Here is a 54971-nt window from a genome sequence, read left to right as displayed (position 1 = left end):
AGGAAGCTGCCAATACTGCAACTCGCTTTCGAGCATGCGCCGTAGCGGCGGGTAGGCATCCGCCACGCGGCCAATGCGGTTAGCTTCGTTTACGTCGCGCAGGCTGAACCATTGCCGGCCACCAAAGCCGCCGTCGAAGCGTTCACTGCCGTCGAGCGACGTAAAGGCGACATCGGGAAATGTCTCGCTCCAGCTATCGGCGAGCGGAAGGAGGTCTTGCGCGTTGCTGCCGACGCCATGCAGCAGAACCACCAGCGCGCGAGCCGGCGCATCAGCCGGCGGGACGGCAGGCGCGAGGCGCCAGCCATGTTCGAATTCTTCCCAGGCCATATCAGACTCCCTTTGCTTTCTGTCTTTTGCTTCGATGCACATCAACGAACGACCCGACGCCGTTTGCGCGACGCCGGGCAAATCACAGCCGCGAGCATACGCTTTCGTGATTTTTTTTGCCGCCTTTGGCGAGCCCTGGCCAGCATGCGCTGTGCACGTCGACAACCCTACTTGAGGAATGCAGGTATGCTTTTGACAGCCATTGGGCCAGCGGTGAGCCGCCTGCCGTCCAGCAAGCCGGCATCCCGCATCCCGCATCGCTTAAGACACCGCTCCGGAGAATCGATTGAGCCAGCCCGCACCTGCGCCCGCATCGGCCCCGCCGCCGCCTCCACCGCCGCTTAAAGGCGGCCAGCTCGTACTCGCGACAATCGCCGTTGCGCTCGCCACTTTCATGAACGTGCTCGACACGTCGATCGCGAACGTCGCCATTCCGACCATTTCAGGTAACCTGGGCGTCTCGGTGGACGAAGGCACCTGGGTCATTACTGTGTTCGCCGCCGCCAACGCGGTGTCGATTCCGCTGACCGGCTGGCTCACGCAGCGCATCGGCCAGGTCAAGCTGTTCGTCGGCGCAATTCTGATGTTCGTGCTGTCGTCGTGGCTGTGCGGCATCGCACCCACGTTGCCCATCCTGTTGCTCGCGCGGGTCTTGCAAGGCGCGGTGGCTGGTCCGCTGATTCCGCTGTCGCAGGCCATTCTGCTCGGCTCGTATCCGAAGGAGAAGTCGTCGACAGCGCTCGCCCTGTGGGCCATGACCGCGACGGTCGGCCCGATTGCCGGACCGGCGCTCGGCGGCTGGATCACGGATAGCTATAGCTGGTCGTGGATTTTCTACATCAATATCCCGGTGGGCATTTTCGCGGCCGGGGTCACGTGGATGATATACCGCACCCGCGAAACGCCCACCCGCAAACCGCCTATCGACGTGGTGGGGCTCGGCCTGCTGATCACCTGGGTCGCTTCGCTGCAGGTGATGCTCGACAAGGGCAAAGACCTCGACTGGTTCTCGTCGCCGGTGATCGTCATTCTCGGCATCACGGCGCTGATCAGCTTTGCGTTCTTCCTCGTGTGGGAGCTCACCGAAGAAAACCCGATCGTCGATCTGCGTCTGTTCACGCAGCGCAACTTCCTGGGCGGGACGATTGCGATCTCCGTGGCTTATGGCGTGTTCTTCGGCAACCTCGTGCTGCTGCCGCAATGGATGCAGGAGTATCTGAACTACCGGTCAGTGGACGCCGGTCTTGTGACCGCGCCGCTCGGCATATTCGCGGTGCTTCTCGCGCCGGTGATGGGCCGTGTGCTGCCGCGCTCGGACGCGCGCATTATCGCGACGCTCGCCTTTATCGGCTTTGCGATCGTGTTTTACATGCGCTCAAAATACGTGATTGAGATCGACACGTGGCATCTGGTGCTGCCGACGCTGCTGCAAGGCATTCCGATGGCATTGTTCTTCGTGCCGCTGACGGCAATCATTCTGTCCGGACAACCGCCTCAGAAGATTCCGGCGGCAGCGGGTCTGTCGAACTTTGCGCGGGTGTTTTGTGGCGCGGTGGGTACGTCGATCGCGGGCAATGAGTGGAATAATCGCACCGTGCTTCACCATGCCAGGTTGACGGAGCAGGCCACCATCGATAATCCGCTATTCAACCAGCAGATCAACTCGACCCAGTCGCTGCTGCATCTGAATACGCAATCGTCGAACGCCCTGTTCGATTTCACTGTGAATACGCAGGCGGCCATGATGGGGCTGAACGATATTTTCTTTATCTCCGCGATCATTTTTATTTTGATCATTCCGCTGATCTGGATTACCCGGCCTGCCAAGGGCGGCGGCGGTCCGGGTGCGGCTGGGGCACACTGAGCGCGGGCGCTGGGGTGTGTTGAGCGCGTTGAGCGCGTTGGGCGCGTTGGGCGCGTTGGGCGCGTTGGGCGCGTTGGGCATGGACAAGTAGTGGGCATGGCGGCCGATTTACCATTTGCAACGGCTTGCCAGTAAAATCCCGGCGTCCACGCTCGCCCTCGCTTATGAACTACCAAGGCATCCTCGAACAGATCCACCACGATCTGCAGCCCTACCTGGGTACCGGTCGCGTTGCCGACTATATTCCCGAGCTGGCCAGGGTTCCAGCCAACAGCTTCGGCATGGCCATTGTCACGAACGCCGGTGAGGTGTTCCGGACCGGCGAGGCCGACACCCGCTTTTCCATCCAGAGTATCTCCAAGCTATTCGCCTGCACGATGGCGTTTCGGCTGCTCGGCGATGCACTGTGGCAGCGCGTTGGGCGCGAGCCGTCAGGGACGCCGTTCAATTCGCTGGTGCAACTCGAAGCGGAGCAAGGCAAGCCGCGCAATCCGTTTATCAACGCTGGCGCGCTGGTGGTCACCGATGTGCTGTGCCGACGGTTCGTGCAGGCGGAAACCGCGCTGGTGGAGTTCATGCGGCGGCTGACCGGCGAAGTGACGATCGACTACGATTTGCGCGTCGCGCAATCGGAGCTGCAAAACGCCGATCGGAACCAGGCTATGGCGCATTTCATGGCCAGCTTTGGCAACATGGAAATGCCGGTCCACTCGGTGGTGGATGCATATTGCCGGCAATGCGCGATCTCGATGAGTTGCGTCGAGTTGGCGAAGGCGGCGCTGTTTCTAAGCAATGGCGGCGTTGTGCCGGCGACCGGGGAGCGGATTCTTGACAGCAGTTCGGCCAAACGATTGTCGGCGCTGATGTTGACCTGCGGTACCTATGATGCGGCGGGGGATTTTGTCTATCGCGTGGGACTGCCGGCCAAGAGCGGGGTTGGTGGAGGAATTGTCGCCGTGCTGCCGGGCGAAATGGCGGTTTGCGTCTGGTCGCCAGGGCTGGATAGCAATGGGAATTCGTTGGCGGGGGTGAAGTCACTGGAATGGCTAACCACACTTACCGGACAGTCGATCTTTTAATAGCGCCGGGGCAGGTAATTTTGGCGGCGTAAAAGAGCGCGACTCTGTCCGCAGCGGACAGAGTTGGCGCAACTATAATACGAAATCGCCCATTTTCTCCAGCTGGCTCAGGCGGCAAACAGGCATCTTTCCGACAGATGCTCCGATTCGCTCGAAAACCCGAAGCATCGAAAGTCACCGAACAAGGCATAAACGCTAGCAACTCGGGGACATCGCACAGGAGAAGAGTTATGCCCGATAATGCACTTCCCTCATCCAGCGGAAAACCCGGTGCGGAGTATGGAAAATCATACCGCGAATGGAAAAATTGGGAAGTCAGCAACTTTGGCAGATTGGGAAAATCAGAAAGCTGCTACTTCGATGCGGAAATAAAAAAAGCGAATATTAAAACCGACAGAAAGATACGCGCGCTGGAGATTGGCTTTGGTAACGGCAGCTTTCTCACCTACGCCAGAAAAAAGCAATGGGATATCGTCGGCACAGAAATCAACAAGGATCTGGTCGAAGCCGCAAGGCGCCTCAATTTTGATTGCATCTGCACAGCCGATCTGAGCGCATTTCCAGACAATACTTTCGATCTGGTAGTGGCTTTCGACGTTCTCGAACATGTTAGCCAGGAAAATCTTCTGACCTTTCTGAGAGAAGCAAAAAGAATACTGAAAGACGGTGGAACTTTCATCGCCCGGTTTCCAAATGGAGACTCACCATTTGGATTGTTCAATCAGAATAGTGACATGACTCATATAACAATAATTGGAAGCGGCAAGGTAAAATATCTTGCCAACGAATTGGATGTAGAACTCGTCTTTGTTGGCGGAGAGGCTCAGCCGCTAATTGCCGGCACTCTGCGACGAACGATACATGGACTATTTTCCATACCCATTAAAAAAATAATAAACCTGTTTGTCAGTCTTGTTTTTTTCCAGGGAGGCGCCATCGCCTTCTGCTCGTTGAATCTTGTCATGATCTTTCGCACCAGAAAATCCAGCTCCATCACAGCTTCCGGGGGCGATTGATCAATGTCACCATCACGTAACTCATGATGGTCAGCATGAACCATGAACCCAGTTTTCCCACGGACACCATCGCCCACCCATGCATCTGGCTTGGATACAACCAAGCGTGACTGAACGTGCCGATGTTTTCTGCCAGCCAGATGAACGTGGCGATAAGCACGAAACCGAGCAATAGCGGCATCCGGTGGTAGCTTCGACCAATCAGAAAGAACACGGTACAGCGGCGAAAGGCAATCGCGACGCATGCCATCAACAGGTATCGAACGTCCGGCAGATAGTGGTGGGCAAAGAAGTTGACATAGATCCCGACCGATAACGCGCCCGTCACCGCCAGCGAAGGATGATGGGAGAATCGCAGGTCGAATCCCCTGCATGCCCGGGCGATATAGCTCCCAACGGATGCATACATAAAGCCGGTGAACAACGGCACACCGCCAATCCTTAGGTACGCGAACTCGGGATATATCCACGATCCGACAGCCGTCTTGAACAGCTCCATACCTGTTCCGGCGATGTGGAAGAGCAGGATTACGACAACTTCGTCCCACTCTTCAAGGCGGAATGCGATAAGAAGCACCTGAATCAGAACGGCTGCAATTGTGAGCGCATCGTACCGAGGGAGCGCCGCATCCGCTGGATACCAGAAATGACTGCCGACCAACAGCGCGACCATAAGACCGCCAAAGAGGCAGACCCATGCCTGTTTGATTCCAAACGCGGCAAGGAGGCGGAACGCGGAGCCGATACGGCTTCGTTCATCGTTGCCAGAAAGAAGACCGCTTACAACCCGTTCGACCCACGCATTGGGACTCTCCGATGCCGCCTGTAATTGCATTTGCGATGTCGATGAAAGGATTGATGTGTAAGTTTGCCAATCGGCACTGTTGCTATCGCAAATGACCGGCGCACCAATTTCTGCGACAGGATTGTCGACGATAAAACCGAAGAAGTCGAATGTCGCGATCAAGGGCACCGTGCGATTTATCGTAGGTGGCCTTTGAGGAGGGAACACCTGCCGAGGTGAATTCAACAGGTCGAGGCTACGAGTTGTAAAATCGCTCGGAGCCCCGGGAGACCGCCAGTGGTCTATGCCAACGGGCGCGGCGTCCAGGTGACGTTCGGCCGGCTCACCGCAGAACCGCCCTGCCAGACCATCTGATCTACCAAATCCTCGCCATGCCCGCCGTCAAGACACACTTCCAGGATCTGCCCATCGTCCTGGATCCGGCCCAGCGACTCGAAATCGCGCACCAGCGTTTTGACGTTTGCGCGTTGCCCGTCCAGCAGCAGTTGCTGGCGTGGTGCGACCGTATGATTGGGGTGGTCAACCTCCTGACGACGCGCGACGAACGCAGGCAGCCGTTTCGCGGCTGGATCGACCGCTACGCCGTGGGCGAATTCCTGTTCGCCGACTGCCACACCGACCGCATCACGCAAGACCGGACGATCGCGCGCATCTCCCAGGACAACGCGCGCAGCATCGTCTTCCACGTGTTTTTCGACACTGCGCCCGGCAACGAGCTCATATACCCCGGCAAACGCACAGGCACGGCGCTCGAGGGCGGCATCTTCGCCGTCGATCTCAACCAGCCCGTGCAGTTCAAGCGCGCGCCCTGCCGGCACGTCACGATTTTTCTGCCGGGCACGCTGCTATGTAATGTGTTCCCAGACCCATCGGTCCTGCACGGACGCACACTCTCGCCACACGTGCCCGTGGTGCGTTATCTCGCGGGCCGCGTCCTGTCGTTTGCTGCTCACGTCCGCCACATGGCGCCTTGGGATGCTCACCGGATCCTGTGCGAGATCGTGCTGCTGATCGCGGATGCGTTCGGCGAGCAGGCGGGGCTGAAGGGCGGCAAGCCCGCGCTCGCCCGGGCAATGGCGTTCGACCAGGCACGCCGCTACGTGCATCGGAATCTGCACGACGGCGATCTTTCGCCCGATGGCGTCGTGGAGTCGCTCGGCCTCTCACGACGCGCGGTCTATCGCCTCTTTGAGCACGAAGGAGGGCTTGGCGCCTATATCCGGCATGTGCGCCTGCGCGCCGCCGCCGACGAGCTCGTCGCATGGCCGGGCGTCCCAGTGCAGGACATCGCCTATGCTCACGGCTTTCGGAGCGCGTCGGACTTCACCAGAGCGTTTCGGCGTGCTTACGGCCTCGCGCCACAGGACATCCGGCAGTACCGCGACGACATGGGCGCATCGCCGAAGCGGTCTTGACGCGGTTAGCCGGCCGCCTTGCGCGCAGCTGTGAATCGCGCCTTGATATGACGAGGCGTTTCAAGCTCGTCGACGACCGCCACGGCGAGATCGGCTACCGAAATACCGGCCGGTTTGTCGCCATCCATCAGCAGTTGCTCTTCGCCAAGACGGTAGGTACCGGTCCGCTCGCCCTCTTCGAGGAATGCTGGCGGGCTCACAAATGTCCAGTCCAGAGTCGTGTTGCTGCGCATCGAATTCAACGCGTCCCGAGCCGCCCTCGCGCCAGGTACGATGTTCGGCGGGACATGTGCGATGAAGGAATCGGTGTCGACAAGCTGGACGCCCGGTGCAACAAAAAGGCTACCCGCGCCACCGATGACCACAAGACGCCGCACGCCGCTGGCTTCTACTCCGCGAACAATCGCTTCGCTCCCACGGAGGAAGTTATCGAATAGTTCCGGGTCGTTCCAGCCCGGGTTGAAAGCCGACACGACGGCATCGTGATCGCGCACGGCGTTTGCGACCGACTCCGGCGAATAGGCGTCGCCGGTCACGACATTGAGGCCCGGTTGTGGCGCAACGCCCCCAGTCTTTCGAACCATCACCGTGACCTCATGCCCACGGTGAAGCAATTCCTTCTGCAGATGCTTGCCGACGAAGCCGGACGAGCCAATCAACGCAACTTTCATGATCCCTCCCACGATATAAGCATGAGGAGTTATGCTACCGGTCAATTTTCGACTTTAAAATACAGCGCAGACTACGATATCTTTTAAGCTGAGCTACAAAATGCAAGATCTACGTCAGTTGGTGGTCTTCGCGGAGACGGTCTCACGCGGCTCGATGAGTGCAGCGGCGAAGCGGCTGGGGATGACGCCTTCTGCGGTAAGCCAGACAATCAAGGCGCTGGAACGGCAGTCTGCGGTCACCTTGCTGCATCGTTCCACGCGCAAACTGACACTCACCGAAGACGGCAAACAGTGCTATTTCCATTGCCTGCAACTGATGGCGTCGTGGAAGGCCGCAACCGATTCATTAACGCAGGCTCGGGATGCGCCAACCGGAGAGTTACGTATTGCCGCGCCACTGGGCCTTGGACCTCGGATCGCACCAGCGCTGGCGTCGGTCCTTTCCACCTGGCCGCAACTACGCCTGCGCCTGCTGGTGAGCGACGAGATGGTCGATCTGATCGATGCGCGAGTCGATCTCGCCATCCGGATAGGCACCATGGCCGACTCCGGGTGGACCGCCCAGAAGCTATGCGACCTCGAAACCATCATGTGTGCCTCTCCGGCCTATCTGGCCCGCAACGGCACGCCTGACAGTCCACAGGACTTAAGCGACCATCAATGGATAGCCCTTGAGCGGCAGGTCGACGCCGCCCGGTCCGTCGACTCTTCGGATGGTGCAACGCCGGTCATACCGGTGACGCTCTTTGGCGAGAGGCGGATGAAACAGACGGTGCACGTTGGCGTGCGCGTCGTCAGTACGACGCAACCTGCGATTCAACAGATGTGTGAGGAGGGGCTCGGGATAGCGCGCCTTTCGTATATCGAGGTACTCAACTCGCTCAAGCACCACAGTCTGGTGCATGTTCTGCCGAAGTGGACGTTTCCGGCACTCCCTGTGACACTCGTGACACCGCGCAAGGACGGCCAGCCCGCCAAGGTACGGGCCGCTGTAGATGCGTTACGGTCGTACTTCCGCGACCTCCCTACCGTTCACTCATCCACGTCCACGGATTGATCTCACGTCAGAAAAGGCGCGATTCTACGTGTTGGCATCCCCTCGCCTAAAGCAGACCTTCAACTTCTCGTGAACGGGTGATTCGATCTGTGTGCGTGATCAGTGGTACGTCGTCGTCGAAGACTGCAGCTTCGTCAGCACTCCTTGCTTGAATCGAAACCAGCCTTGTGGGCCTTGCATCACGACTTCGTCGCCTTGCCAGAAAACGCGCTTAACCATCATGCGCATGGTCAGGCGCTCCACCAGTGGCGGATGGTGGCGAAAGTCGTACAGCACCGGCCCGGAATCGGTCTGCACAAGCATTCGCGCGACGGCGTCATTTGCGCCGCCGATGTCATCGAAATGCGTGAGCGTATTCGCGCCGAAGCGATCGAAAATGCCGTTGTCGACGGTTGCCACGAAACCGCGATCGACGCGCTCAAATTGCAGTTCGCCTGAGGGTGTAACAAGTGGGCCGGACGCGTTGCTTTGCGCATGAACACAAGTCGCGAAGGAGGCGGCTGCGAGCGCGGTGAGGAACAGTCGTTTCATGTTGCCTTTCAGATTCAGCGGCTTCTCCGACCAGGGAAAGGCGCGCGAAGAGACTCGTCGAAATCAATACACCTTGAAGCTTTCAGTGCGTGCCATCAATGCCAGTCCGATAACGGCAATGCCGGCGAAGAGCGCTGGCAGCAGGAAGACATTAGGAATACCCAGGAATGCCACTCCGAAACCGCCCGCGACGCCTCCTAACGCCGAGGCGAGAGCCGTCGAACTCATGAAGATTGCCGACGCCGTCGCTACCGCGCTGGGAAGCAGGCGTTGCGCGACGATGATGCCCAGAACCATAAATATGCCCCAGACACCGCCCATGAGGATCTGTCCGGCGAACATGCCCGCTGCAGACGGCCAGAGCGCAAAGCAAAAATTGGCAAGCACCGCCATGGCGGCCGCGATACACATCAGCCACACGTTGCCAAGCTTGCGGCCCAGGCCGATGCTGAAGGGCATGATCAGCAGTTCGATGAACGGCTGTATTCCGATGACCGCGCCCCGTACCGCCGGACTCAGCTTGAGGTGCTCTTCCATGTAAATCAGCAGGAATCCGTACTTCACTGGCTCCCCCGCGTAGACCAACACGAAGAGTCCTGTGAACGTCAGCAGTGGAAGCATGGCACGTAGGCTGGAGTGCCGCGCGGGCTCACTCGCCGGCTCCGGTTTGAGCTTGACGGGTGGATTCAGCGTTCCGAGAGGTACGATCTGTAACAGCGTACAGATGGCGGTCATCCAGAGCATGGGGCGCAGGCCGTAGGCAGCCGCCACCCACGATCCCAGGACAGGCCCGACGATCCATCCGCCGGTAAGCGCCATACGGACGACGGCAACGACACTCTCATTTTCGTCGCCGGGCTTATCAGTGAGTTCATCGTGAACGGCCGCAAAAATTTGCGAGGCGGTAGCACCGGAAACGGCCAGCAAAGCAATGGCGATGACGAAGGGCATCCAGACCGAAGTGGAGAGGGCTAACCCCGCCCAGCCCAGAAAGCCCGCCACAGCACACAGGCGAAAAAGACCGAGGCGATTCCCGGTTCGATCGGAATAACGGCCGACGAGATACCCCGTGACTGGCGCCGCAAGGCTGGTCATGTAATAAAGTCCCGCCAGCGGCAGCGAGGCGCCGAGTTCCTTCACCAGAAACAGAACGATCTGTGGTGCGGCCGCCGATGTGCCGAGCCCCGAGAGAAACATCGCAATCGTTGCGCCGAAGAGAAGCCTCGACACTGCAACTTGACGCAATGCAGATTGACTGCCGCTTTGGTCAGACATCGTGAGACGGCCGGGTTGCAGACGGTCCAAGGTGCTCCTGAATGATTTGCCACCCATCTCCGACACGTACGACGACCGTAGTGCCTCGGCCCGTTCCCGAGGCTGGCTGGCCCTCGATCAGTCCACTCCACTCGAAGCCATATGTGCAGGCAGCGCTGTCGTCGTGGACATAAGTCCAAACGAGATCCTTAATAACGTAGCGCTCGCCCTGTATGAGATCGAAGGTCGCTCTGATGGCACCTTCGATTTCCGCCTTTCCGAAGTAAGTCCCTTCACTGAAAATGAAACACGCGTCTTCGTGAATCAACGGTGCGACTGCCTCCCAGCGGTGAGTCGCTAACGCATCTTTGTATGCTGCGAGCAATGTCTTGTGGTCCATGTAATTTCTTTAGCGCCGGCACATCCATGCTCTCGACGATCCAGTTATCCGCGTGGGATCTCATCGACGACGTAGACGTTGCAATTCGGTTGGTAGAAAGCGGACCATCAAATGCAATGCCATCGGGACCAGCACACCGTCGTCCACAATCCCGACGAATGGAACAGCAAAATTGAAAGGATCGATCGCGTACAACGCCACAAGAGCGAATGCGGGCATCAGCCATACCGGACGGTCCGGGTGCCTCAGCGCATACCAGAGCACCCGAAGATCGTTCTTGACCACCTTCAACAGCAAAACGATTTTTTTCATCTCGACAGATCCTCCACCCGTTCCGTTCCTGCATCGGCTACGCCGCCTGCCGCTTCTGAATCTGCGAGCGCCGTATTTCGCAACTCGAATGCTACTCCAGGATCGGACGCGATAGCCTGCGCCTCCACTGTCTCCCAACCCCCGCACCAGGCAACACCTCAATTTTGTGCTGCGCATAACGCCTCAGCACTTCGACCGCGGCGCCCCCGCCCTCCACACACCAAACAAAAAACTGATCCATCCCCGTATTTTCTCTTTGACAGAGTATCTTTAGATATATATCTTAAGACACATCTTAAGACACACCCGGAGAACGCAGATGCGTCATTCACATCATTCCCGCCGTCATCACGACATCGACGGCATGTATTCCACCGACCGTTTCTCGCTGCATGCGCTGTGGCATGCCCTCAGCCGCGAGCAATACCGCGAGGGCGGCCGCGAACGCCACGAAGGCCGTGGCGAGCGCGAAGGCCGCGGCCACGCCCGCTCACCCCGTGGTTTCGAAGACTTCTTCGCCGCCCGCGGAGCCTTTCCCGAGCGCTTTGCGCTGCACGCCCTGTGGCACGCCATCGGCCGCCATCAGCACCATCGCGGCGAACGCGGCGGTGACCGTAGCGGCCGCTTTGGCGGTCCCGGCGGCCCTGGGGGTTTCGGCGGCGACGGAGACGGTTTCCCGCGCGGCCGCAAATTCAGCTCGGACGATCTGCAACTGTTGCTGCTGGCCCTGCTGGACGCCCAGCCGAGCCACGGCTACGAACTCATCAAGGCGCTCGAAACACGCTCGAACGGTTTCTATAGTCCGAGTCCCGGTATGGTCTACCCCGCGCTGACCTACCTCGAAGAAATCGGCTTCGTGACCGTCCAGCTCGAAGGCAACCGCAAGCGCTACGAACTGGCCGACGCCGGCCGCCAGCACCTCGCTGACAACCGCGAACGGGCAGAGATGATGCTCGCCAAGCTGAACCATATTGCCCGCAAGATGGATTCCGTGCGGCGCGCCTTCGCTGGCGAAGAGCCGCTGGATCCGAGCGAAGGCGGTTGGCTGCCCGAGCTGATCGAAGCCCGCCGTGCCCTCAAGCATGCGCTGTTCCGCCGCGACAACGTACCGGCCGACGAACAACGCCGCATCGCCGCGATCCTCGCGCGCGCCACGGCTGAAATCGAAGGCAAGCCGGACGCAGGCACGAACACCGGCACCGACGCCGGCGCGGGAGATATCTGAGCCCAGGTGGCCAGAATCCCGCGCGCTACCCGACATCACCGGAGAGAACATTTATGCTGACCAGGTCCGATCTCGCGGTTACCCGCGTACGTCATCCGCTGAAATTCCGTTTGCTGCAAGTCACGCGGGTTCATCCGCTGACGCCTCATCTGATTCGCGTCACCCTCGCCGGTGACGATCTGCACGACTTCGAATCGGCTTCGTTCGACGATCACATCAAGGTCTTCTTCCCGGCGCCGGGCGCCGACAAACCGGTGCTGCCAGAGGCAGGCCCGAACGGCCCGGTGTTCCCGGAAGATCAGCCGCGACCCGTGGCGCGCGATTTCACGCCACGCCGCTATGACCGCGCCGCGCGCGAGCTGGATATTGAATTCGCGATGCACGAAGCCGGGCCGGCCGCGAGCTGGGCAGCGCAGGCAAAGGTCGGGCAATATCTGGGCATCGGTGGTCCGCGCGGCTCACTGGTCATTCCCACCGCTTTCGACTGGCATCTGCTGATCGGCGACGAGACCGCCCTGCCGGCCATCGCCCGACGTCTGCAGGAGCTGCCTGCCGGCACCCGCGTGGCGGCGGTCCTCGAAGTCGCCGATCCGTCGGCGCGCATCGAATTCGATACGCAGGCCGAACTGCATGCGGTGTGGCGCTACCGCAGCGACTCACCGTATCGCGGCGACGCATTGCTGCAAGCGGTCCGTGAAACGTATCTGCCGGATGGCGAAGGCTATGTCTGGGCTGCCGGCGAATCCGCCACGATGCGCGCGGTGCGGTATCACCTGTGCACTGAGCGCGGCGTCGACAAATCGCGCATCCGTGCGGCGAGCTACTGGAAACAGGGCGCCGTGGCGGTGCACGAAAACCTCGACGACTGAGCCCGCGCAAACTCGCCAACATCATCGCCAGCCCCACGGCTGGCTTTACCCTTTTCAAGGATCTTGCCGATGTATTCCATCAGCACAAAGCACGAACGGCGTCTACTCTGGCTGCTCGCGCTGACGCAGTTCACTGTCATCATGGACTTCATGGTCATGATGCCGCTGGGTCCGCAGATCATGCATACCTTCGGCATTACACCAGCGGCCTTCGCGACGGCAGTGTCGGCTTACTCGTGGTGTTCGGGACTGTCGGGGCTGTTCGCCGCCACCTATATCGACCGCTTCGACCGGCGCAAGCTGCTGTTGACGGTGTACGCACTGTTCGCGGTGTCCAACCTGGGCTGTGCGCTCGCCAGCAGCTTTCCGTTGCTGCTCGCGGCGCGCGCATTTGCCGGTATTACGGGCGGTGTGCTGGGCTCGGTGGTCATGGCGATCGTCGGCGACGTGGTTCCGGTGCAGCGCCGTGGTGCGGCCACCGGCATCATCATGACCTCGCTCTCGCTGGCCGCGATTGCCGGCGTGCCGGCCGGCGTCATGCTCGGGGCGCACTTCAACTGGGCGGCACCGTTCCTGCTGCTGGTGGTGCTCTCCGTGGTGATCTGGTTTGCCGGCATGCAGATCGTGCCGTCGCTGGCGCAGCATCTGAGCCGCCGGCCACCGCCGTTGAACCAGGTCTTGCCCGACCTCGGACGCCTGCTCACCAATCCGCGGCATCTGAATGCGTTTGCGCTCACCTTCATGATCATGGTGTCGCATATGCTGGTGATTCCGTTTATCTCGCCGATGCTGGTGCTCAATCACGCCGTGGCGCCCGCAAATCTTTCGTGGATGTATATGGGCGGAGGTTTCGCGACGTTCTTTACGTCGCGTGCGATTGGGCGCCTTGCTGACCGCTACGGCAAGCATCGGGTGTTCCGCATTGCCGCTCTGGTGTCGTTGCTGCCGGTGCTGTTCGTGACCCACCTGCCCAATCTTCCGTTCGTGGCGATGGTGCTGTTTTTCCCGTTCTTTATGGTGTCGATGTCAGGACGGATGATCCCCATGCAGGCCCTGCTCACGACGGTTCCCGAGCCTACCCGCCGGGGTGCATTTCTCAGTGCGAACAGCGCGTTACAGGCGCTGGGGATGGGCTGCGGTGCGTGGCTCGGCGGCTTGATGCTGACCAATACCGCGAGCGGACAGATTGCCGGTTATGGCACGGTGGGCTGGGTAGCGGCGGGCATCACGATCGCGGCTGTGTTGTGGGTCAACCGGGTCAAGGCAGCGGCGGATAACGCACCGCCTGCCGCCGCTGAGTTCGTTGCGGAACCGTTGAGCGAGGTTTGACGCAACCTACGCTACATGCCATTGCGGCGGCCGCTTCTCGAGAAACGCGTTGACGCCTTCGCGTTGATCCGGCCCATCGAAGAGATCGACGAAGCGCTCGCGTTCAACCGCGAGCGCCGCCGAACGCGGCACGCCTTGACGGCCCTGATGGATCAGGGTCTTGCTGAAAGAGACCGCCTGCGGACTGAGCGTCGTCACACGTGCCGCCATTGCTAAAGCGGCTTCGCGTGCGGCGCCCTTCTCCACCACTTCTTCGACGAGGCCGATCCGCAATGCCGTCGCGGCATCGATGCGCTCGCCCGTCAAAATCATCCGCTTCGCCCAGCCTTCGCCCACCAGCCACGGCAGCGTCTGCGTGCCGCATCCGCAAGGCAGCAAGCCCACTGCCGTTTCCGGCAACGCGAGCTGCGCGTGCTGCTCGGCAATCCGGATATCGCAGGACAGCGCGCATTCGAGGCCGCCGCCCATCGCGTAGCCGTTGATCGCGGCAATCACCACGGCGCGTGCGTTTTGCAGCGTCTCGAAGGCGGCGCCGAAGCGCGCAGCGGCAGTACGTGCGACATCGCGATTGCCATCCGCGAAGGTGTTCAGATCGGCGCCCGCGCTGAAGAATTTCGGACCGTCACCGGTGATGACAATCGCGCGCACACGAGCCTCACCGTTCAGGCGTTCGACCGTATGTTGCAGTTGCAGGAGTCCGTCCGGGGTGAAGGCGTTCGCGGGCGGGCGTTTGAGCGTGAGCAGGGCGACGGCGCCGTCGTTTGCGTAGTCGAGTTCGATCATCATGCGTCTCCGGCTGGAAATGCTGTGCTATCGCCGCTGCGCGTAACCGGACGCACGGTTCATAGCGTTTGAAAAAGAGGTAGACAGTGCAGCGCTGCGACGGCTTCGGTCTATTTACTATTCCCGCCCGACAGATCCGCGAAGTCCTCTTCCCAGTACTCCCCTGGCAGACGCGCGGGTTCGGCGGTCCGTTCCAGTTCGCGGCGCCGCAGTTCAACGCGGCGGATCTTGCCGGAGATGGTCTTGGGTAACTCGCTGAATTGCAGACGGCGAATCCGTTTGTACGGGGAGAGTTTTTCGCGCGAAAACTGGAACACGCTGCGCGCGAGTTCGGGGCCGGCTTCATAGCCATGACGAACCGTGACAAACGCTTTCGGCACGGACAGGCGCACGGGGTCGGCACTCGGCACCACGGCCGCTTCGGCAATCGCCTCGTGCTCGATCAGCACGCTCTCCAGTTCGAACGGACTTAGCCGATAGTCGGACGACTTGAACACGTCATCGGCGCGGCCCACGTACACGTAGTAGCCATCGTCGCGTCGCAGCGCCACGTCGGAGGTGTGGTAATAGCCGTTGCGCATCGCCTGGACGGTTGCATTCGCGCTGTTCGCGTAGCCCGTCATCAGGCCAAGCGGGCGCTGCGCGAGCGGCAAGGCAATTTCGCCTTCGCTGACGGGATGATCGTCGGCATCGACGAGTTCGATGCGGTAGCCCGGCAACGGCCGGCCCATCGAGCCCGGCACCACTGGCTGACCGGGCGAGTTGCCGATCTGGCAGGTCGTCTCGGTCTGGCCAAAGCCATCGCGGATCGTCACGTTCCATGCATGCCGCACACGCTCAATCACCTCCGGATTCAACGGCTCGCCCGCGCCGACGATCTCGCGCAGCCTGACCGGATAGTCGGCCAGCGGCTCCTGCACGAGCATGCGCCAGACGGTCGGCGGCGCGCACAGCGTCGTGACGTTGCAGCGCACCAGCACGTCGAGCGTTTCTTTCGGCACGAAGCGCGCGTAGTTGAAGACAAACACGCAGGCCTGCGCATTCCACGGTGCGTAGAAGCAGCTCCACGCATGCTTGGCCCAGCCGGGTGAACTGATGTTCCAGTGGATATCGCCCGGTTGCAGGCCGATCCAGTACATCGTCGACAGGTGACCGACCGGGTAGCTTTGATGCGTATGCTCCACGAGTTTGGGCTTCGACGCGGTGCCGGACGTGAAGTACAGCAGCAGCGGATCGGTGGCGCGCGTCGGACCATCGGGCGTGAACTGCGGGGTGGCATCGTAAGCGGCGGAAAGATCGATCCAGCCGTCACGCGGCGCGCCGACCGACAGACGCGTCAGCGGGATATCGAGGCCATCGAATTTCGCCAGTTCCGCGCTATCCACCACCACGAATTTCGCCTCGCCGATCTGGATGCGGTCGCGCACGTCGTCGGCGGAAAGCTGGGTGGTTGCGGGCAACACGATCGCGCCGAGCTTCATCGCCGCCAGCATCACGTCCCAGAGTTCGACGCGATTCGGCAGCATCAGCAGCAGGCGGTCGCCACGTCCTACGCCGATACCGCGCAGAAAATTCGCCATCCGCGCCGAGCGTTCGGACATCTGCGCATACGAGAACTTCGTGCCCGGGCCACTGGGAGCGTCGACGATCCACAAGGCCGGGTTGTGGTTGTCTTGCGCGATCACATCGAAATAGTCGAGCGCCCAGTTGAACTGATCGAGCACCGGCCAGGCAAACTCGCTATACGCGCGCTCGTAGTCCGTGCGATGGCGCAACAGGAGATCGCGCGCATCGAGGAAGGCCTTCGTCGAAATCGGAATGGTTCGCTCGGTCATCGTCGTCTCCTTTGTCGAAGGGGGTCAGCGCTTCAGGGCTAGCTCCCGTCTCGTGCAGATGCTGCCGTAGCGTCCGGCGCATGTGCGTTCTATTGGCGTTTCATTCTGCACTCAAACGTGTCGCGCGATCACCATTCTTTGTACTTCGCTCGTCCCTTCGTAGATCTGCGTGATGCGGGCGTCGCGATAGTGACGCTCCACCGCGTAGTCCTCCAGGTAGCCATAGCCGCCATGAATCTGGATCGCGTGCGAACAGACCTCCTCGGCCATCTCGGACGCATACAGCTTCGCCTGCGATGCCTCGGACAGGCACGGCTTGCCCGCGCTGCGCAGCCGCGCCGCGTGATGCACCAGCAGCCGGGCAGCGTTCAGGCGCGTGAGCATATCGGCCAGCATATTGGCAACGGACTGGTGTTCCGTCAGCGGCTTGCCGAACTGGATCCGCTCGCGAGCATAGAGACGCGCCGCATCGAAGGCTGCGCGGGCGATGCCCAGTGCCTGCGCCGCGATGCCGATGCGTCCGCCTTCGAGATTCGACAAGGCGATGCGCAGCCCTTCGCCGCGCTGGCCGAGCAGATTCGCCTCGGGGATGGCACAGTCCTCGAACGAGATCGGGCAGGTATCCGAGGCGCGGATGCCGAGCTTGTGCTCGGGGCGGCCCACGTTGAAACCGGGGGTGTCGGTGGGCACGATAAAAGCCGAGATGCCTCGCTTGCCCAGTTCGGGATCGGTCACGGCAAACACGATGGCGATGTTCGCCCGCGCGCCGTTGGTCACAAACTGCTTGCTGCCGTTGATTATCCATTTACCGTCGCGCAACTCGGCACGCGTGCGCAGGTTATGGGCTTCCGAACCGGCCTGCGGCTCGGTCAGGCAGAACGCGCCGATCCGGCGTCCGGTAGCGAGATCCTGGAGGTACTCATTTTTCTGCGCCTCGGTGCCGAAGTTGAGAATCGGGCCGCAGCCGACCGAGTTGTGCACGCTCATCAGCGTCGCGCATGAGGCGCAACCGGCGGCGATTTCTTCAAGCGCTAGTGCATAGGCGATGTAGTCGGTGTATGAGCCGCCCCATTCGGACGGCACGATCATGCCGAGAAAACCCAGCTCGCCCATCTGCGTGACGACCTGATCGGGCAGTTTTGCCTCGCGGTCCCATTGCGCCGCATGCGGCACGAGGCAATCGACCGCGAAGTCGCGAGCTGCGTCGCGGATCATCCGCTGTTCATCGGTGTAGAAATGGTCCATGGCTTACGCCTGTGTCTCCGTCCAGATTAAACAAGTGTAGCAAGCCGCTGGACAGCTTCGATGCTCTGCCCGATCATTCTGCGTGAGCGCATTTGCCATGCCCGCGTGATCCGGCAACGTTTCTGCACGTAAATTGACGGGGTCACTGTTCTCTGGCACGCGCAATCTTGAGCGCGTTTGCCAGCCTGGGCCGGTTGTGCCCCACCCTTGGCCGCCCACCGAGCTTGAGGCCCATGCCATGCAACCCATTCCGATTCAATGACGCCGAAAAACGATAAAGGGACGATTTCGCTGAGCCTCGTCGAAGAAACGCTGGCGCTCGCGCGGGCGCGCGGTCTCGATGTGAAGCCGCTCGTCGAAGCCGCCGGCATTGCGCCGCAGATGCTGGCCGCGCCGAAAAGCCGGGTTTCTTCAGCGCAATACGGCGCGCTGTGGGTCGCCATTGCGAACGCGCTCGACGACGAGTTTTTCGGCCAGGATCCGCATCCCATGCGTCGCGGCAGCTTTATCGCCATGACACAGGCAGCCTTGACGGCACGCACCGGCGGCCAGGCCCTGGCAAGGGCGCTCAGTTTCATGCGCCTGGTGCTCGACGATCTGAGCGCACAACTCAGCACAGACCCCGGCCGCGTGCGGATTGCGTTCAACCATCGGGACGGCACTCCGCAGCCGACCATGTTCGCCTACGCAACGTATTTCATCCTGGTCTACGGACTGGTGTGCTGGCTGGTCGGGCGGCGCATTCCACTGCTGGCGGCGCGCTTTCGCTGCGCCGAGCCGCCTGCCGCGCAGGAATACCGGCTGATGTTCTGCGAAGACATGCAGTTCGGCGAGGACGCGTCGTACGTCGACCTGGCGCCGGCGTTTCTCGAACTGCCCGTGGTTCAGACCGCGCAGTCACTCAAGCCGTTTCTGCGCGATGCGCCGGGCAACTTTGTCGTCAAGTATCGCAATCCAGGCTCGCTGGCGGCGCGGGTTCGCAAGGTGCTGCGTGCGCTGCCGGCGGCCGGCTGGCCCGCCGCCGATCAGATGGCGCTCCGTCTGCATGTTGCGGAAGCAACCATGCGACGGCATCTGAAGCAGGAGGGCTATACCTACCAGTCCATCAAGGACGACCTGCGGCGCGATATTGCCATCGCCGAACTGCAGGACACTCGGCGTAGCATCGCGCAAATCGCTACACGGGTGGGTTTCGCCGAGCCAAGCGCATTCCATCGCGCGTTTCGCAAATGGACCGGCATGCGGCCGACCGATTACCGGCTCGAGCGGGCCGATCTCACGCATCCCGCGGAATCGGACTAAGCTGTAAGCAGCAGGCCCTTTTTTCGGCCGGCGCCGCCCGATCTCACTCGCCACGTCTCATCTGGGACGGTCGGGTCCGATACGGCGCTCTGGCCGTCCGCGATGAGAACGTACCCGTTTCTCCCGTTCCGGCAATCCGGCCCGCACCCCCGGCGTATCCCCGGTGGTCTAGCGGTCCGGTTTCTACGCGGCGTCGCCGCGCTAGGCCTCCTGCTGGCGTTCGCCGGCACCCTTCCCCCTGGCATAGAGGCTGCGCCGGCGCCCGGCGGCGTCATCGTGATCCCCGTCAGCGGCGCTATCGGACCCGCGAGCGCCGACTTTATCGTGCGCAGTCTGCAACGCGCGGCGCAGCAACAGGCGTCGCTCGCGGTGCTGCAGCTCGATACGCCCGGCGGCCTCGATACCTCGATGCGGCAGATCATCAAGGCCATTCTGGCTTCGCCTGTGCCGGTCGCCGCATTCGTGGCGCCGAGCGGTGCGAGGGCCGCGAGCGCGGGCACGTATATCGTCTACGCAAGCCACATCGCGGCAATGGCGCCCGGCACCAATCTCGGCGCGGCGACGCCGGTGCAGGTCGGTCTGGGCGGCGCGGAGCCAGCGGGACAAAGCGCACCCGGCTTGCCGGCGATGAACCCGGGCGGCCAGGGAAGCGCTGGTGCACCAACGGCCGTATCAGGAACATCCGGGGCATCAGGCGCCGCGGCAGCCTCAAGCGCTCCTGCCGCGCTGCCACTCGACTCGCAATCGACCGAAATGCGCAAGCAGGTCCACGATGCCGCCGCCTATATTCGCGGCCTCGCGCAACTGCGTGGCCGCAATGCCGATTGGGCCGAGCATGCCGTGCGCGAAGCCGTGAGCCTGTCGGCTAACGAAGCGCAGGCCCAGCACGTGATCGACCTCACCGCGCGCGACGTCCCCGATCTGCTGCGCAAACTCGACGGCCGCATGGTCAACACCGTTTCAGGCAACCAGCCGCTGCATACGGCCAACGCTCCAATCATCACGCTGGAACCCGACTGGCGCAGCCATTTCCTCGCGGTTATCACAGACCCGAACGTGGCATTGATTCTGCTGATGATCGGCATGTACGGCCTCTTTTTCGAATTCGCCAATCCCGGCTTCGTGCTGCCCGGCGTAGTAGGCGCGATCAGCCTCTTGCTCGGCCTGTTTGCCATGCAGATGATGCCCATTAATTACGTGGGACTGTGCCTGATCTTGCTGGGGCTCGCCTTCCTGGTCGCGGAAGCGTTTCTGCCGACCTTCGGCGCGCTGGGCTTTGGCGGCATTGTCGCGTTCGTGGTCGGCGCGCTGATGCTGATCGATACCGATGTGCCGGGCTACGGCATTCCCTTGCCGGTGATCGCGGCCGTCACCGCATTCAGTGCGCTGTTTGTATTCACGGTATCGAGCGTGGCGCTGCGCGCGCGCCGACGGCCGGTCGTGACCGGTTCGGAAGCGCTGATTGGCAGCCTCGGCGTGGTGCTCGAGGAAGGGCTTGTGCCGCACGGAGGCGGGGATGCAGGCGTGGGTTGGGCGCGCGTGCATGGCGAGCGCTGGCAGGTGTGTAGCGCGGCGCCGCTTGCGGCCGGCCATGCGGTGCGTGTAACGGCGCGGCGCGGCCTCACGCTGACCGTGGTGCCGGAAGGATCACAACATGCAGAAGGGGACCCCTCATGATTGGTTTCACATTCGGCTTCAGCAGCATTCTGATCGTGCTGGTGGCCGTGCTGATTGCCTCGTCGATACGTATTTTTCGCGAGTACGAACGCGGTGTGGTCTTCATGCTCGGCCGCTTCTGGAAAGTCAAGGGACCGGGGCTCGTGCTGATCATCCCGATCGTCCAGCAGGTGGTGCGCATGGATCTGCGCACCGTCGTGTTCGACGTACCGCCACAGGACGTGATTACGCGCGACAACGTCTCGGTGAAGGTCAACGCGGTGGTGTATTTCCGCGTCGTCGATCCGGAACGCGCGGTGATTCAGGTGGCGAAATACTTCGAGGCGACCAGCCAGTTGTCGCAGACCACGTTGCGCGCAGTGCTCGGCAAGCACGAACTTGACGACCTGCTTGCCGATCGCGAGCAACTCAACGCGGATATCCAGAAGGTGCTCGACGCACAGACCGATGCCTGGGGCATCAAGGTGGCGATCGTCGAAATCAAGCATGTGGATATCAACGAAACGATGATCCGCGCGATCGCCCGCCAGGCCGAAGCCGAACGCGAGCGGCGCGCGAAGGTGATTCATGCGGAAGGCGAGTTGCAGGCCTCGCAGCATCTGCTGGAGGCGGCCCAGACGCTGGCGCAGCAGCCGCAGGCGATGCAACTGCGCTATCTGCAGACGCTCACGACGATCGCTGCGGACAAGAACTCGACCATCGTGTTTCCGCTGCCGATCGATTTGCTGAGTGCCGTGCTGGACAGGATGGGCAAGCCGTCGTCGGCAGCTTAAATGTCGAATCAGGCAAACCGCACCCTGATTCCAGGGTTTGTACTGATCGCTCCAAAGGAGCTTGTGATGAAAACCATCTCTCGCATTACCCTCGGCGCACTGCTGGCGGCATGCTGCGCAAGCACCGCATTTGCACAGACATCGCAGGGTTCGTGCAACCCGTATGCGCCCAAAACCCGCGCCGACGTGAAAGCGGATTACATCCAGTGGCGTGCGGCGGGCTACGATCCGCAGGACTGGATCAACTATCCCTACAACGCGCAGCAGGCCGGACGGATCGTCGCACAGCGGCGTGCAATGGCGGGTATTCCGGCTGGCTGCGTGCAGTAAACGTGTCTGCTGCGGCAAGCGCACTTGCCGCGCCTTGCCTGGTGTCGCGCCGCACCGTCCGGGCGCCGGCACGGTATCATCTCGCCCCTTCGATAACACACAAGCAGCCCGGCATCCGGGACTGTTGCATCGGCTCCACGCCAGCCATGCCGATCCGGTACATCAGCGTCAATCGTGACTACAATCCGCCCGTAGCGCTTTGCGAGCGTCCGCCGCCGTGTGAAGCGGCGGCGCCTGCCGAACAACACAACAAGCAACTTCATCACGATCCGAGACCCGCCTAATGGACTCCGTAAAACGATACTTCGGCTTCGACGAAGCTGGCACCAATCTGCGTACCGAACTGCTCGCAGGCCTGACCACCTTCCTGACGATGGCGTACATCATCTTCGTCAACCCGGCGATTCTCGGCGATGCAGGCATTCCCAAAGATGCCGTGTTCGTCGCGACCTGCCTGGTTGCGGCGCTCGGCTCGCTGATCATGGGTCTGTACGCGAACTATCCGATTGCGTGTGCCCCCGGCATGGGCCTGAACGCGTATTTCGCCTATACGGTCGTCAAAGGCATGGGCTTCACATGGCAGGCTGCGCTCGGCGCGGTGTTTATCTCCGGGTGCCTGTTTATGATCGTCACGCTGTTCCGCGTGCGCGAGGTGATCGTCAATGGGATTCCCCATTCGATCCGCATCGCGATCACTGCGGGTATCGGCCTGTTTCTCGCGATTATTTCGCTGAAGTCAGCCGGTGTGGTGGTCGGCAATCCGGCTACGCTGGTCACGCTCGGCAATCTGCATGACCCACATGTGATTCTCGCGGTGATCGGCTTTTTTGCCATCGTCACGCTCGATTATCTGCGGGTACGCGGCGCGATTCTGATTGGCATCGTCGGCGTAACAGTGCTGAGCTTTTTCTTTGGCGGTAACCAGTTTCACGGCATCCTTTCGGCACCGCCGTCGATCGATGCGACGCTGTTTCACCTCGACATTCGCGCGGCCCTCTCGGCTGGCGTGCTCAACGTCATCATGGTGTTCTTCCTCGTCGAACTGTTCGATGCAACCGGCACGCTGATGGGCGTCGCCAACCGCGCGGGCCTGCTGGTCGAAGGCAAGATGCATCGTCTGAACAAGGCGCTGCTCGCCGATAGCACCGCCATTCTCGCTGGCTCCTTGCTGGGCACTTCGTCGACCACGGCTTACATCGAAAGCGCATCGGGCGTGCAGGCGGGCGGGCGCACCGGCGTCACGGCGATCACCGTCGCGGTGCTGTTTCTGCTTGCACTGTTCTTTGCGCCGCTCGCGGGCGTGGTGCCCGGCTATGCGACCGCACCGGCCCTGCTGTATGTGTCGTGCCTGATGCTGCGTGAAATGGTCGACCTGCCATGGGACGACGCCACCGAAGTGGTGCCCGCCGCGCTCACGGCGCTGCTTATGCCGTTCACTTATTCGATTGCGAACGGTGTGGCGTTCGGCTTTATCTCGTACGCGGGACTGAAGCTGCTGACGGGCAAGGCGCGTCAGGTCAAGCTGGTGGTGTGGATCATCGCGGCGATCTTTCTGTTCCGCTATTTCTATCTGGGCGCCGACTGAGCATCTGTGGGGCGGCGAGCGAGCAGGCAGGCGCCGCCGCTCAAGCCTGGCAGCGCCAGGCTTTGCTTGATTAGCCTTACTGAGTAGTGCCCGGAGGTTGCGTCAGTTGCGCCAGTTCGCTTCGTAGAAGCGCACATAGCCGCTGCGCAAAACCAGGCATTGCGCACGCGTTTCCGACAGCAGACGGCGCGTTGCAGCTTCAATACGCGCCCGATGCTCGGCGAAAGCGCCGACCATATCTTCCAGACGCGGCGATGCCGCGCCGTAGTGGTCCTCAAGTGCCTCGGCAGTGATCATGCACTCCACCCTTTCCCCATCAATCATTGCCGGGAACGCCAGGGTAAGTTCGCGCCCCGAATACTCAGGGGTTTCGTTCGGGAAAATGATCTGCATGGGATTCGCCTTGGTTTGACAGGGTGGATCACTCGAGGCCGCGCACGCCTGTTTTTAAGTGCCTCCCTCAGTGCTCGAGGCGCGGGCTACACCAACCGCAGAAACGCGCGCAAACACGCTCGCTGCGGGTGATTTCATTACTGTAGACGAGTTCCGGCGCGCCGCAAGTTTTCCTTCGAGGTGGCCCAACTCTGGTGCAGGTCAAACCCTGCCTGGGGCCACACTACTCACACTGCGCGCGCTGCGGACACAGCCGCGCCCGCCAGCGGGTGTACTTACGCATCCGTCGTCGACCTGCTTGCGTCGCGGACAGCGTCGCAGGCTGTCACCGAGCTGTCTACGAGTGATCTCGCGGCCAGAGATTCAGGAAAGCGGCAGAGGCGATAACGCCCAGTGCTACCGTTGCGGCCCCCGAGAGGGTCACCCCGTTCTCGTCGAACAACATTCCGTGGATCACGACCGCTATGCCTATGACTGCGATAAACGTCGCAAGCAGTGCAAGCACAACCCCTACTTCCGTATGTTCCGTGTGCACCATGGCGTACTCCCAAACTGGCGCTAGCGAGGCGGGCAAGGCCTCAATGGGGCACGGCGCGAACGCGTCCCATAGTTCAAATCATTGCACCTCTGCGGGCGAAATCAAGTACGGAATAGCCCGCAGCGTGCGGCATGCGGGGTATGCGTCCGATCCTGTAAGATGAAACTTCGACGGCGCGGCATGCTGCGCTGCGGGATGGCAACGGACGGGCAATGTACCCGCTGTGTCGAATTCCAACCGGAGACGAGCAGTGACCCATCGCCCTTGCACGCCCCCTATGGCGCCTGCCCCTGGCCACGCCCTGGCTGGCCATCTGGATCTGATTGCGCAGTCCCATGCACGTTCGCTCGAGGTGGGACTGCGCGCTTCGGAAACGCCTGATTTCCATCCATTGCGCCAAACGGCCCTGCGCCAGCTCGTCGAGCGCAATCACTCGCTGTATGCGCACGCGCTGCCGGTGATGGAGACGCTGCACGCACAGATCGTCGACACCCAGAGCATGGTGCTGCTCACCGACGATCACGGCGTGATCCTGCATAGTCTCGGCGACAGCGACTTTATCGAAAAGGCCAACCGGGTCGCGCTATGTCCAGGCGTGTCGTGGGCCGAAGCGGACCGCGGCACCAACGCGATCGGCACTGCGCTGGTCGAGCGTCAACCGGCGGTCGTTCATGCCGACGAACACTTTCTTCACGCGAACCGCATCCTGACCTGCTCGTGTGCGCCGATTGCCGATCCGTATGGCCGCATCATCGGCGCGCTGGATGTGAGCGGCGACACGCGCGGTTTTCATAAGCACACCTTGGCGCTCGTGCGGATGTCCGCGCAGATGATCGAAAACCATCTGTTTGCGAATCAGTTTGCCGATGCCGTGCGGATCCATTTTCATGCGCGCGCCGAATTTATCGGCACACTGTACGAAGGGCTCGCGGCGTTTGCGCCTGACGGCACGTTTCTGTCGGCCAATCGCAGCGCCCTGTTTCAATTGGGCGAGCCGCTTGCGGCGCTGCAACGGCAATCGTTCGAAACGCTGTTCGGCAGCGCATTTGCGGCCCTGCTGCAACAGACGCTCTGCGCGCCCGGCGAATGCACGACGCTGATGCTGCCGAGCGGTGTGCGCGTAATCGCGCGCGGTGAATTTGCTGCGCCGCGTCAGTTCGTGCAGGCCGGCGGCGTTGGCGAGCAATCGGGCGTGGCCACGGTGATTCGTCCGACAGCCCGTGCGGTAACGCCAGCGACGCTCGCCACGCTCGATACCGGCGACACGCGGATGGCGGCGATCCTGCGCCGTGTCGAGAAAGTCCGCGGCCGCGATATTCCGATCCTCGTGCTCGGCAAAACGGGCACCGGCAAAGAATGGCTGGCCCGCGCGATCCATCACGATTCGCCGCGCGGCACGGCGCCGTTTATCGCCGTCAATTGCGCGTCCCTGCCCGACACGCTGATCGAGGCCGAGCTGTTCGGCTACGAAGACGGCGCGTTTACCGGCGCAAAAAAACGCGGCCGCGTCGGCAAGATCGTGCAGGCTGACGGCGGCACGCTCTTTCTCGACGAGATCGGCGATATGCCGCTCGCGCAACAGGTGCGGCTCATGCGTGTGCTGCAGGAGCGCACGGTAACGCCGCTCGGCAGCACGCGGGCGATTCCGGTCGACTTGCGGATCGTCTGCGCAACCCACCGCAATGTGCGCTCGATGATCGAAGACGGCACCTTCCGCGAAGACCTTTACTACCGGATCAACGGGCTGGTCGTGAGCTTGCCTGAACTCAGCGAACGCACGGATATGCCGGCGCTCGTGTCGCACATCCTCGCCGCGCAGTGCGAGGGCGAACGGATGCCGGTGCGCGTCTCGGATGACGTGCTCGCGTGTTTCAGACGTTGCCCTTGGCCTGGCAATCTGCGGCAACTGGCGAACGTCCTGCGTACGGCCGCGATCATGGCTGAAGGTGCAGCGCAGATCGAGATCGAACATCTGCCGGAAGATTTCCTGCAGGAATGCGACGATGCGTCGGACGACGCAAGGGCGCGGGAGATTGCGACAGAAGCAGTGTCCGCAACGACGACGACGCACAACGCAAACGCAGCCGCCGCGCCCCAGCGCACGTCCGCTTCGCCAGCCTCGCCGGCTCGGATGGAAGAGTGGCAGGCTACCCTGATCGCGCAAACCCTCTCGCGCCACGGCGGCAACGTCTCCGCTGCGGCACGCGAACTCGGCCTCGCGCGCAATACGGTCTACCGGTATCTACGCCGCGCGCCGAACCCATCAATGGAAACACCGGGGCAGCGCAAGTAGCGACGCAACTTCACCGGTATTCGCAGTCGGACAGGCGAGTCTGAGGTATCGTGACGGGCTGACTCCAATCCCACGCACGATGGTCGCTGTCTGAAGCAATGTCCGAAACCAAGCCCCCGTTCTCGGTGCGGGTCGAGCCACTCGGCCGCACGTTCGAAGCGCCCGACTCGCTGACCGTGCTCGAAGCCGCCGGCTTCGCCGATCTGCGTTTGCCGCGCTCGTGCCGCAATGGCACATGCAGGACGTGTATGTGCCGGCTGGTCAGCGGCGCGGTCTCGTACATCGTCGAATGGCCGGGATTGAGCCGCGAAGAGAAGGCCGACGGATTTATCCTGCCCTGCGTAGCGGTGGCGCAATCGGATGTGGTGATCGAGGTACCGGACGCCGTGGAGATAATCTAGCGGCTTTGATGTCCCGCGCCCTTCACGCTCTCCGTTCGCACACGCTTGCCCAGACGCAAAATAATGGTGGCCACCGCGCTTTCGACCCGGCAACGCGACGTCTCGATCACGAGATCCGGGTTGGCCGGGACCTCATAAGCGGACGAGACGCCGGTGAATTGTGCAATCTTGCCGAGTCGCGCCTGCGCGTACATGCCCTTCGGATCGCGCTGCGAGCAACGCTCGGCGGACGCCGAAATGAAAGTTTCCAGAAAGCCAGCGCCGATAATCCCCCGGGCCAACTCACGCTGAGCGGCGAGCGGCGAAATGGTGGCGACCAGCACCACGTGACCCATCTGCTGAAACAGTCTCGCAACATGAGCAATGCGGCGAACATTTTCGAGGCGGTCAAGATCTGAAAATCCCAGATCCGAACACAGGCCCTCTCTAAGCGTATCGCCGTCGAGCACCACGACTTTCGTGCCCTGCTCCAGCAATGCTGTGTTCAGTGCCTGCGCTATCGTGGTCTTACCCGCACCTGGCAGTCCCGTCATCCAGATAACCGGCGGTAATTCGGCGCTCGTCAATCCAACATTGGCGTTCATGAAATCGCATCCAGATTATTTTCGACCTCACTTTAACGTTTGCGCGCCGATTTTCCGTCGCAGAAAAAAATAGTCTCTTTACCGAAAATTTCGCCGCCGCATTGGGGAATGGATGCGCTGTCCGGCGACGGCGTTCCAGGTGGAAACCGGCCGCACCCGTTCATTCGCGTTGAATGAACAGTGTGTTGTCATTTCAGCTGATTTTCTCAAGCAGGCAACGGACTACACTCACGGCACTCCATCACCGTGAACGCATCATGCTGCTCGCATTTTTTATCTTGTCGCCGCTAGCCATATGGGCGCTGATCGGGTTCGCGCGTCGTATCAATCCGCTCACTGGCCATTTCACCCCCGGCGAATGGCGCCGCCGCTCGCTTGAAACCCTCAAGGTAAGCCGGCCAATGTAAAAGCTGCGCGCGTGGCTGGCGATTTTTTCAAGCGCTCGGCTTAACGATGGCCGTCGATGTCGAGGCCAGTTGACTCGGGCGCGCCGCCCGCCAGAAATGCTTCAAGTCCGAACAGCCACGCGAAGCAGAACGTGACGCGAGCCAGCGAGCCGCCATGCCGTTGTGAACGGGAAGCCTCAGGGTTTGCCTCGGGCGGTGCGAGCGGTAGTACCGGGCGGGGCGAGGCGTAGTCGGCAGCGGTGTGGTCAGGGCGCATGGTGATTCTCGTTATGTGCTTCGGGTAGCCTCACCAAGCAAACGGCGTGCCTTCCCGCCCGAGCCCCCGCCCAGCCGACGAAACCCGTGTTCCATTCATCAAAGGACACCCGGATTCCGTCGCAACTGTCTCACCTGCGCGAACCTAGCGCGCGTTCGATTTTCTGGTCGGTCTTGTACTGGCTCAGCGCATATACCGACCAGATCGCCGCTGGAATCCAGCCAATCAATGTGATCTGCAAAATCAGGCAGATGATCCCGGCGAACGGCCGGCCAATCGTAAAGAACTGAAACCACGGCAGGATGATGGCAAGCAGCAGGCGCATGCAGATTTCCTTATGACATCCGGCTTGCCTGACTCGAAGCGGCGTACCGGATCAATTGACTGGAGCGAAGCGCGGCGCACTGCCGGCTTCGTATTCGACCGGTCGAAAATGACCGGAGCTGGACGCGCCAAGATCGTACCATTGGCAGTTTGCGGACCTTAGGGCTGTGGGTCCGCAGACACAGATGCATTTTTGTTCGCGTGGCGGGCAGAATTTTTTCGTGCGATAAGGGAAACACCTATAGGTAATCCCTATTCCACGGAGCAACAGATGGCCACGCTAGAAGCGTTTCGCGCCGTGCTTGACGATGAAGGCACGCCGGAAATCATCCGCAATCACATCATTGATTCGCTGCAATACACGCTGCGCAATTACGGGCAGGTATTCACGTCGAAGGAAGTCGAGTGGCTAGCCGTTTGGGATGACGCCCGCATTCCGCTCGCCGCCTCACGTGAACTGAAGAAACGCGTCGCGGAAACCACCCGCTGACACGATCACCATAAAGAGTAGCCGGCCGGAAGCGCTGGCGCCCTCCCTTGCCGTCCGTCCAGGCATCCTCTCGCCGCTCGCAACGGGGTCTACGAGAGCGTCTGCCGTGCGGTTTTCAGGCCCGCCGTCGCTCGCGCGGCAGGTTTTGCTATCCAAGCTGGCCCATTTAGTGCATCATATTGGAATAGCTGTATTCGGCACCTGCAGTATCGGCAGCACCAATCGGCATCTCCGCAGTACCCCCGACTGTTCGACCGCCGCCTGTCGGCGATCCCGTCACTCCGGCAATGCGTAACATGCATTCGCCGTCGCGAGTTGTGCAGTTTTCATGCGCCTGATGTCCACGCGACATTAGCGTGTTTCTTCTCCATCCAATCCGCGATTTTGCGCGGCTGCGCTCAAGCCCCCTGCCATCGGGCCTGTGCCACTCTTTTTCCATGGCGGCGCGCCCCAAGGTGCTGCGCTGCCGGGCCTGTTGTGCCGGGCGTAACACGCCTGACACGGCAGCCACGTATTACAGGACAAGTACTTCATGAATCAAGTTGTAAAGACCTACAAGGGCTACGAAATTCATCCGCTCGTGTATCCGCGCCGTCCCGCTGACGGCACGACCAGCCGCAATCCGGACGCAGGCTACGAAGCCTCGGTGCGCATCTGCCGCGTTGGCGCCAATCCGGCAGCCGACGGCCGGGTGTTCCGCCTGCCGTATCTGTGGCCGTTCGAAGGCACGGGCAAGGCCCGCATCGCTTGCATGGCGCACGCTGAACAGTTGATCGACGGCCGCGTAGACGGCCAGTCGGTGGCCGATCTTTGATTGGCAATCGCAAAACTGCCCCCATCTACGCTAGGTGCGCCTCGCGCGCCGCGCCGCTCCATCCTCTGCGGGTGCGCCGTGACGGCACCCGTCCTACCTCATTACAAGCTTTGCCGTTGAGCAAGGCACCCTTACCCCATCGACCAGGAGTAATGCATGGCGAAAGAAGAACTGCTTGAACTTGACGGTATCGTCGACGAAGTACTTCCGGATAGCCGTTACCGCGTGACGCTCGACAACGGCGTCGTGGTTGGCGCTTATGCGTCCGGACGCATGCGCAAGAATCACATCCGTATTCTCGCGGGCGACCGCGTGACGCTCGAACTGTCGGTCTACGACCTGACCAAAGGACGGATCAATTTCCGTCACAAGGACGAACGCGCCTCCGGTGGCGGCGGCGCCCGCAATACGCAGTTCCGTCGTCGCTAATCGTAGTTGAAATGGCGGCGCGTTTGCTGCCGCCTTGCGGGCCGGTGTTGAAGAGCCATCGTGTTGATGGCCTGTTGATTGCCTCCACCCGCTAGCGAAACTTCTCGCGCGCCTACTCCGGCTTGAGTAATGCCAGAGCGGCGCGCAGTGGAGTCGCATCGCCGCCGAGCTGCTCGCTGGCTTCGATTGCCGCGTCCAGCATCGGCTGACGCATGCGCAACATCAGCGCCTCATCGACCCGCGAACGTGGCCCTGCCAGCGTGAACACGCCGGCAAGCGGCCGTGCCGCCGAAAACACCGGCGTCGAAACCCCCGCCGTATCGGCATCCCGCTCTCCCACCGACAAGTAATAGCCGTCGCGGCGGATTCGCTCGAACAGTTCTCCATGACCGCCGTCGAACGCGCTTAGCACGCGTCCGCCTGAGCCTTTGTCCATTGGCAGGACGTCGCCCTCGCGCACGTGATCGCGGATCGCGTGGGTCGAATCGACCCGATGCAAACACACGCGCAGATCTTTCTGCCGCACGTAGAACGACACGCTTTCGCCGCTGGCGTCGCGCAGGCGGCGCATCAACGGCAACACCACATCCCCTAGTTGCAGACTGCGCTGATACAGCGCGCCTAGTTGCAGCGTTGCCGGACCGACGTAGTAGAGACCATCGTCCGAGCGCAGCAGCATCCGGTGATGCGCAAGCGACGCGATCAACCGCAGGATCGTGCTTTTGTAGAGGCCCGTGCGAGCGGCAAGTTCGGCGAGGGAGACGCCTTTATCGTCAGGGCGAAACGCGAACAGGATGGCGAAGGCGCGATCGAGCGCGGCGACGCCGTCGGGTGCGTGCGAAGGACCCGCGGCAGCGTCGGCGTCCGCGGTGGAGGAACCGGAAGCGCTGGAAGATCTTGAGGCGGCCATAGGGAATATGCGAGGCGAGCGGTGAAAAGCGCTGGGGAGCAGCGTTGAGAAACGCCGGATTGGCCGGCGTTATGCGTGACAGAACGCTATCTTACCCGCCGCGGCCGGGTGTATTCCACTGCGCCGTCAGGACCGACCCGGTACTCGAATCCGTGATGAATACAGAGCTGTGATGCGGTCCGCCAAACGTGACATTGGTGATCGTACGGCCCGCGCATGATTCGATCTTGGCGATCCCCTCGCCATGCGGATTCAGTACGAACACCGCGCCAAGCGATGCATGCGCGACAAACAGATTGCCGTCGCGGTCCATCGTCAGGCCGTCGGGGCCGCTGACGCCATAGAACTGAGCAAAGCGCCCCACCTTGCTGGTGCTGCCGTCGTCCAGCAGCGGCATGCGCCACACCGAGTTGTCACGCGTCATCGCCACAAACAGCACTTTTTCGTCGGGACTTAGCACCAGTCCATTCGGGCTCGGGCCATTCGTAATCAGACAGTCGAGCCGTCCATCGGGACGCAGCCGGTAGACACGCCCCGTGGGGTCATGCAAGCCCGTCTGGCCCTGATCGGTAAAGTAGATATCGCCATTGCTCGCGACGATCAGATCGTTCGGTCCTTTGAAACGCTCGCTGTTGCGCCGCGCGATGACCGGGCTGACCGCGCCGCTCTCCGGATCGAATGCGAGGATGCCGTTCTTGTAGTCTGCGATCAGCAGTCGGCCATCGGGATGCCATGCGAGGCCATTTGGCTCGCCATCGTATTCGGCCACCATGCTCCATTCGAGCTCCGGCGAAATCCGCAGGATCCGCCCGTGCGGAATATCGACGAGATACAGATTGCCATGCGGGTCGAAGCATGGCCCTTCGATAAACGAATCCACCACTGCCCCGCCCTTGTTGGCGCGCGACCACTCCGTCACGTCGTGGCAGCGCATCGATTGCGGCATGGCCGTCAGGATCGCGGTTCCGACGATGGGCGGCACGGGAGACCAGTTCATTGCCCCTCCTCTTCCTGCTCGAGATGGCGTGTTGCGGGCCCGGTATAACGATAGGCCATCTGGCGCGGCATCGGTCCCTTGTTGCGCTCGCCGCGGCCGCGCTGCTCCCACGCATGAGACAGAATGCCGACCGCGCGTGACAGGCAAAAGACGCCACGCGCCAGTTCTGGGGCGAAGCCAAGCTCGGCGTAAATGACGGCGGTGGCGCCATCGATATTCATCGGAATTGGCTTCGCTTTGCGCTGCTTGAGCAAGGCCTCGATAGCACGCCCGATGGCGGCGTATCGTCCGGACACGACACCTTCGGCGGCGGCTTCATCGACCATGCCAAGCAGGCGGCCCGCGCGCGGATCGACAGGGTGGAAGCGGTGCCCGAAACCCGGCAGATATTTGCCGTGCTCCTCAATGAAGTGGTCAATGCATGTCTGAACCGCTGCTTCCAGCGTTGCGCCGTCGGCCTGCGCACGTTCGATCGCATGGAAGAGCTCGACGGCCTGTTGCCCTGCACCGCCGTGCACATCGTCGAGGGTATTCAGCGCCGAGGCCATGGCACCGTTCAGCGGCAATCCGCAACTCGCCGCCATACGCGAAATCGCAATGGAAGGCGCATGCGGACCATGATCGACGGAGGCCACCAGCGCTGCTTCCAGCAGACGTGCCTCACCCGCGCTCGGCAAATCGCCGCGCAGCATCAGCCAGATCATCTGCGGAAAACTGATCTGCCCGATCAGATCCTGAATCGGATAGCCGCGCACCTGGATCGAGCCCGGGTGAATATCGATGATCGAGGTGCTCCAGTAATCGGCAGCGAGCGTGGCGGGGTCGAGCGGGGTTTGAGTCATAGCGGTTGTGTCGGTGATGTCGGTTGTATCAGCGATTGATGTCTTCGAGCGCGAGGCCTTTAGTGGCGGGTCCCATGATGCCGATCAGCAGCATCACAAACACCATGCAACTGCTGATCATGACGAACACGCCATTCGCGCCGAAATCGCGCAGAAAGAATGCCACCAGAAAGCCGGAAAAGATCGCGCTCAGGCGGCTCCATGAGTAGACAAAGCCAATCGCCCGCGCACGGATTTCGGTCGGATACAGTTCAGACTGATAGGTCTGAAACGAGTAAGTCATGATGGTCAGCGCGAGGTTCATACAGAAGCCGAAAACAATGAGCCCCAGCGAGCCGGTCTGATGCGCGAAAGCGAGCCCGAATACGGCGATCGCACCCGACGAGCCGACCAGACTCCACTTACGTTCGATCCTGTCTGCAAAGTAGAAAAACAGCGCAGGCCCGAGCGGCAGCGCAATCGACATCAGAAAGGAGTACTGCAGGCTATGCACGAGATTGATGCCCTTGCTCGTGAGTAGCGAAGGAATCCAGTTGCTAAAGCCGTAAAAGCCGATCACCGAGACCGCGTTATAGACCGACATCATGATCGTGCGCTTCAGATACGGCGCTTTGAGGATGTCGCGAAAGCGGCGCTCGACAGTCGGCACGCTGTGCGCATGCGGAACCGCCGCCGGCAATGGTCGGCCATACTGGCGCTCGACAATGCGCTCGATCTGCTGCGTCACCCGCGCCGCTTCATCGAGTCGGCCACGCGTCACAAGCCAGCGCGGACTTTCCGGAATGCCTAGCCGGATAACCCATACGATTGCCGCGCCGACGGCGCTCGCCAGCACGACCCAGCGCCAGCCATCGAGACCGAATGGTTGTTGCGGCACGAGCCACCACGACATTAATGCGACCACCGGCACCGCGCAGTAGGGCACGATTTGCGTGATTGCAAAGGCGCGGCCACGCAGATTCTTCGGTATCAGCTCCGCGACGTAGGTGTTGATGGTCACCATCTCGACGCCAAGGCCGATCCCCGCAAGCAGACGAAACAGATTCACGCCGAGGGCGCTTTGCTGAAACGCCATCATGAGGCTCGCCGCCGTGTAGCCCAGCAAGGCCACCACGAAGATGCGTCGGCGTCCGAAACGATCGGCAAGAAAGCCGAGTCCCATGGTGCCGATAAAGAGCCCGAGAAATGTCGACGCCACAAACGCAGCGATGCTGTTCATGGCGAAGATCGATGTCGACGTCTTGACGAACAATCCGCTCACAATCAGCCCCGGCGCAATATAGCCGGTCATAAACAGATCGTAGAACTCGAAACAGCCGCCGAGCGATAGCAGGAACACAATGGTCCAGATATGCCGCGTGGCAGGCAACCGGTCCAGGCGCGCGACAATACCGCGTGCCTGGCTCTCCTGATCGACGCGGTGTTCCACGCCGTCCGCAAAGGTGCTACGGGCGATCGTATCTGATGCTTGTCTCATGAATTTCCCCATTCAGGTCTCTTCGGGACGCGGGCTTAAATAGCGCCGTCTTTTCGCAGTTGCGCAATGGCGCTGGCGTCGAACCCCAGACGCTGCAAATGCGCGTCTGTGTGCTCGGACAAATGCGGCGCGCGCGAGGTAGGCGCACCGCTCGAAATTTCTCCTTTGGCGTCGACAAAGCGAAAGCCCGCGCGGGTCACACGCTGGACCGTCTCACCGTCCTGCAACTCGTGGACAAAAGCGCGTTCGACCAGTTGCGGCTGGCTGATTGCTTCCGGTACGCTCAGTACCAGGCCGGCCGGCACGCCGGCCTCCGTCATGCGTTGCTCCCAGTTGCTGGCGACGTCGCGAGTGAGCGCGGCTTCGATCTCGTGCTTCAGTTCGAGGCGATACTGCTTGCGTGAATTGCGCTCGCTAAAGCGTTCGTCATGTGGCAAATCCGGCCGGCCGATTAGTTCGCATAACGCAATAAACTGCTTGTTCTCGTTAGCGGCGATATTCAGCATGCCCTCGCCGCAGACGAAGGTCCCGGACGGCGCGGCCGTGAAGTTTTCATTGCCCATCGGCGTGGGCGTCACGCCGGCATTCAGATAGTTGGAGACCACCCAGCCCATGCTGGAGAGTGTCGCTTCCAGCATCGACACATCGATCACCCTTCCCTCGCCGGTGCGTTGAGCTGCCACCACAGCCGCGCAGATCGCCAGCGCTGCGCTCATGCCGCCGACGGTGTCCGACACCGGGTAGCCGACGCGCAACGGTGCGCTTTCGGCATCGCCTGTCACGCTCATTGCCCCCGACATGCCCTGGATGATCTGGTCATAAGCAGGACGATGCGCCAACGGACCGTCATTGCCGAAACCCGAGATCGCGCAGTAGACGAGCCGCGGGTTCACTTCGAGTAGCGCTGCCGCGCCCACACCCAGGCGGTCCATCACGCCCGGGCGGAAGTTCTCGACCAGCACATCGGACTCGGCCACGAGCTTGCGCAGGATCTCTTTGCCCGCCTCGTGCTTCAGATTGAGCGTCAGCGACTCCTTGCCGGCGTTCACGGCCACGAACGACGCGCCCATATTTCGCGCCGACGCTTGCGGGTCGGCGCCTAAGCGACGGGCGAGATCGCCGCCAGCGGGATTCTCGATCTTCAGGACGTCGGCGCCGAGCAGCGCAAGCTGATAGGTGCAGAACGGGCCGGAAAGGACATTGGACAAATCCAGCACGCGAATGCCGGAAAGCGGGAGAGAAACCATCACGAGCCTTTACTGGGGTTCTGATTGTCGTTCTATCTGATAGAACGCCGTTCTATAATTCGATTGGGCGGATTGTGGTCCTTGGGATTAGGGTGGGGAATAGGGGTTACCACCGAGCAGCTAGCACTGCGGAGCGTGCGAAGGTGAGTGACAGCAACAGGGAAACGCCTCTCTAACATTCGCCGCGTTAGCCCGAATCGCCATGACCAGCGTACGCATATCCGACTTTCGGCGCTGGGACTCACGCGCGGGCTCTGGTCGCCCATGCGAGGTTTGGCGCGAGAGCAAGCGGCGTATTACACCCGTCTCGTAGCGGCCGACCCACGTCGTAAGGGCGATTACGATGGCCGGGGGGTATTGAGCGAAAGCGGTCTGGTGGAATTCATCACCTTCGCTATGAATGCCAGAAGCAGAAGTGAGCACGGCTTAACTACACAGTTGCCTATCACGCGCCACTCCTGTGCGCTGCGTACGCATCGCACCACCGCGGTGCGCCCCAGACCCGCCGGCGGTTGCATGTTCAGCCCAAAACCGCTTACAGCAACGAGCATCAATGGCATATAGCTTGCTTCCAGTCTCTCGGCGTCCATCGCCCGCTGACTGAAACGGCGAAACCTACAAAGCCTCACCCGACCCGCCAAAAGCCGCCGCCCCCCTGCCGACCCATGCTGCGTGTACTGCTCGTAACCGACACCGATAAGCCGATTGGCGATCTGCGCGAAGCCCTTGCGCGGCTAGGCTACGACATGCTGGCAGGCACCGCGGCCTCGCAGGCGCTGCACAGGAGAGTGGAAAGCGAGCGGCCCGATGTGATCATCATCGACACTGAATCGCCATCACGCGACACGCTCGAACAGCTGGCGGTAATGAACGCGACCGCCCCACGCCCCGTGCTAATGTTCAGCAACGACACCAACCAGCAACTGATTCGCGACGCCGTAGGCGCTGGCGTCACCGCTTACCTCGTCGAGGGACTTGCGACAGAAAAGCTCGCGCCGATCCTCGAGGTAGCGCTCGCCCGCTTCGCCCAGGAAAGCCAGCTACGCGAACGTCTCGCCCAGGCCGAAAACGAACTGGCCGAGCGCAAGCTGATCGACCGCGCCAAACGTCTGCTGATGGATCAGCAGAAAATGACCGAACACGCCGCGTATGCAAACCTGCGCAAGCGTGCAATGAACCAGGGCGTCAAGCTCGTCGAGGTCGCGCGCCAAATCGTCATGACCGCAGACTTGCCCAAATAGAGCGTGGCTCATGAACCAACCTGCTCCCATTAGCCAACCCTCCGCACCTATGCGGCTAGAGAAAACGCATCTGCGGCTGGGCTTTGTCTCGCTCGCTGACGCGGCACCGCTCGTCGCGGCGAAGCTGCTCGAATTCGGGCACGCGCATGGCCTGACTCTGGAATTATTGCGTCAACCGTCATGGGCCGCGCTGCGCGACAAACTGCTTGCTGGCGAACTGGATGCCGCTCACGCGCTATACGGTCTCGCGTATGGCGTACAGCTCGGCCTGGGTGGTCCACAAACGGATATGGCCGTCCTGATGGTGCTCAACCGCAACGGTCAGGCTATTACGCTTTCGAACCGCCTCGCCGACGCGTTGAGCGAATATCAAACGCTCCCGCGTGCATTGGCGACGCTCGGTCGCAAGCCGGTGTTTGCGCAGACTTTCCCGACCGGCACGCATGCCATGTGGCTCTACTACTGGCTGGCGTCGCAGGGCGTACATCCGTTGCGCGATATCGAAAGCGTTGTAATTCCGCCGCCTTATATGGTCGCGGCGCTGGCCGAAGACCGGCTCGATGGGCTGTGTGTCGGCGAACCGTGGAATGCCGCCGCTGAAGCGCGCGGCGTTGGTCGCACGATCGCGTACAGCAGCGAGATCTGGCCCGACCATCCGGAGAAGGTGCTCGCCTGCCGACGCGATTTCGTGGACCAGCATCCCCATACGGCGAAGGCGTTGGTGCAAACCATGCTTGAAGCGTGCCGCTGGCTCGACGGCGACGGACATCGCAACGAGATTGCGCGTTGGCTGGTGCGGCCGGAGTTTATCGGTATCGATGAAGCGTTGATTGCAAAGCGGCTAACGCACGATAGCGGATCGCTGACTCCTGGTCGTCTACCGGTGCGGTTTTTCGAAGACGGTACGGTGAACTATCCGAGAGCGGACGATGGCGTATGGTTTCTCACTCAATACGAACGCTGGGGGATGATCGCGCACCGCGACGATTATCGCGAGATCGCAGCGGCGATCAATCAGACCGAGTTGTATCGTGATGCGGCGGAAAGCATGGGTATTGCGATTCCGGCTGAAAGCGTCTCGCAGCGACTGATAGATGGCCGGGTGTGGGACGGTAGCGAACCCGATCGCTATGCGACTGGGTTCGAGATTCATGCCTAACGGGGCGTTCAGCGCCCCTAAAACCGATTTAAGAGCACGGGCTACTCGCTACGCTCACTCTGGCACGTCAATTCGAAACGTCGCCTGCATCTCTACGATGAATAAGTGCGCTTGCTCGACCACCCACGACGCTACCGCCATCTCTACGTTTTCGCCCGTATAGTCCGCTACCTGCCGGATTTCCTGCGCACGATTGAGCGCGCGGCCCCAATCGCGCTGGACTTGCCCCGCCTTTACCAGATGCAGACCAAAAGCAGCGATAACACCGTTATGCGTTCGTACCACGTTTGGATCGACAGGCGCACCGGCGGCCAGAAGTGCTGCGCGAGCTGCGTCAAACATCGCGTAGTAGGCGCGATTGCATGCCCCGTTGACATCGCCGTCGCCGAGCAACAATGCCGCTGACGATGATGCGCGAATCGCCTTCGCCAACAGCTCACGCGCGTTCACCACAAACGCACCCCATCGCTTTCGATATTGCGCAGCAACTCAGGATTGGAATACAACTCGGGATGTGCCCATTCCTCTTCCCAAACGGGAAGCGGTTGAACCCGGATTCCCGTTTCCAGCAGCACATCGAAAGCCAGATCCGCCAGCGTCAATTTGGCGTCCATAAACTCGCCCCTGCTTCCTGGCAGCACAACGGCAATATCGGCATCGCTATCCGGGCGAAACTCGCCCTTCGCGCGGCTCCCGAAGAGTATTGCGCCTGTCACCGTAAATGCCTGGGCCGCCCTGTCGAGAAAGGCGAATGCAGTCTGCTTCGTAGCGGAATCAATCGGATGTTCAGTCAGGGTGTGCATATGCCACGCCACATTAGTAACTATTCACTGAGTATCATATAACAGGACACCACGCGGGCGTCGGGCCGGCGGGAACATCAGCAGCGTGGCGAGACAGACACATGGACTCAGTGAAGCGCTTAGCCGCCCGCTCGCCTAACCATTCCCCCCATGAAACAGCGTCAGCTTGTTCGACACCGAATTCACCCCAGACACTGACTTCGCAACCGTTTCAGCCTGAGTAATCTGATCTCCGGTATCGACGCTACCGGACAGTGTCACCGCACCGCTGCGCGCTCGCACGTACACATTCGAAACGTTAAACCCCTGGGCCTTCGATAGCGCGCGGCGTACAGCCCGCGCAAGCGCCCGGTCTGCCTTCGAAACGGCTTTTTTGGAACTCGTCATCGAACTGGTGTCTGGTGCGGACATCGCGTCGCTAGCTTGCGCATAAGCGGCAACGGGCATCGCAACCGCCGCTGTCAGACATAAAGCGCTCAAGATTCCGGCTGTCTTCACGTTCATCTCCTGTTATTGCCAATCGTTGGCCAGCGTCATTCGTCTGCGGGAAGGTCTGAAAATTGCCGATTAAACGGGTAGACGACGCGCCGACCTTGTTCAATCTAATTCATCGGCTAGCAAAGCGAAAGCGCAAAGCGTCCGACAACCGTTATTTTTCCAGCCGTTCTCATTCGCCGGCAGCATGATCGCTGGAAGCAAGCGCTGGTCCCGCCGACTGACTCCACCCGCCCCCAAGCGAGCGGTATAACGCCACCGCAGCCAACGCATGCTCGCGCTTCGCCTGATTCAGCGAATCGGAGTCCTGCAGATACGTCTGCTGCGCCGACAAAACATCGAGGAAGTCCGTCGCGCCGCCTTTATACAACTGGTTCGCCAGCTTGAGCGACTGGTCCGACGCGCCCAGCGCATCGTTCAGTTTTTGCGTCGATGCTGTCGTGCTGACCAGATCGCTGCGGGTATCTTCCACTTCCCTAAGCGCCTGCAACATCGTCTGCTGCAGATTCAGCTGCGATTCGCGCATTTTGCTTTCGCTCTGCTGAATATCCGCCGTAATCCGGCCCGCATTGAAAATCGGACTGCTGGCGTTCAATGCCGCGCTAAACAGGTTATCGGTCAATGTCGGCAAGCCGATATATGAAGCGGCCAGCAAGCCATCGCTCAGATTCAGCTGGAATTTCGGGTAACGCTCCGCTCTCGACACCCCCACTTCCGCGGCACGTTGTTCGACGGTGGCATAGGCCACCAGCACATCGGGACGGCGCAGCAAGGCTTCGGACGGCAGCGTTGTAGGCGCGGCACCTTCCGGGTTAGGAATCGGACCAGGCGTGGCCAGCACCAGCTTATCCACCGACTCCGGCGTGCGGCCCGAATACACGGCAATCAGGCTCAGCTCATGTTCGATCGTCGATCGAGCGCGCGGGATTCGCGCCTGCAGTTCATCCAGTTGATTCTGTGCACGAGCGACATCGAGTTGCGTCGACAAGCCGTACTTGAGACGTTCCTGAGTCAATTGCAACGCACGTTGCCGGATTACCTGGTTATCCTGCAGAATCTGCAGTTCCGATTGCGCCCAGCGCAGATCGACATAGGCCGATGCGGTGTTGGCTGCGAGCGCAAGCCGCAGTGCATCCTCGGCATGCTGTTGTCCGACCAGTTGCGCCTGGGCCGCCAGCAGATCGAGCCGTTCTCCGCCGAACACATCGGGCGACCAGTTAAGCGCGAGACCAGCGCCGCCCTCACGCACGTAGCCGAGCGGCGGCGGCGTGTTGATACGGCTATCGGCAGCGGTAGCGGTCGCGTCGAGTTCCGGCAGCAGCACCGCGTGTTTCTGCGTGGTAATCGCTTGCGCCTGCTTGACGCGCTCCGCGGCGGCCTGCAGATCCAGGTTGCCGGTCAGCACAGAATCCACCAGTTCGTCGAGCACCGGGTCACCGAACTGCGACCACCAGGTCTTTGCGTCGACAGCATCCTTCGGTGCTTCGACGCTCCAGCTAGCCGGTGCGACGGTCCTCACCGTGGCCGGCAAATCAGCGTGAGTAGCCGGCTGAACCGCACATGCGGCCAGCGAAACACAAGCCATAATTTCTATCAGAAGCTTTTTCATGATTGGCCTCAATGTGCGTCAGGCGGCGGCGCACTGTTAGAGAAAGGTTTGGAAAACAGCACACTTGCTATCGCCACGATGAAGCACAGCGACAGCACATAGAAGGTGTCCGAGTAGGTCAGCACCAAGGCTTCGCGCAACACCAGTGCGTGAAGATTGGCGAGCCCGGACTGGGTCGTGTTGAGCACATCGCCTGCCACGGATGACCAATGCGCGGTTTGCTCGGTCAGCAAGGACTCGACTTGCGGACTGCCAGTCGTGACGCTTTCGTTGAGCCGCAGATAGTGGAAGTTGAGGCGGTCGTTGAGCATGGTCGCACTAACCGCAATGCCGATCGCGCCGCCCAGATTACGCATCAGATTGAACAGTCCACTGGCTGACTTCAGCCGCGACTGGGGTAGCGATCCGAGCGCCATCGTGACAATCGGTGGCACTGCGAACTGCTGACCGATGCCGCGCAAGGCCTGCGGCAACAGCAGTTGCTGCCAGCCCCAATCGTGCGTCAGCGGTACATACAGGTAACAGCCGAGGCCGAAGCAGATCAACCCGAACAGCAACAACAGGCGCATATCGACAAAGCGCGCCACCATTGCATAGACCCCGAGGGCGAACAACTGGAATACTCCGACCGAAAGCAGCGCGATACCGATCTGCAGCGAACTGAAGCCGCGAACCTGGCCGAGAAACTCAGGCGTGAGAAACACCGCCACAAAGATTCCGATTCCGGTGATGAATGACAGCAAGCTGCCGATGCCGAAATTCCTTACCACGAGCGCGCGCAGATCGACGATGGGGTCATCGGTGGTCAGCGCATGCACGAGAAAGAGAAAGCCGCAGATCGCCGAAATCCACGTACAGGTAATGATGATGTGATCGCCGAACCAGTTCTTGCGCGGACCTTCTTCCAGCACATATTCGAGGCAGCCGAGAAATCCGCTCATCAGCAGGATTCCCAGGTAATCGCCCTTCTTCAGCAACGACAGGTCGGGCTTATCGACATTCACATACTTCGGCACCAGAGCAGCCACCACGACACCTGGCACGACATTCAGATAGAACAGCCAGTGCCACGACCACTGATCGGTGATCCAGCCGCCGATTACCGGCCCGATCGCCGGCGCAAGCGAAGCCAACGCGCCGATCGTGGTAGACGCAACCAGCCGCTGCTTGCCAGGGAACAGCACGAAAGCCGTGGTGAATACCGTCGGGATCATCGCTGCGCCCATGGCACCCTGCAGGCCGCGAAACAGGATCATCGAGTTGATGTCCCAAGCGATGCCGCACAGCATGCTGGTAATGGTAAAACCCACCGCAGAGGCGACGAACAGCCAGCGCGTTGAAAACACTTTGGAAAGCCAGCCGGACATCGGAATCACGAGAATTTCCGCGATCAGATAAGCCGTCTGGACCCACGACAACTCATCCTGACTCGCAGAGAGGCCGCCGCCAATGTCCCTCAACGAGGACGCGACGATCTGGATATCCAGGGTTGCCATAAAAAATCCCAGACACATGAGTGCGAATGCAAACACGCGTTGCCGCATCGGCTGGGAGGCCGGATCGAGGGGATGAGCGCTTGTCATGATGTTGGCCTTGTCCGCTCAATGAGCGCTCGATGCTTGCGAGCCGTCCGCAAGATGCACTTCGACGGTCGCAGACAGGCCGGGGCGCAACACGTTCTCCATGCCGCGCGGCACGTTCAGGCGAATCCGCACCGGTACGCGCTGCACGATCTTGGTGAAGTTGCCGGTCGCGTTTTCGGGCGGCAGCACGCTGAAGGTGGCGCCGGTAGCAGGCGCCAGGCTTTCGACATAGCCGTGCACGGGGATGCTCGATGCGTCGAGCTCCACGTCGGCCTTGTCGCCGATCCGCATTTTCCTGAGTTGATCTTCCTTGAAGTTCGCGTCCACCCAGAGATCGGTGGACGGCACCACCGTCAGCAAAGGTGCGCCGATATTGGCCAACATACCGACCCGCGCGGTGCGGTTGCCGATATAACCATCCACCGGCGAGCGGATCGTCGTGTATTCCACGTTCAGTTGTGCGACCCGTTGCGCGGCCAGCGCCGTGTTGACGCGCGCCTGCGCATCGGCGATCTGCGCGCCCAGCACATCCAGTTCGCGTTGAGCAGCAAGCACCGCTGCCCCACTGCTTTGCACCGCGGCCTGTGCCTTGGAGAAATCCGCGTCGGCACGCTCGACAATCTGGTTGGACACGGCGTCGTCCTTGACCAGTTCGCGGTAACGCGTCTGGTCCTGAGCGCTACGCGTCAGTTCAGCCGAAGAGGCCCGCACTTCCGCCTGGTGCTGGTTGATCACCGCCGCCTGCAAGACCTGTTGTGCCTGCAACTCCGATACGGCGGCACGGGCGCTATCCACTTCTGCCGTGGCCTGCGCAAGCTTGGCGTCATAGTCGCGCGCGTCCAGCCGGATCAGCACCTGGTTTGCGCTGACGTGCTGGTTGTCCTGCACAAGGATGTCCGTGACGAAGCCGTTGACCTTGGGCGCCATCACCGTCACGTTGCCGCCGACGTAGGCATCGTCGGTAGATTGCTCGAAGCGCAGGACAAGGAACCAGTAGCCCGCAGCGGCGGCAAGGACCACCGCCACGAGACCATAGGCGAGGCGCATCCATGGAATGCGCCTGCCCTTGGCAGCTTCGGTAGGGGCCGCGGGAACGACCGGAACGGGTGTTGAAGGACTCGACATGGTTTCACCTGTGTATATGCACAAAATTGAATGGAAAATTGCCTTTACTGCCTGGGCCAACGGCCCAATCTTTCTTTAAGCCTTCGAAACGTCGCGGGTCAGACGGAACAGTTCGCGTCGGAGCATGGCAGCCTGCTGCGGTCCAAACTTGCGCTCAAACTCGTCCTGAGCGGCCAGCCAATGCACCATCGCTTCATCCAGCCTCGCGCGACCGCAGGCGGTCAGCACCAGTTGCAGACGCCGGGCGCCCTGTCCATCCGGTTCATTGGCGATCAGACCGTTTCGAAGCAAAGGCCTGAGCGCGCGTACCAGCGTGGTTCGATCCATCACCATCGCCTGTGCGAGTTCGAGCATCGTCAGGCTCGCGCCGTCCCGCAACGCGGTGAGGATGCTGAACTGCGTCGGTGTGACTTCTGCTTCAGACAAATGCCGCTCGTAAAGCTGGGAGATATGGCGGGCGGCTTGCCGGATCGCGAAGCAGTCGTCGTTTTCGGGTGATGTGTGCATGTGCACAGATTAGAGATGCAGACTTGCCGGAGCAATCTCCTGAGCACATCTGATTGTTGTGATTGCGACAAGAATCGGGTCGGCAAGCGGCTTGGGCTGGCTGGGCGCGGCGGCGTCGGCCCTAGTCAGCCCGATCATCGGCCTACGGTCAAATCGTCCGACCTATGCCCTGCCCTTCAGATCCGATGCTGCCTCGACGGCCAGCACATCGGCAAAGAACTCCGCCGCGTGTTCGACAAACGCCTTGACCTTGGCAGGCAACAGCGTGCGCGTGTTATACGCGAGCCGCAAATCGACCACGGCATCGATGAGCTCGAATTCTTCGAGAATGCCTACCAGTCGTCCGCCAGATAGCTCGGCCTGGGCCAGGCCTGCGGGCAAGACGCCAATCCCAAACCCCTGCAGCACCATCTCCCGGTTGAATACCGCGTTATTCGAGGCGATATCGTATCTGAGCGGTACCGTCAAATCCTCGGCGCCAAGCCGGAAGGTTAGCTGGGGCTTGCGAAACGCCGGCGAGAGTACGACGACCATGTGCTCGGTCAGCTCCGACGGATGCGTCGGTCGCGAATGCCGCTTCAGATAATCCGGCGTCGCGACGATGGCGAACGGCATGCGCTCGAGCAGCCGCGTGACAACCGTGTCGGAACTCAGCATAAAAGGCAGCACGAGACCAAGGTCGAAGCCGTCCGCGACCAGATCGACGGGCCGCTCCGTGAGCGTGACGTCAAGACTTACCTTGGGATGCTTGAGCTTGAAGCTGGAGACCAGCGGCACCAGCCGGTTGACGGTGGCGGTTGTATGCGCGACGAGGCGCAGCACGCCGCTCGGCTCGCGGGTCTGCGCAGACGCGTCGGCTTCGAGCGCTTCGAGATCGTCGAGAATCCGCGCACAACCTTCGTAGAAGTGTTCTGCCGCTTCGGTCAGCGAAACCTGTCGCGTAGTCCGGTTGAACAGACGGCTGCCGAGACGGCGTTCGAGTCCGGAAATAGAGCGCGACACGATCGGCGTGGTCAGACCGAGCATGTCCGCGGCACGCGTAAAGCTCCTGGATTCGACGACGGCACGGAAGACTCGCAGACTCTCCAGATAATCCATAGGTCACCTCGTGGTGGGCTCGACGAAGAGCAGTTGGCGGCGTGGGCCCGCAGGCCAACGCCGCCAACTTGCTCAATGGAGCGTCAGGAGATTACCGCATAGTTGGGCCCGGCTGGACAAGCTGTGCTCGTCAGCTCAGACCGCCAACTCCAGATCATCCGCAGCCACCACTGGGGCACTGCGCCGGATGGCCGGTTCAGCCGCAACGGTCGGCAGGCAACGCTGTTCGGCGTCTTCCTGACCCGAGAACAGCGGGCAGCGGCCAAACAGTTCCGCCACCCAGTCGACGAAAACCCGCACCGTAGGCGACAGATGCCGGTTATGCGGATACACCGCCGAGATCGGCAGCGGCGACGGCTGCCATTGCGACAACACCTCGACCAGTTCGCCGGAACGCAGATGAGGCAACGCCATAAACCGCGGCGCCTGCAGGAGACCCACGCCTTTCAGGCCGCTCGCGACGTAAGCTTCCGCGTCGTTCACGGCGATATTGCCGCGCATCTTCACATCGACGGTTTGCCCGTCGACGCCAAAGCTCAGATCCATCACGCGCCCGGTGCGGCCCAGGAAGTAGTTAACGGCGACATGATCCTGCAGATCTTCGATCGTCCGCGGCGTACCGCGTTGTTCGAGATAAAGCGGGCTTGCCACCGTCACGCGCTGAAACACCCCGATACGTCGCGCGACGAGGCTCGAGTCCTGCAGGGTGCCAATGCGGATCACGCAGTCCACGCCTTCCTGAATCAGGTCGACGGGTTTGTCGCCGAAGCCGACCATCAGTTCGATGTCGGGGTAGCGCTCATGAAACTCGTCGATCTTGGGCATCACGACCAGCTTGCCGAGCGCACTCGGCATATCGACGCGCAACTTGCCGCGCGGCGTCCTTCTCGCCTGCGATAAAGAGCTTTCCGTTTCCTCGATGTCCGCCAGGATGCGCACGCAACGTTCGTAATAAGCGGCGCCATCCGGCGTGAGGCTCAGGCGCCGGGTCGTGCGCTGTAACAGCCGTACTTTCAAATGCGCCTCGAGATTCTGGATGATCGTAGTGACCGACGCACGCGGCAGATCCAGCGTGTCCGCGGCGCGCGAAAAGCTGTTCGTATCGACAACCCGCGTGAACACTTTCATTGCCTGAAGCCGGTCCATATTCCGATCCCTTTGAATTCTGACGTTTGCCCGTCTACCCGGGCAGAGTTTGCAAGGCCGGCGGCGCGATAAGCCGTCCACGACGAGCGCGCACGATAAAAATTCGCGATTTTCCACCAACCAATACGACTGTCCGTATTAAAATTGAACCCATAATGGATGTCAAGGATTCCCCTGGTATCCAGCGGGATAAGGTTCCGGCTTCTCCGGCGGCCGTTTCCGTTGACGCCCCAATATGGACGACCGTACAATTTCCTGACCATGCCAAGACCCTCACACCGCGGAAAAATCCTTACCGAAGGCCTCAAGGTTGTCCATGAACGAGGCTTCGCGGGCGCTAGCGTGCGCGACATCGTCCAGGCCGCGGGCGTTCCGCAAGGGTCGTTCACGAACCACTTTGCCTCCAAGGAAGCGTTCGGTCTCGAGGTTCTCGAGCTTTACTTCGCCAATAGCCGCCAGGTCCTGGACGAGACGCTGCGCAACGATGCGCTTGCGCCGCTCAAACGGCTGGGCGACTACATCGACTGGAACATCTCCCGCCTTTGCGTGAACCAGACGCGCAACGGTTGCCTGCTCGGCAAATTTGCCCTGGAGGCAAGCGACTACAGCGATGCGATTCGCCATCGCGTCGTGGAGATCTTCGCGGAGCAGCAGCAATGCCTCGAATACTGCCTGGCGTCGGCGGTCAAAGCGGGCGAATTGCCGGTGGATTTCGACTGCAACGATGTCGCTGGCTTTATCGTCGCCTCGCTTCAGGGCGCGTTTATGCTCGCCAAGGCACAACGCAGCGCGCAGCCGGTGGTCCGTTTCAGGCATGTCCTGTTTTCGAAAATCCTGCGCTGAAGAAACATACGGCGCGCCGCCGTATTCGCGGCGCTCGATGTCCTGCCATGCGTAAAGATATCGTCGGCTCGCCGGCGTATCTGGCCGAGCGCGGCACGCCTGCCACGCCGGAAGATCTGCTGAACCACGCCTGCCTGCAGCATCGCTTTCAGTCGACCGGCAAGCTGCGTGCCTGGCTTCACCGTACGCGAACCATTGCGACGTGGAACACTCGTGCATGTGCTGCAAGAACTGCCCGGCAATCCCGGTGTACTGCGAGCGTTATGGCCTTCCGGCCGGCATCTCTCGCCGAAGATTCGTGTCTTCGTGGACTTTATGGGCGAGCACCTGTTTCCCTCCTCAGACGCCAGGCAACAAGACGGCTCGCCGGTTGAGTTTCGTTAAATCTTTTAGACTCACGACATTCACCATAAGGAGACGAGCAATGAGCGATCTGAGCAATCCGTCGGCAGAAGCGTCGGGTACTTTCAAACTGGGCGGCGAAGTCGAGATCCATCGTCTGGGATACGGCGCCATGCGCATTACAGGCCCGGGTATCTGGGGACCGCCTGACCATCCGGCCGAGGCAGTGCGCACATTGCAGAGCCTGCGCGAGCTCGGTGTGAATTTCATCGATACGGCGGACTCTTACGGCCCCGATGTGTCCGAGCAGCTCATCCGCGAAGCGTTGCATCCGTACACCGATCTGCTGATTGCGACGAAGGCCGGGCTGCATCGACCAGGACCGGATCGCTGGGAGCCGGATGGCCGTCCGGAACATCTGCGACAGAGGCTACAGAAGAGCCTGCAGAATCTGGGCGTCGAGCAGATTGCTCTATGGCAACTGCATCGGATCGATCCGAAGGTGCCGCGCGACGAACAGTTCGATGCAGTCCGTTCGTTGCAGAACGAGGGGTTGATCCGCTTTGCCGGCTTGAGCGAAGTATCGGTCGAGGACATTCAGGCTGCCTCGAAGTATTTCAAGGTCGCGACGGTGCAGAACCGCTACAACCTGTCCGATCGCGCTAGCGAGGACGTGCTCGAACACTGCGAAAAACACGGCATCGGTTTTATTCCGTGGTATCCGCTCGCAGCCGGCAGTCTGACGCAAGCGGACTCGCCGCTACAAAAAATGGCGGCCGCACGCAACGTCAGCGCGGGCCAGATTGCACTGGCGTGGCTGCTCAAGCGCAGCCCGGTGATGTTGCCGATTCCGGGGACATCGAAGCGCACCCATCTTCGCGAGAATGTGGCCGCCGCGGAGATCAGTCTGAGCGATCGGGAGTTCGCTGAACTGGAAGCGCTGCGCTAATCACGTAAAGCCGTGCCGCGTCGGCAAGCAAAGCCCGGGCACGGATAAAGGAGCCGCGAACACCGCGGCTCCTTTACTTCAAGCAGTACTTCAAGCGGCGCTCTTCACGCCGTAACGCGCAGCCGGCTCACTGCGGGACAGGTTCGGTCCCAGCGCGGCGCGCGCCGCTTCGAACGCGGCCCAGTCGGCCGCATCGGGCAGCGACGGAACCGTGGCCAGTTCGCCCTGATCCAGTCCCGCGAGCGCTGCGTCGACGAGATCGTCCGCGCTCATCACAATGCTCTGCGGCAGGTTCTCAACGGGGTGGCCCGCGACGTCCCAGAACTCGGTGCGAGTCGCACCTGGCAGCACCGCTTGCACGCGGACACCCTTCGCCGCCAGCTCATGGTGCAACGACTGGCTGAACGCCAGCACGAATGCCTTGGTGCCGCCGTACACGCCGTTCAGGATTTCCGGCGCCACCGCCACGATCGAAGCAATATTGACGATCGTGCCCGTTCCCCGCGCGACGAACGCCGGCGCAATCGCATACGTCAGCCGCGTAAGCGAAGTGACGTTCAGATCGATCATCGCTTCCATGGTGTCCACGTCGGAAACGAGCAGCGGGCCGGCACCGCCGATCCCTGCATTGTTCACCAGCATCGTGATGCTCGAATCGCTGCGCAGAATCTCTTCGATGCGCCGCACGTCGGCCTTGTTACCCAAGTCCGCTGCAACCACTTCGATCGAACGGCCCGTCGCGCTCGTCAGACGATTAGCCAGCTTGCCGAGCCGTTCGCGGTTGCGCGCCACCAGAATCAGATCGTAACCGCGGTGGGCAAGGCGATCTGCGTAAATCGCACCAATTCCGGAAGAAGCGCCGGTAATCAACGCTGTGCCCTTGTGTGTCGTGTCGTTCATCAACTTTCTCCGTTAGCGCCAACCCATGTCGGCCTGCATGGAACGAAGATTAAGCGTAGACTCGGAAGTCTCAAATGTCATAGATGCCACTTTTTAGGACATCACTTTGACCATCGGTGCGACGCCCAGGGAATCCATCATGTTGCGTATTGGAATCGTGCTGTACCGCGGCTTCCAGGTCATCAACCTGGCTGTCACGACGGTCTTTGAATTTGCCAACGTGACGGCTAGCGAGCCCCTCTATGAGTTCGTGCTGCTGTCCGAGCATGGCGGCCCAGTGCAGACCTCGACCGGCTTCGCGGTCGAGACGCAGCCATTCGACGACAGCCGTTTCGATACCGTGCTGGTGGTCGGCGATAACGAAGTGATCGAACCCGGCGCAGCACTGATCGCCTTTTTGCAGCGCTCGGCGCAGACCTCGCGGCGCATCGGCTCAACCTGCACCGGTGCGTTCAATCTTGCGCAAGCGGGTCTGCTCGACGGACGACGCGCAACCACCCACTGGTTTTTCGCGGCGCGCCTGCGTCAGGACTACCCCGCGGTGAAGCTGGAGGAAGACCGCATTTTTATCATCGACGGCCCGGTGTGGACCTCTGCGGGCATGACGGCGTGCATCGATCTGGCGCTGGCACTCGTTGAAAAAGATGCTGGGGCCGAGATCGCGCGACTGGTGGCGAAGAAACTCGTCGTCTATCACCGACGCGCGGGCGGCCAGTCGCAATATTCAGCGCTGCTCGAGCTGGAGCCGCGCTCCGACCGGATTCAGATGGCGCTCGCCTATGCGAAACAGAATCTTCATACCGAACTGTCGGTCGAGCAGCTTGCCGAAGCGGCCCATTTGAGTCCACGGCAATTCAGCCGCGCGTTTCGGGCGGAGACCGGCCAATCGCCGGCAAAGGCGGTCGAGCATCTGCGCATCGAGGCGGCGCGTCTGATGCTCGAGTCGGGTCTGCATCCCATTGAAGTCGTGGCGCGCGATACCGGCTTTGGCGATCGCGAACGGATGCGGCGCGCGTTCCTGCGCGCGTTCGGGCAGCCGCCACAGGTGATACGGCGCGCTTCGCGCGGCGATGAATCGCGCCATGTGTGACACCCATGTCCGCAATGTTCGGAACGTGAGCCTGTTTTTCCCGCTGCACGATCGGCATAGAGTTCTCGTCAAGGCAACGGACTTTCCACACTCTCAGGCAAAAACCTGGCGGTACGTCCACCGTGCTAAACCAGATCTCAAGCAGAGGGAATCATGTCCAAACTCTTTACCGGCGTTCGAGTCGGCCCATATGAATTCGCGCACCGCGTGGTGCTCGCTCCGCTCACGCGCATGCGCGCCGAGGACGGCGCCAAACCAGGCCCGCTGATGGCCGAATACTACGCACAACGTACTTCCGAAGGGGCATTGCTGATCAGCGAGGCCACTATCGCCGCTGCGAACGGCAACGGTTATCTTGGCGCACCGGGTCTCTTCGACGACAGCCAGATCGCCGGCTGGCGCCTTGTGACCGATGCTGTGCATGCCAAGGGTGGCAAGATCTTTCTGCAGCTCTATCACGCCGAGCGGCAATCGAACTCCGAAGTGCAACCCGCTGGCAGCCAGCCAGTTGGACCCTCAGCGATTCCCCATGGCGGCGTTGCTTATACGAAGTCGGGCTGGGTTCCCAACACGCCGAATCGCGCGCTGGAAATCGAAGAAATTGCCGGGCTGGTGGAAAGCTTCCGGCGTGCTGCAGAACGCGGTGTCGCAGCAGGTTTCGACGGCGTGGAACTGCACGCAGCTAACGGCTATCTGTTCGACCAGTTCCTGCAGGACGGCAGCAACAAGCGCACCGATATCTATGGCGGTTCCTTCGAGAATCGCGCGCGCTTTCTGCTGGAAGTCACCCGTGCGGTGATCTCGGTGTGGGGTAGCGACAAGGTGGCCGTGCGTCTTGGTCCGAGCGGCTCGTGGGGCGATATGTCGGATAGCGATCCGGTTGGCCTTTTCAGTTACGTAGCAGAGCAACTGGACAAGCTGGATCTGGCTTACCTGCATCTGATCGAACCGCGGGTGCTGGGGAATGTCGACGATGAAAGCAAGGATCAGCGCCCCGTGGCGACGCAACTGATCCGCCAGCATTACAAAGGCACGATTATCGCGGCGGGTGGCTTCAAGGGCGATACGGCCGAGGCTATCGTCAAGGCTGGCGACGCGGACCTGGTTGCCTTCGGACGGGACTTCATCGCCAACCCGGATCTGCCTGCGCGTCTGCGTGACAAGCTGCCGCTGAATCCGTACGATCGCCCGACCTTCTTCGGCGGCACGGAGGCCGGCTATACCGACTATCCGTTTTATAGTGAGGAAGCCTTAGCGGTCTGAAAGCGCAGATGATACCGGTGAGGCGGCGGTGACGGCACAGAACTGCCTCACCGCCGTCGCCTCCCCGGCGGCGCTACCCGAGAATCGACTCAAGACTGCGGCAGCCCGACCACGTACATCCCACCCTGAAACTGCTGCGCGGGATCGTCGAATTCCTCAGTCGGCGCCTGAACCGGAAACAGCCCATCGAACTCGGCGGAACTGTCCTGCGGCCGATAACCCAAAAACGCAGCCTTGCTGTTATCCCACCACAAGACCCGGTTGTTCGATACGCCGTACACAATCGCATGCCCCACGCGATTCGTGAACAGCGAGCAGCGCACCAGTTCGATAAAGTCGCGGTAGCTCAGATAGGTCACCAGCATGCGCGGATTCTTCGGTGCTTCGAACGAAGAACCGATCCGCATGCACACCGTCTCCAGACCGAAGCGGTCGAAGTAGTAGCGCGACAGCGATTCGCCAAAGCACTTCGTCACGCCATAGAGACTATCCGGACGCAGCGGGGAATCCACATCGAGCACAGACGTGGTTGGATGAAAACCGATTGCGTGATTGGAGCTCGCAAACAGCACGCGCTTCACGCCATGCTTCTGCGCCGCGGCGTACAGATTGTAGACGCCGCGAATATTCGCTTCGAGAAGATCGTCGAAGCGCGCATCCGTGGAGATGCCGCCCAGATGCACGACAGCATCGACGCCCTCGAGCAACGCGTCCACCGCTGCACGGTCTGCAAGATCGAGCACGACGTGCTCTTCGTGCGCAGCCGCTTCGCCCATTGGCGCGATATCGGACAGACGCACCACATCCGCCCATTGCGCCAGCGCGCCGCGCAACTGCCGGCCGAGATTGCCGGCCGCACCGGTCAACAAAAGCCGTTTAAACGGCTTACCCGTCGATTCCTGCTGATTGCTCATCCTGCGACTTCTCCGATTCTGCCACCGCCGTCCAGCAGGCCGTGGCCGGACAGAGGTAGCGGTTGCTTATGCGCGTGCCGCGTCGGCACCGCGCGGAACTGCATCGGCGGTGCGCTGCTGCGGCTCGGCCGGTTCTTTCAACACGAGCCATACTACGACGGCCCCGATAAGATCGAAACAGGCGAGCGAGACAAACAGCGGGTCATAACCGACCAGCGCCACCAGCACACCCACCGCCAGCGAAAACAGCGTGGCGCCCGCATAACCGGCCATCCCCGTCAAGCCGGTGGCAGTCGCGACATCGTTCTTGCCGAACACGTCGGAAGCGAGAGTGTAAAGGGCGCCGGACAGCGTCTGATGCGCAAACCCGCCGATACAGAACAGCGCGATAGCGACATACGGGCTGGTCACCAGACCGATGCAGGCAGGTCCGATCATACACAACGAACCCGTCACGACCACCAGTTTGCGCGAGGTGATCAGCGAGGTGTTGAAGTGCTTCTGATACCACGGCGCGAGATAACCGCCCAGCACGCAACCGATGTCAGCCGCAAGGAACGGCAGCCACGCGAACATCGCGATCTCTTTCAGATTCATGTGACGCACGCTCACCATATAGAGCGGAATCCAGAAATTGAAGGTCTGCCAGGCCGGTTCGGCGAGAAAACGCGGAATCGCGATGCCCCAGAACGCGCGGCGCTTGACGATAGCGCGCCATGAGGGGCGGGTTGCCGTCGCTGTCTTGTGTTGCGCTTCCTGGCCTTCAAGGATGTAATCGCGCTCGCTATCGGACAGGCGTGGCTGATCTTTCGGCGCACGGTACAGCAGCAGCCACAGCACGCTCCACACAAGCCCAAGCACGCCGATCGACACGAACGCCATACGCCAGTTGCCGTGCAGCACCCACCAGACGACGAGCGGCGGCGCAATCACCGCGCCGATCGACGAGCCGATGTTGAACCAGCCCGTAGCAATCGAACGCTCTTTGGCGGGAAACCATTCGGAGGTGGCCTTGAGGCCCGAAGGGATACCGGCCGCTTCGGTCAGGCCGAGCATGCCGCGAAACACCGCGAGCGAAATCCAGCCGTTGGCCGCGCCGTGCAACATGCAGGCGCCCGACCACGCGATGGCGAACAGAGCGAAGCCGATCTTGGTGCCGACCACATCGAGCACGTAGCCAGCCACCGGTTGCATGATCATGTACGCGCCCTGGAACGACGCGACGATATACGAGTACTGCGCGGTCGAAATGCTCAGCAGCCGGTTCATTTCCGGCGCGGCCACCGCCAGCGAATTGCGCGCAATGTAGTTGACGATCAGACCCGAGGTGACGAGTCCAATCATCCACCAGCGCATGCCTCTAACCTTGCCCATTTGCTCCTCCGGAGTGCCGCCGTGTGCTGACGTGCTGTTTAGTGTGGTGTGCGGCGTCTGCTTGCCGCGGATCGCACCGCGGACGCACCACCATGCAGCGTCGCACCATGGACGCCAAGATAATCAACCGGGGGAATAGTTGTCAAGCAACATTGAAGTTGAATGATTTTATGCGAAGGGCCGATCGTTATTTTTGGTTATATTTGCGTGTTATTTGACAGATTTTATAGGCTACTTAGGCGATCAAACAGCTGACCGGGTGTTTACCCGCAAAGTATTTTTGCCAAACAACTTTGCAAGGTTCACAAATAGTTCCTTCCGATAGCAAAAACGCCCCGAAGGGCGTTTTGCCAGGCACAACCGCGTGCCCTCTTCCTGACGCTTGCGCGTTAGAAATTGAAGTTGTCGATATTGCTCGAATCGAATGTGGTCGGCGGTCCA

Annotated in this window: 60 protein-coding genes (2 of these 60 only partly in view); 26 read left to right on the top strand and 34 right to left on the bottom strand. The window is 61.2% G+C overall.

All coding sequences use genetic code 11. From position 1 onward, the window contains the following. Positions 1 to 330: the beginning of an alpha/beta hydrolase gene (locus P3T24_RS03455; RefSeq protein WP_074268705.1), read on the bottom strand. Its footprint begins 339 nt before the window's first position; 330 of the gene's 669 nt are visible here — the first part of the coding sequence; the start codon lies at positions 328 to 330; its stop codon lies off the left edge, out of view. A gap of 286 nt (positions 331 to 616) precedes the next feature. Here P3T24_RS03455 and P3T24_RS03450 point away from each other — a divergent pair, with 286 nt between their 5' ends. From P3T24_RS03450 to P3T24_RS03440, 3 genes are all read left to right on the top strand, one after another. After that, positions 617 to 2194, top strand: coding sequence for a DHA2 family efflux MFS transporter permease subunit (locus tag P3T24_RS03450; RefSeq protein WP_429432440.1), 1578 nt, complete (start codon positions 617 to 619; stop codon positions 2192 to 2194). Positions 2195 to 2358: 164 nt separating this feature from the next. Next, entirely contained in the window at positions 2359 to 3273 is a 915-nt protein-coding gene (locus tag P3T24_RS03445; protein WP_074268707.1) for a glutaminase, read from the top strand. Between the two features lie 230 nt (positions 3274 to 3503). Beyond that, positions 3504 to 4289: a class I SAM-dependent methyltransferase gene (locus tag P3T24_RS03440; protein WP_429432437.1), complete on the top strand. Its 786-nt coding sequence runs from the start codon at positions 3504 to 3506 to the stop codon at positions 4287 to 4289. Here the strand turns inward: P3T24_RS03440 and P3T24_RS03435 are convergent. Together P3T24_RS03435 and P3T24_RS03430 are read right to left on the bottom strand one after the other, a co-directional pair. After that, positions 4267 to 5124 carry a DUF817 domain-containing protein gene (locus P3T24_RS03435; protein ID WP_429433235.1) on the bottom strand — a complete coding sequence of 286 codons (858 nt, stop codon included), beginning with the start codon at positions 5122 to 5124 and terminating at the stop codon, positions 4267 to 4269. The two genes, P3T24_RS03440 and P3T24_RS03435, sit on opposite strands and share 23 nt — an antisense overlap. Before the next feature lie 251 nt (positions 5125 to 5375). Further along, on the bottom strand, positions 5376 to 5708 hold the full coding sequence (locus P3T24_RS03430) for a hypothetical protein (RefSeq protein WP_429432435.1): 333 nt from the start codon (positions 5706 to 5708) through the stop codon (positions 5376 to 5378). On the opposite strand from P3T24_RS03430, the gene P3T24_RS03425 reads away from it, so the two are divergent. Then, positions 5679 to 6509, top strand: coding sequence for a helix-turn-helix domain-containing protein (locus tag P3T24_RS03425; RefSeq protein ID WP_429432432.1), 831 nt, complete (start codon positions 5679 to 5681; stop codon positions 6507 to 6509). The genes P3T24_RS03430 and P3T24_RS03425 overlap by 30 nt on opposite strands. Before the next feature lie 5 nt (positions 6510 to 6514). Here the strand turns inward: P3T24_RS03425 and P3T24_RS03420 are convergent, their stop codons facing one another. Continuing rightward, a complete protein-coding gene (locus tag P3T24_RS03420; protein ID WP_429432429.1) occupies positions 6515 to 7180 on the bottom strand; it encodes an NAD(P)-dependent oxidoreductase in 666 nt (221 codons plus the stop codon). 100 nt (positions 7181 to 7280) lie between these two features. Between P3T24_RS03420 and P3T24_RS03415 the strand changes: the two genes are divergently transcribed. Beyond that, the gene (locus tag P3T24_RS03415; protein WP_074268710.1) at positions 7281 to 8237 is read left to right on the top strand and encodes a LysR family transcriptional regulator; all 957 of its coding nucleotides are present in this window, start codon (positions 7281 to 7283) and stop codon (positions 8235 to 8237) included. Positions 8238 to 8336: 99 nt separating this feature from the next. Here P3T24_RS03415 and P3T24_RS03410 read toward each other — a convergent pair whose 3' ends face one another. The 4 genes from P3T24_RS03410 to P3T24_RS03395 form a co-directional block, all read right to left on the bottom strand. Continuing rightward, the gene (locus tag P3T24_RS03410) at positions 8337 to 8768 is read right to left on the bottom strand and encodes a hypothetical protein (protein ID WP_074268711.1); all 432 of its coding nucleotides are present in this window, start codon (positions 8766 to 8768) and stop codon (positions 8337 to 8339) included. A gap of 63 nt (positions 8769 to 8831) precedes the next feature. Continuing rightward, positions 8832 to 10073, bottom strand: coding sequence for an MFS transporter (locus P3T24_RS03405; RefSeq protein WP_217272846.1), 1242 nt, complete (start codon positions 10071 to 10073; stop codon positions 8832 to 8834). Next, a complete protein-coding gene (locus P3T24_RS03400; protein ID WP_074268713.1) occupies positions 10036 to 10422 on the bottom strand; it encodes a YybH family protein in 387 nt (128 codons plus the stop codon). The genes P3T24_RS03405 and P3T24_RS03400 overlap by 38 nt, the downstream gene beginning before the upstream one ends. A gap of 60 nt (positions 10423 to 10482) precedes the next feature. After that, entirely contained in the window at positions 10483 to 10734 is a 252-nt protein-coding gene (locus P3T24_RS03395) for a YkvA family protein (protein WP_074268714.1), read from the bottom strand. Positions 10735 to 11053: 319 nt separating this feature from the next. Between P3T24_RS03395 and P3T24_RS03390 the strand changes: the two genes are divergently transcribed. The 3 genes from P3T24_RS03390 to P3T24_RS03380 all read left to right on the top strand — a co-directional run bounded on the left by P3T24_RS03390 (position 11054) and on the right by P3T24_RS03380 (position 14157). Further along, positions 11054 to 11959, top strand: coding sequence for a PadR family transcriptional regulator (locus P3T24_RS03390; protein ID WP_074268715.1), 906 nt, complete (start codon positions 11054 to 11056; stop codon positions 11957 to 11959). A gap of 53 nt (positions 11960 to 12012) precedes the next feature. After that, positions 12013 to 12828 carry a siderophore-interacting protein gene (locus tag P3T24_RS03385; protein ID WP_074268716.1) on the top strand — a complete coding sequence of 272 codons (816 nt, stop codon included), beginning with the start codon at positions 12013 to 12015 and terminating at the stop codon, positions 12826 to 12828. A 69-nt stretch (positions 12829 to 12897) separates the two neighbouring features. Next, positions 12898 to 14157 (top strand): MFS transporter, encoded by a 1260-nt coding sequence (locus P3T24_RS03380; RefSeq protein WP_429410141.1) that lies wholly within the window; start codon positions 12898 to 12900, stop codon positions 14155 to 14157. 6 nt (positions 14158 to 14163) lie between these two features. Here P3T24_RS03380 and P3T24_RS03375 read toward each other — a convergent pair whose 3' ends face one another. The 3 genes from P3T24_RS03375 to P3T24_RS03365 form a co-directional block, all read right to left on the bottom strand. Beyond that, positions 14164 to 14940: an enoyl-CoA hydratase gene (locus P3T24_RS03375; RefSeq protein ID WP_429410374.1), complete on the bottom strand. Its 777-nt coding sequence runs from the start codon at positions 14938 to 14940 to the stop codon at positions 14164 to 14166. Positions 14941 to 15050: 110 nt separating this feature from the next. Continuing rightward, positions 15051 to 16775, bottom strand: a complete 1725-nt coding sequence (locus tag P3T24_RS03370; protein ID WP_429410143.1) for an AMP-binding protein — start codon at positions 16773 to 16775, stop codon at positions 15051 to 15053. 111 nt (positions 16776 to 16886) lie between these two features. Then, complete coding sequence (locus tag P3T24_RS03365; RefSeq protein WP_074268720.1) at positions 16887 to 18020, bottom strand: acyl-CoA dehydrogenase; 1134 nt, start codon at positions 18018 to 18020, stop codon at positions 16887 to 16889. A gap of 258 nt (positions 18021 to 18278) precedes the next feature. Between P3T24_RS03365 and P3T24_RS03360 the strand changes: the two genes are divergently transcribed. The 5 genes from P3T24_RS03360 (at position 18279) to P3T24_RS03340 (ending at position 23687) form a co-directional block, all read left to right on the top strand. Next, positions 18279 to 19322 carry an AraC family transcriptional regulator gene (locus P3T24_RS03360; protein ID WP_429432426.1) on the top strand — a complete coding sequence of 348 codons (1044 nt, stop codon included), beginning with the start codon at positions 18279 to 18281 and terminating at the stop codon, positions 19320 to 19322. A 102-nt stretch (positions 19323 to 19424) separates the two neighbouring features. Continuing rightward, the gene (locus P3T24_RS03355) at positions 19425 to 20999 is read left to right on the top strand and encodes an NfeD family protein (protein ID WP_429432423.1); all 1575 of its coding nucleotides are present in this window, start codon (positions 19425 to 19427) and stop codon (positions 20997 to 20999) included. Further along, positions 20996 to 21772, top strand: a complete 777-nt coding sequence (locus P3T24_RS03350) for a slipin family protein (protein WP_074268723.1) — start codon at positions 20996 to 20998, stop codon at positions 21770 to 21772. The genes P3T24_RS03355 and P3T24_RS03350 overlap by 4 nt, the downstream gene beginning before the upstream one ends. Before the next feature lie 66 nt (positions 21773 to 21838). Continuing rightward, on the top strand, positions 21839 to 22102 hold the full coding sequence (locus tag P3T24_RS03345) for a DUF4148 domain-containing protein (RefSeq protein WP_429432420.1): 264 nt from the start codon (positions 21839 to 21841) through the stop codon (positions 22100 to 22102). 283 nt (positions 22103 to 22385) lie between these two features. Further along, positions 22386 to 23687, top strand: a complete 1302-nt coding sequence (locus P3T24_RS03340) for an NCS2 family permease (protein WP_429432417.1) — start codon at positions 22386 to 22388, stop codon at positions 23685 to 23687. Positions 23688 to 23789: 102 nt separating this feature from the next. On the opposite strand, the gene P3T24_RS03335 is transcribed toward P3T24_RS03340, so the two are convergent. Both P3T24_RS03335 and P3T24_RS03330 read right to left on the bottom strand, forming a co-directional pair. After that, positions 23790 to 24080, bottom strand: a complete 291-nt coding sequence (locus P3T24_RS03335) for a DUF1488 domain-containing protein (protein WP_074268726.1) — start codon at positions 24078 to 24080, stop codon at positions 23790 to 23792. 337 nt (positions 24081 to 24417) lie between these two features. Next, entirely contained in the window at positions 24418 to 24618 is a 201-nt protein-coding gene (locus P3T24_RS03330; RefSeq protein WP_074268727.1) for a DUF2964 family protein, read from the bottom strand. 250 nt (positions 24619 to 24868) lie between these two features. On the opposite strand from P3T24_RS03330, the gene P3T24_RS03325 reads away from it, so the two are divergent. Then, positions 24869 to 26911: a sigma-54-dependent Fis family transcriptional regulator gene (locus tag P3T24_RS03325; RefSeq protein WP_429432414.1), complete on the top strand. Its 2043-nt coding sequence runs from the start codon at positions 24869 to 24871 to the stop codon at positions 26909 to 26911. 98 nt (positions 26912 to 27009) lie between these two features. Further along, positions 27010 to 27312 (top strand): 2Fe-2S iron-sulfur cluster-binding protein, encoded by a 303-nt coding sequence (locus P3T24_RS03320; protein WP_429432411.1) that lies wholly within the window; start codon positions 27010 to 27012, stop codon positions 27310 to 27312. Here P3T24_RS03320 and cysC read toward each other — a convergent pair. Further along, complete coding sequence (gene cysC / locus P3T24_RS03315) at positions 27309 to 27896, bottom strand: adenylyl-sulfate kinase (RefSeq protein ID WP_429432408.1); 588 nt, start codon at positions 27894 to 27896, stop codon at positions 27309 to 27311. The two genes, P3T24_RS03320 and cysC, sit on opposite strands and share 4 nt — an antisense overlap. 257 nt (positions 27897 to 28153) lie before the next feature. On the opposite strand from cysC, the gene P3T24_RS03310 reads away from it, so the two are divergent. Then, on the top strand, positions 28154 to 28303 hold the full coding sequence (locus P3T24_RS03310) for a hypothetical protein (RefSeq protein ID WP_167379457.1): 150 nt from the start codon (positions 28154 to 28156) through the stop codon (positions 28301 to 28303). A 40-nt stretch (positions 28304 to 28343) separates the two neighbouring features. Here P3T24_RS03310 and P3T24_RS03305 read toward each other — a convergent pair whose 3' ends face one another. Both P3T24_RS03305 and P3T24_RS03300 read right to left on the bottom strand, forming a co-directional pair. Then, positions 28344 to 28559, bottom strand: a complete 216-nt coding sequence (locus tag P3T24_RS03305) for a hypothetical protein (RefSeq protein WP_429432405.1) — start codon at positions 28557 to 28559, stop codon at positions 28344 to 28346. A 130-nt stretch (positions 28560 to 28689) separates the two neighbouring features. Next, a complete protein-coding gene (locus tag P3T24_RS03300; protein WP_122158953.1) occupies positions 28690 to 28884 on the bottom strand; it encodes a YqaE/Pmp3 family membrane protein in 195 nt (64 codons plus the stop codon). A gap of 270 nt (positions 28885 to 29154) precedes the next feature. On the opposite strand from P3T24_RS03300, the gene P3T24_RS03295 reads away from it, so the two are divergent. From P3T24_RS03295 to infA, 3 genes are all read left to right on the top strand, one after another. Beyond that, entirely contained in the window at positions 29155 to 29373 is a 219-nt protein-coding gene (locus P3T24_RS03295; protein ID WP_074268734.1) for a hypothetical protein, read from the top strand. A gap of 532 nt (positions 29374 to 29905) precedes the next feature. Further along, complete coding sequence (locus tag P3T24_RS03290; protein WP_074268736.1) at positions 29906 to 30187, top strand: hypothetical protein; 282 nt, start codon at positions 29906 to 29908, stop codon at positions 30185 to 30187. 156 nt (positions 30188 to 30343) lie between these two features. Next, positions 30344 to 30616, top strand: coding sequence for a translation initiation factor IF-1 (gene infA / locus P3T24_RS03285; protein WP_042325066.1), 273 nt, complete (start codon positions 30344 to 30346; stop codon positions 30614 to 30616). A gap of 112 nt (positions 30617 to 30728) precedes the next feature. Here infA and P3T24_RS03280 read toward each other — a convergent pair whose 3' ends face one another. From P3T24_RS03280 to P3T24_RS03260, 5 genes are all read right to left on the bottom strand, one after another. After that, complete coding sequence (locus P3T24_RS03280; RefSeq protein WP_429432402.1) at positions 30729 to 31526, bottom strand: IclR family transcriptional regulator; 798 nt, start codon at positions 31524 to 31526, stop codon at positions 30729 to 30731. 91 nt (positions 31527 to 31617) lie between these two features. Next, positions 31618 to 32523, bottom strand: a complete 906-nt coding sequence (locus tag P3T24_RS03275; protein ID WP_429432399.1) for an SMP-30/gluconolactonase/LRE family protein — start codon at positions 32521 to 32523, stop codon at positions 31618 to 31620. After that, the gene (locus P3T24_RS03270; RefSeq protein ID WP_429432396.1) at positions 32520 to 33365 is read right to left on the bottom strand and encodes a citryl-CoA lyase; all 846 of its coding nucleotides are present in this window, start codon (positions 33363 to 33365) and stop codon (positions 32520 to 32522) included. The genes P3T24_RS03275 and P3T24_RS03270 overlap by 4 nt, the downstream gene beginning before the upstream one ends. Before the next feature lie 28 nt (positions 33366 to 33393). After that, positions 33394 to 34842 (bottom strand): MFS transporter, encoded by a 1449-nt coding sequence (locus tag P3T24_RS03265; RefSeq protein ID WP_429410170.1) that lies wholly within the window; start codon positions 34840 to 34842, stop codon positions 33394 to 33396. A 35-nt stretch (positions 34843 to 34877) separates the two neighbouring features. Further along, positions 34878 to 36089, bottom strand: a complete 1212-nt coding sequence (locus tag P3T24_RS03260) for a CaiB/BaiF CoA transferase family protein (RefSeq protein WP_429410376.1) — start codon at positions 36087 to 36089, stop codon at positions 34878 to 34880. Between the two features lie 665 nt (positions 36090 to 36754). On the opposite strand from P3T24_RS03260, the gene P3T24_RS03255 reads away from it, so the two are divergent. Then, positions 36755 to 37330 (top strand): ANTAR domain-containing response regulator, encoded by a 576-nt coding sequence (locus P3T24_RS03255; protein ID WP_429410172.1) that lies wholly within the window; start codon positions 36755 to 36757, stop codon positions 37328 to 37330. A 10-nt stretch (positions 37331 to 37340) separates the two neighbouring features. Then, the gene (locus P3T24_RS03250) at positions 37341 to 38489 is read left to right on the top strand and encodes a CmpA/NrtA family ABC transporter substrate-binding protein (protein WP_429410174.1); all 1149 of its coding nucleotides are present in this window, start codon (positions 37341 to 37343) and stop codon (positions 38487 to 38489) included. A gap of 54 nt (positions 38490 to 38543) precedes the next feature. Here P3T24_RS03250 and P3T24_RS03245 read toward each other — a convergent pair whose 3' ends face one another. From P3T24_RS03245 to P3T24_RS03205, 9 genes are all read right to left on the bottom strand, one after another. Beyond that, entirely contained in the window at positions 38544 to 38939 is a 396-nt protein-coding gene (locus P3T24_RS03245; RefSeq protein WP_074269484.1) for a HEPN domain-containing protein, read from the bottom strand. After that, positions 38936 to 39292 carry a nucleotidyltransferase domain-containing protein gene (locus tag P3T24_RS03240; protein ID WP_074268744.1) on the bottom strand — a complete coding sequence of 119 codons (357 nt, stop codon included), beginning with the start codon at positions 39290 to 39292 and terminating at the stop codon, positions 38936 to 38938. Before P3T24_RS03240 ends, P3T24_RS03245 begins: the two co-directional genes overlap by 4 nt. Positions 39293 to 39427: 135 nt before the next feature. Beyond that, positions 39428 to 39790, bottom strand: a complete 363-nt coding sequence (locus P3T24_RS03235) for a BON domain-containing protein (RefSeq protein WP_074269485.1) — start codon at positions 39788 to 39790, stop codon at positions 39428 to 39430. A 169-nt stretch (positions 39791 to 39959) separates the two neighbouring features. Next, the gene (locus P3T24_RS03230; protein WP_429432393.1) at positions 39960 to 41396 is read right to left on the bottom strand and encodes an efflux transporter outer membrane subunit; all 1437 of its coding nucleotides are present in this window, start codon (positions 41394 to 41396) and stop codon (positions 39960 to 39962) included. Between the two features lie 8 nt (positions 41397 to 41404). Beyond that, entirely contained in the window at positions 41405 to 42979 is a 1575-nt protein-coding gene (locus P3T24_RS03225; protein WP_074268746.1) for a DHA2 family efflux MFS transporter permease subunit, read from the bottom strand. An 18-nt stretch (positions 42980 to 42997) separates the two neighbouring features. Then, a complete protein-coding gene (locus P3T24_RS03220) occupies positions 42998 to 44104 on the bottom strand; it encodes an HlyD family secretion protein (protein ID WP_429432390.1) in 1107 nt (368 codons plus the stop codon). A 75-nt stretch (positions 44105 to 44179) separates the two neighbouring features. After that, positions 44180 to 44611: a MarR family winged helix-turn-helix transcriptional regulator gene (locus tag P3T24_RS03215; protein WP_074269486.1), complete on the bottom strand. Its 432-nt coding sequence runs from the start codon at positions 44609 to 44611 to the stop codon at positions 44180 to 44182. A gap of 162 nt (positions 44612 to 44773) precedes the next feature. Then, entirely contained in the window at positions 44774 to 45709 is a 936-nt protein-coding gene (locus P3T24_RS03210) for a LysR family transcriptional regulator (RefSeq protein WP_429432387.1), read from the bottom strand. A 135-nt stretch (positions 45710 to 45844) separates the two neighbouring features. After that, positions 45845 to 46855 carry a LysR family transcriptional regulator gene (locus P3T24_RS03205; RefSeq protein WP_074268749.1) on the bottom strand — a complete coding sequence of 337 codons (1011 nt, stop codon included), beginning with the start codon at positions 46853 to 46855 and terminating at the stop codon, positions 45845 to 45847. A gap of 261 nt (positions 46856 to 47116) precedes the next feature. Between P3T24_RS03205 and P3T24_RS03200 the strand changes: the two genes are divergently transcribed. From P3T24_RS03200 to P3T24_RS03190, 3 genes are all read left to right on the top strand, one after another. After that, entirely contained in the window at positions 47117 to 47698 is a 582-nt protein-coding gene (locus P3T24_RS03200) for a TetR/AcrR family transcriptional regulator (RefSeq protein ID WP_429432384.1), read from the top strand. Positions 47699 to 47866: 168 nt separating this feature from the next. Continuing rightward, complete coding sequence (locus P3T24_RS03195; RefSeq protein ID WP_074268751.1) at positions 47867 to 48082, top strand: LysR substrate-binding domain-containing protein; 216 nt, start codon at positions 47867 to 47869, stop codon at positions 48080 to 48082. Between the two features lie 40 nt (positions 48083 to 48122). Beyond that, positions 48123 to 48989 (top strand): aldo/keto reductase, encoded by an 867-nt coding sequence (locus P3T24_RS03190; RefSeq protein ID WP_429285723.1) that lies wholly within the window; start codon positions 48123 to 48125, stop codon positions 48987 to 48989. A 90-nt stretch (positions 48990 to 49079) separates the two neighbouring features. On the opposite strand, the gene P3T24_RS03185 is transcribed toward P3T24_RS03190, so the two are convergent. Then, positions 49080 to 49889 carry an SDR family NAD(P)-dependent oxidoreductase gene (locus P3T24_RS03185; protein WP_429432381.1) on the bottom strand — a complete coding sequence of 270 codons (810 nt, stop codon included), beginning with the start codon at positions 49887 to 49889 and terminating at the stop codon, positions 49080 to 49082. 139 nt (positions 49890 to 50028) lie between these two features. Here P3T24_RS03185 and P3T24_RS03180 point away from each other — a divergent pair, with 139 nt between their 5' ends. Further along, a complete protein-coding gene (locus P3T24_RS03180; RefSeq protein ID WP_429432378.1) occupies positions 50029 to 50979 on the top strand; it encodes a GlxA family transcriptional regulator in 951 nt (316 codons plus the stop codon). Positions 50980 to 51132: 153 nt separating this feature from the next. Then, positions 51133 to 52242: an alkene reductase gene (locus tag P3T24_RS03175; protein ID WP_429432375.1), complete on the top strand. Its 1110-nt coding sequence runs from the start codon at positions 51133 to 51135 to the stop codon at positions 52240 to 52242. 89 nt (positions 52243 to 52331) lie between these two features. On the opposite strand, the gene P3T24_RS03170 is transcribed toward P3T24_RS03175, so the two are convergent. From P3T24_RS03170 to rhaS, 3 genes are all read right to left on the bottom strand, one after another. After that, positions 52332 to 53156: an NAD-dependent epimerase/dehydratase family protein gene (locus tag P3T24_RS03170; RefSeq protein ID WP_429432372.1), complete on the bottom strand. Its 825-nt coding sequence runs from the start codon at positions 53154 to 53156 to the stop codon at positions 52332 to 52334. Positions 53157 to 53222: 66 nt separating this feature from the next. Beyond that, positions 53223 to 54530 (bottom strand): MFS transporter, encoded by a 1308-nt coding sequence (locus P3T24_RS03165; protein WP_429432369.1) that lies wholly within the window; start codon positions 54528 to 54530, stop codon positions 53223 to 53225. Positions 54531 to 54919: 389 nt separating this feature from the next. Continuing rightward, positions 54920 to 54971: the end of a rhamnose ABC transporter substrate-binding protein gene (rhaS, locus tag P3T24_RS03160; protein WP_122158912.1), read on the bottom strand. It continues 956 nt past the right edge of the window; the window shows 52 of its 1008 coding nt (coding positions 957–1008); its start codon lies off the right edge, out of view; it ends in the stop codon at positions 54920 to 54922.

Source organism: Paraburkholderia sp. GAS33 (genome assembly GCF_050436645.1).
In the GTDB taxonomy this organism is placed as follows: domain Bacteria; phylum Pseudomonadota; class Gammaproteobacteria; order Burkholderiales; family Burkholderiaceae; genus Paraburkholderia; species Paraburkholderia phenazinium_B.
The sequence above is the reverse complement of the archived record's forward strand: the minus strand, read 5'-3'. Positions and strand labels throughout refer to the sequence as shown.

Excerpts from the sequence above, each read along its gene's own strand:
- P3T24_RS03445 (WP_074268707.1), top strand. The coding sequence starts at position 2,359 with ATGAACTACCAAGGCATCCTCGAACAGATCCACCACGATCTGCAGCCC.
- P3T24_RS03440 (WP_429432437.1), top strand. The coding sequence starts at position 3,504 with ATGCCCGATAATGCACTTCCCTCATCCAGCGGAAAACCCGGTGCGGAG.
- P3T24_RS03435 (WP_429433235.1), bottom strand. The coding sequence starts at position 5,124 with ATGCAATTACAGGCGGCATCGGAGAGTCCCAATGCGTGGGTCGAACGG.
- P3T24_RS03420 (WP_429432429.1), bottom strand. The coding sequence starts at position 7,180 with ATGAAAGTTGCGTTGATTGGCTCGTCCGGCTTCGTCGGCAAGCATCTG.
- P3T24_RS03415 (WP_074268710.1), top strand. The coding sequence starts at position 7,281 with ATGCAAGATCTACGTCAGTTGGTGGTCTTCGCGGAGACGGTCTCACGC.
- P3T24_RS03410 (WP_074268711.1), bottom strand. The coding sequence starts at position 8,768 with ATGAAACGACTGTTCCTCACCGCGCTCGCAGCCGCCTCCTTCGCGACT.
- P3T24_RS03400 (WP_074268713.1), bottom strand. The coding sequence starts at position 10,422 with ATGGACCACAAGACATTGCTCGCAGCATACAAAGATGCGTTAGCGACT.
- P3T24_RS03395 (WP_074268714.1), bottom strand. The coding sequence starts at position 10,734 with ATGAAAAAAATCGTTTTGCTGTTGAAGGTGGTCAAGAACGATCTTCGG.
- P3T24_RS03390 (WP_074268715.1), top strand. The coding sequence starts at position 11,054 with ATGCGTCATTCACATCATTCCCGCCGTCATCACGACATCGACGGCATG.
- P3T24_RS03385 (WP_074268716.1), top strand. The coding sequence starts at position 12,013 with ATGCTGACCAGGTCCGATCTCGCGGTTACCCGCGTACGTCATCCGCTG.
- P3T24_RS03380 (WP_429410141.1), top strand. The coding sequence starts at position 12,898 with ATGTATTCCATCAGCACAAAGCACGAACGGCGTCTACTCTGGCTGCTC.
- P3T24_RS03375 (WP_429410374.1), bottom strand. The coding sequence starts at position 14,940 with ATGATCGAACTCGACTACGCAAACGACGGCGCCGTCGCCCTGCTCACG.
- P3T24_RS03370 (WP_429410143.1), bottom strand. The coding sequence starts at position 16,775 with ATGACCGAGCGAACCATTCCGATTTCGACGAAGGCCTTCCTCGATGCG.
- P3T24_RS03365 (WP_074268720.1), bottom strand. The coding sequence starts at position 18,020 with ATGGACCATTTCTACACCGATGAACAGCGGATGATCCGCGACGCAGCT.
- P3T24_RS03360 (WP_429432426.1), top strand. The coding sequence starts at position 18,279 with ATGACGCCGAAAAACGATAAAGGGACGATTTCGCTGAGCCTCGTCGAA.
- P3T24_RS03355 (WP_429432423.1), top strand. The coding sequence starts at position 19,425 with ATGAGAACGTACCCGTTTCTCCCGTTCCGGCAATCCGGCCCGCACCCC.
- P3T24_RS03350 (WP_074268723.1), top strand. The coding sequence starts at position 20,996 with ATGATTGGTTTCACATTCGGCTTCAGCAGCATTCTGATCGTGCTGGTG.
- P3T24_RS03345 (WP_429432420.1), top strand. The coding sequence starts at position 21,839 with ATGAAAACCATCTCTCGCATTACCCTCGGCGCACTGCTGGCGGCATGC.
- P3T24_RS03340 (WP_429432417.1), top strand. The coding sequence starts at position 22,386 with ATGGACTCCGTAAAACGATACTTCGGCTTCGACGAAGCTGGCACCAAT.
- P3T24_RS03335 (WP_074268726.1), bottom strand. The coding sequence starts at position 24,080 with ATGCAGATCATTTTCCCGAACGAAACCCCTGAGTATTCGGGGCGCGAA.
- P3T24_RS03330 (WP_074268727.1), bottom strand. The coding sequence starts at position 24,618 with ATGGTGCACACGGAACATACGGAAGTAGGGGTTGTGCTTGCACTGCTT.
- P3T24_RS03320 (WP_429432411.1), top strand. The coding sequence starts at position 27,010 with ATGTCCGAAACCAAGCCCCCGTTCTCGGTGCGGGTCGAGCCACTCGGC.
- cysC (WP_429432408.1), bottom strand. The coding sequence starts at position 27,896 with ATGAACGCCAATGTTGGATTGACGAGCGCCGAATTACCGCCGGTTATC.
- P3T24_RS03310 (WP_167379457.1), top strand. The coding sequence starts at position 28,154 with ATGCTGCTCGCATTTTTTATCTTGTCGCCGCTAGCCATATGGGCGCTG.
- P3T24_RS03305 (WP_429432405.1), bottom strand. The coding sequence starts at position 28,559 with ATGCGCCCTGACCACACCGCTGCCGACTACGCCTCGCCCCGCCCGGTA.
- P3T24_RS03300 (WP_122158953.1), bottom strand. The coding sequence starts at position 28,884 with ATGCGCCTGCTGCTTGCCATCATCCTGCCGTGGTTTCAGTTCTTTACG.
- P3T24_RS03295 (WP_074268734.1), top strand. The coding sequence starts at position 29,155 with ATGGCCACGCTAGAAGCGTTTCGCGCCGTGCTTGACGATGAAGGCACG.
- P3T24_RS03290 (WP_074268736.1), top strand. The coding sequence starts at position 29,906 with ATGAATCAAGTTGTAAAGACCTACAAGGGCTACGAAATTCATCCGCTC.
- infA (WP_042325066.1), top strand. The coding sequence starts at position 30,344 with ATGGCGAAAGAAGAACTGCTTGAACTTGACGGTATCGTCGACGAAGTA.
- P3T24_RS03280 (WP_429432402.1), bottom strand. The coding sequence starts at position 31,526 with ATGGCCGCCTCAAGATCTTCCAGCGCTTCCGGTTCCTCCACCGCGGAC.
- P3T24_RS03275 (WP_429432399.1), bottom strand. The coding sequence starts at position 32,523 with ATGAACTGGTCTCCCGTGCCGCCCATCGTCGGAACCGCGATCCTGACG.
- P3T24_RS03270 (WP_429432396.1), bottom strand. The coding sequence starts at position 33,365 with ATGACTCAAACCCCGCTCGACCCCGCCACGCTCGCTGCCGATTACTGG.
- P3T24_RS03265 (WP_429410170.1), bottom strand. The coding sequence starts at position 34,842 with ATGAGACAAGCATCAGATACGATCGCCCGTAGCACCTTTGCGGACGGC.
- P3T24_RS03260 (WP_429410376.1), bottom strand. The coding sequence starts at position 36,089 with ATGGTTTCTCTCCCGCTTTCCGGCATTCGCGTGCTGGATTTGTCCAAT.
- P3T24_RS03255 (WP_429410172.1), top strand. The coding sequence starts at position 36,755 with ATGCTGCGTGTACTGCTCGTAACCGACACCGATAAGCCGATTGGCGAT.
- P3T24_RS03250 (WP_429410174.1), top strand. The coding sequence starts at position 37,341 with ATGAACCAACCTGCTCCCATTAGCCAACCCTCCGCACCTATGCGGCTA.
- P3T24_RS03240 (WP_074268744.1), bottom strand. The coding sequence starts at position 39,292 with ATGCACACCCTGACTGAACATCCGATTGATTCCGCTACGAAGCAGACT.
- P3T24_RS03230 (WP_429432393.1), bottom strand. The coding sequence starts at position 41,396 with ATGAAAAAGCTTCTGATAGAAATTATGGCTTGTGTTTCGCTGGCCGCA.
- P3T24_RS03225 (WP_074268746.1), bottom strand. The coding sequence starts at position 42,979 with ATGACAAGCGCTCATCCCCTCGATCCGGCCTCCCAGCCGATGCGGCAA.
- P3T24_RS03220 (WP_429432390.1), bottom strand. The coding sequence starts at position 44,104 with ATGTCGAGTCCTTCAACACCCGTTCCGGTCGTTCCCGCGGCCCCTACC.
- P3T24_RS03215 (WP_074269486.1), bottom strand. The coding sequence starts at position 44,611 with ATGCACACATCACCCGAAAACGACGACTGCTTCGCGATCCGGCAAGCC.
- P3T24_RS03210 (WP_429432387.1), bottom strand. The coding sequence starts at position 45,709 with ATGGATTATCTGGAGAGTCTGCGAGTCTTCCGTGCCGTCGTCGAATCC.
- P3T24_RS03205 (WP_074268749.1), bottom strand. The coding sequence starts at position 46,855 with ATGGACCGGCTTCAGGCAATGAAAGTGTTCACGCGGGTTGTCGATACG.
- P3T24_RS03200 (WP_429432384.1), top strand. The coding sequence starts at position 47,117 with ATGCCAAGACCCTCACACCGCGGAAAAATCCTTACCGAAGGCCTCAAG.
- P3T24_RS03190 (WP_429285723.1), top strand. The coding sequence starts at position 48,123 with ATGAGCGATCTGAGCAATCCGTCGGCAGAAGCGTCGGGTACTTTCAAA.
- P3T24_RS03185 (WP_429432381.1), bottom strand. The coding sequence starts at position 49,889 with ATGAACGACACGACACACAAGGGCACAGCGTTGATTACCGGCGCTTCT.
- P3T24_RS03180 (WP_429432378.1), top strand. The coding sequence starts at position 50,029 with ATGTTGCGTATTGGAATCGTGCTGTACCGCGGCTTCCAGGTCATCAAC.
- P3T24_RS03175 (WP_429432375.1), top strand. The coding sequence starts at position 51,133 with ATGTCCAAACTCTTTACCGGCGTTCGAGTCGGCCCATATGAATTCGCG.
- P3T24_RS03170 (WP_429432372.1), bottom strand. The coding sequence starts at position 53,156 with ATGAGCAATCAGCAGGAATCGACGGGTAAGCCGTTTAAACGGCTTTTG.
- P3T24_RS03165 (WP_429432369.1), bottom strand. The coding sequence starts at position 54,530 with ATGGGCAAGGTTAGAGGCATGCGCTGGTGGATGATTGGACTCGTCACC.